The sequence below is a fragment of the Paenibacillus sp. HJGM_3 genome (genome assembly GCF_045062745.1).
GTDB lineage: Bacteria > Bacillota > Bacilli > Paenibacillales > NBRC-103111 > Paenibacillus_AA.
In genome coordinates this window covers 288358-346028 of record NZ_JBJGED010000001.1, presented here as the reverse complement: position 1 = coordinate 346028, position 57671 = coordinate 288358, and the positions used below count along the sequence as shown (strand labels likewise).

41 protein-coding genes and 1 pseudogene (2 of these 42 only partly in view) are annotated in these 57671 nt (G+C 51.5%); 34 read left to right on the top strand and 8 right to left on the bottom strand.

Translation table 11 applies throughout. The features are described 5' to 3' along the window. On the bottom strand, positions 1–1161 hold the 5' portion of the coding sequence (locus ACI5FR_RS01490) for a helix-turn-helix domain-containing protein (RefSeq protein ID WP_405449346.1). 1077 nt of this gene lie to the left of the window's left edge; the window shows 1161 of its 2238 coding nt (coding positions 1–1161); its start codon is at positions 1159–1161; its stop codon lies off the left edge, out of view. 313 nt (positions 1162–1474) lie between these two features. Here ACI5FR_RS01490 and ACI5FR_RS01485 point away from each other — a divergent pair, with 313 nt between their 5' ends. The 8 genes from ACI5FR_RS01485 to ACI5FR_RS01450 all read left to right on the top strand — a co-directional run bounded on the left by ACI5FR_RS01485 (position 1475) and on the right by ACI5FR_RS01450 (position 15865). Continuing rightward, positions 1475–2350, top strand: coding sequence for an ABC transporter permease (locus tag ACI5FR_RS01485; RefSeq protein WP_405449801.1), 876 nt, complete (start codon positions 1475–1477; stop codon positions 2348–2350). Positions 2351–2370: 20 nt separating this feature from the next. Next, positions 2371–3264: a carbohydrate ABC transporter permease gene (locus ACI5FR_RS01480; RefSeq protein WP_405449343.1), complete on the top strand. Its 894-nt coding sequence runs from the start codon at positions 2371–2373 to the stop codon at positions 3262–3264. A gap of 85 nt (positions 3265–3349) precedes the next feature. Continuing rightward, positions 3350–4885 carry an extracellular solute-binding protein gene (locus ACI5FR_RS01475; protein ID WP_405449340.1) on the top strand — a complete coding sequence of 512 codons (1536 nt, stop codon included), beginning with the start codon at positions 3350–3352 and terminating at the stop codon, positions 4883–4885. Between the two features lie 151 nt (positions 4886–5036). Further along, positions 5037–9023 carry a DUF6359 domain-containing protein gene (locus tag ACI5FR_RS01470; RefSeq protein ID WP_405449337.1) on the top strand — a complete coding sequence of 1329 codons (3987 nt, stop codon included), beginning with the start codon at positions 5037–5039 and terminating at the stop codon, positions 9021–9023. A gap of 622 nt (positions 9024–9645) precedes the next feature. Beyond that, complete coding sequence (locus ACI5FR_RS01465; RefSeq protein WP_405449334.1) at positions 9646–12987, top strand: FG-GAP-like repeat-containing protein; 3342 nt, start codon at positions 9646–9648, stop codon at positions 12985–12987. A 134-nt stretch (positions 12988–13121) separates the two neighbouring features. After that, the gene (locus ACI5FR_RS01460) at positions 13122–13907 is read left to right on the top strand and encodes a class I SAM-dependent methyltransferase (RefSeq protein WP_405449331.1); all 786 of its coding nucleotides are present in this window, start codon (positions 13122–13124) and stop codon (positions 13905–13907) included. Between the two features lie 277 nt (positions 13908–14184). Then, the gene (locus tag ACI5FR_RS01455; protein WP_405449329.1) at positions 14185–15378 is read left to right on the top strand and encodes a serine hydrolase domain-containing protein; all 1194 of its coding nucleotides are present in this window, start codon (positions 14185–14187) and stop codon (positions 15376–15378) included. A 55-nt stretch (positions 15379–15433) separates the two neighbouring features. Continuing rightward, positions 15434–15865, top strand: coding sequence for a GNAT family N-acetyltransferase (locus tag ACI5FR_RS01450; protein ID WP_405449326.1), 432 nt, complete (start codon positions 15434–15436; stop codon positions 15863–15865). Positions 15866–15929: 64 nt separating this feature from the next. On the opposite strand, the gene ACI5FR_RS01445 is transcribed toward ACI5FR_RS01450, so the two are convergent. Next, positions 15930–16376: a hypothetical protein gene (locus ACI5FR_RS01445; RefSeq protein WP_405449325.1), complete on the bottom strand. Its 447-nt coding sequence runs from the start codon at positions 16374–16376 to the stop codon at positions 15930–15932. A 187-nt stretch (positions 16377–16563) separates the two neighbouring features. On the opposite strand from ACI5FR_RS01445, the gene ACI5FR_RS01440 reads away from it, so the two are divergent. Then, positions 16564–17325 (top strand): YheC/YheD family protein, encoded by a 762-nt coding sequence (locus ACI5FR_RS01440; RefSeq protein WP_405449323.1) that lies wholly within the window; start codon positions 16564–16566, stop codon positions 17323–17325. A 41-nt stretch (positions 17326–17366) separates the two neighbouring features. Here the strand turns inward: ACI5FR_RS01440 and cuyB are convergent, their stop codons facing one another. Then, positions 17367–18110 (bottom strand): cysteate racemase, encoded by a 744-nt coding sequence (gene cuyB, locus ACI5FR_RS01435; protein WP_405449320.1) that lies wholly within the window; start codon positions 18108–18110, stop codon positions 17367–17369. Between the two features lie 129 nt (positions 18111–18239). Here cuyB and ACI5FR_RS01430 point away from each other — a divergent pair, with 129 nt between their 5' ends. The 9 genes from ACI5FR_RS01430 (at position 18240) to ACI5FR_RS01390 (ending at position 37054) form a co-directional block, all read left to right on the top strand. Beyond that, positions 18240–18554 (top strand): cyclic-phosphate processing receiver domain-containing protein, encoded by a 315-nt coding sequence (locus ACI5FR_RS01430; RefSeq protein ID WP_405449317.1) that lies wholly within the window; start codon positions 18240–18242, stop codon positions 18552–18554. Positions 18555–18898: 344 nt separating this feature from the next. Further along, positions 18899–19753, top strand: a complete 855-nt coding sequence (locus tag ACI5FR_RS01425; protein ID WP_405449799.1) for an ABC transporter permease — start codon at positions 18899–18901, stop codon at positions 19751–19753. Between the two features lie 13 nt (positions 19754–19766). Beyond that, the gene (locus ACI5FR_RS01420) at positions 19767–20642 is read left to right on the top strand and encodes a carbohydrate ABC transporter permease (protein WP_405449314.1); all 876 of its coding nucleotides are present in this window, start codon (positions 19767–19769) and stop codon (positions 20640–20642) included. A 104-nt stretch (positions 20643–20746) separates the two neighbouring features. After that, the gene (locus ACI5FR_RS01415; RefSeq protein ID WP_405449311.1) at positions 20747–22408 is read left to right on the top strand and encodes an extracellular solute-binding protein; all 1662 of its coding nucleotides are present in this window, start codon (positions 20747–20749) and stop codon (positions 22406–22408) included. 104 nt (positions 22409–22512) lie between these two features. After that, positions 22513–24729 (top strand): helix-turn-helix domain-containing protein, encoded by a 2217-nt coding sequence (locus tag ACI5FR_RS01410; protein WP_405449308.1) that lies wholly within the window; start codon positions 22513–22515, stop codon positions 24727–24729. A 130-nt stretch (positions 24730–24859) separates the two neighbouring features. Beyond that, positions 24860–26245: an extracellular solute-binding protein gene (locus tag ACI5FR_RS01405; RefSeq protein WP_405449306.1), complete on the top strand. Its 1386-nt coding sequence runs from the start codon at positions 24860–24862 to the stop codon at positions 26243–26245. A 370-nt stretch (positions 26246–26615) separates the two neighbouring features. Then, on the top strand, positions 26616–30209 hold the full coding sequence (locus tag ACI5FR_RS01400) for an exo-alpha-sialidase (protein ID WP_405449303.1): 3594 nt from the start codon (positions 26616–26618) through the stop codon (positions 30207–30209). A gap of 234 nt (positions 30210–30443) precedes the next feature. After that, positions 30444–33737, top strand: coding sequence for an OmpL47-type beta-barrel domain-containing protein (locus ACI5FR_RS01395; protein WP_405449301.1), 3294 nt, complete (start codon positions 30444–30446; stop codon positions 33735–33737). Between the two features lie 275 nt (positions 33738–34012). Next, positions 34013–37054, top strand: a complete 3042-nt coding sequence (locus ACI5FR_RS01390) for an FIMAH domain-containing protein (RefSeq protein ID WP_405449298.1) — start codon at positions 34013–34015, stop codon at positions 37052–37054. Between the two features lie 55 nt (positions 37055–37109). Here the strand turns inward: ACI5FR_RS01390 and ACI5FR_RS01385 are convergent, their stop codons facing one another. Next, entirely contained in the window at positions 37110–37508 is a 399-nt protein-coding gene (locus ACI5FR_RS01385; protein ID WP_405449295.1) for a DoxX family protein, read from the bottom strand. Positions 37509–37559: 51 nt separating this feature from the next. After that, complete coding sequence (locus ACI5FR_RS01380; RefSeq protein ID WP_405449292.1) at positions 37560–37907, bottom strand: ArsR/SmtB family transcription factor; 348 nt, start codon at positions 37905–37907, stop codon at positions 37560–37562. Positions 37908–38094: 187 nt separating this feature from the next. Between ACI5FR_RS01380 and ACI5FR_RS01375 the strand changes: the two genes are divergently transcribed. From ACI5FR_RS01375 to ACI5FR_RS01345, 7 genes are all read left to right on the top strand, one after another. Next, positions 38095–39084: a glycoside hydrolase family protein gene (locus ACI5FR_RS01375; RefSeq protein ID WP_405449290.1), complete on the top strand. Its 990-nt coding sequence runs from the start codon at positions 38095–38097 to the stop codon at positions 39082–39084. 108 nt (positions 39085–39192) lie between these two features. Further along, positions 39193–39633: an SRPBCC family protein gene (locus tag ACI5FR_RS01370; RefSeq protein ID WP_405449287.1), complete on the top strand. Its 441-nt coding sequence runs from the start codon at positions 39193–39195 to the stop codon at positions 39631–39633. A gap of 31 nt (positions 39634–39664) precedes the next feature. Then, positions 39665–40132, top strand: a complete 468-nt coding sequence (locus ACI5FR_RS01365) for an SRPBCC family protein (RefSeq protein WP_405449284.1) — start codon at positions 39665–39667, stop codon at positions 40130–40132. A 124-nt stretch (positions 40133–40256) separates the two neighbouring features. Next, positions 40257–40934, top strand: coding sequence for a response regulator transcription factor (locus ACI5FR_RS01360; protein ID WP_405449282.1), 678 nt, complete (start codon positions 40257–40259; stop codon positions 40932–40934). Between the two features lie 17 nt (positions 40935–40951). Then, positions 40952–42283, top strand: coding sequence for a sensor histidine kinase (locus ACI5FR_RS01355; RefSeq protein ID WP_405449279.1), 1332 nt, complete (start codon positions 40952–40954; stop codon positions 42281–42283). A gap of 181 nt (positions 42284–42464) precedes the next feature. Further along, complete coding sequence (locus ACI5FR_RS01350; RefSeq protein WP_405449277.1) at positions 42465–43463, top strand: hypothetical protein; 999 nt, start codon at positions 42465–42467, stop codon at positions 43461–43463. Further along, complete coding sequence (locus ACI5FR_RS01345; protein ID WP_405449274.1) at positions 43453–43941, top strand: DUF3995 domain-containing protein; 489 nt, start codon at positions 43453–43455, stop codon at positions 43939–43941. The genes ACI5FR_RS01350 and ACI5FR_RS01345 overlap by 11 nt, the downstream gene beginning before the upstream one ends. 438 nt (positions 43942–44379) lie before the next feature. Here ACI5FR_RS01345 and ACI5FR_RS01340 read toward each other — a convergent pair whose 3' ends face one another. Beyond that, a complete protein-coding gene (locus ACI5FR_RS01340; protein WP_405449271.1) occupies positions 44380–45279 on the bottom strand; it encodes an AraC family transcriptional regulator in 900 nt (299 codons plus the stop codon). A 630-nt stretch (positions 45280–45909) separates the two neighbouring features. On the opposite strand from ACI5FR_RS01340, the gene ACI5FR_RS01335 reads away from it, so the two are divergent. The 4 genes from ACI5FR_RS01335 to ACI5FR_RS01320 all read left to right on the top strand — a co-directional run bounded on the left by ACI5FR_RS01335 (position 45910) and on the right by ACI5FR_RS01320 (position 49123). Next, on the top strand, positions 45910–46116 hold the full coding sequence (locus ACI5FR_RS01335; RefSeq protein WP_405449268.1) for a hypothetical protein: 207 nt from the start codon (positions 45910–45912) through the stop codon (positions 46114–46116). Then, positions 46109–46570 (top strand): GNAT family N-acetyltransferase, encoded by a 462-nt coding sequence (locus ACI5FR_RS01330; RefSeq protein ID WP_405449265.1) that lies wholly within the window; start codon positions 46109–46111, stop codon positions 46568–46570. Before ACI5FR_RS01335 ends, ACI5FR_RS01330 begins: the two co-directional genes overlap by 8 nt. A gap of 685 nt (positions 46571–47255) precedes the next feature. Then, on the top strand, positions 47256–48569 hold the full coding sequence (locus ACI5FR_RS01325; protein ID WP_405449262.1) for an ABC transporter substrate-binding protein: 1314 nt from the start codon (positions 47256–47258) through the stop codon (positions 48567–48569). 47 nt (positions 48570–48616) lie between these two features. Then, entirely contained in the window at positions 48617–49123 is a 507-nt protein-coding gene (locus ACI5FR_RS01320) for a phage tail protein (RefSeq protein WP_405449260.1), read from the top strand. Positions 49124–49159: 36 nt separating this feature from the next. Here the strand turns inward: ACI5FR_RS01320 and ACI5FR_RS01315 are convergent. Continuing rightward, positions 49160–49348 (bottom strand): annotated as a pseudogene (locus tag ACI5FR_RS01315) (AraC family ligand binding domain-containing protein); the annotation flags it as partial. 354 nt (positions 49349–49702) lie between these two features. Here ACI5FR_RS01315 and ACI5FR_RS01310 point away from each other — a divergent pair. The 5 genes from ACI5FR_RS01310 (at position 49703) to ACI5FR_RS01290 (ending at position 57077) form a co-directional block, all read left to right on the top strand. Beyond that, on the top strand, positions 49703–51343 hold the full coding sequence (locus ACI5FR_RS01310) for a type 2 periplasmic-binding domain-containing protein (RefSeq protein WP_405449257.1): 1641 nt from the start codon (positions 49703–49705) through the stop codon (positions 51341–51343). Between the two features lie 103 nt (positions 51344–51446). Then, on the top strand, positions 51447–52337 hold the full coding sequence (locus ACI5FR_RS01305) for an ABC transporter permease (RefSeq protein WP_405449254.1): 891 nt from the start codon (positions 51447–51449) through the stop codon (positions 52335–52337). A 32-nt stretch (positions 52338–52369) separates the two neighbouring features. Then, positions 52370–53245 carry a carbohydrate ABC transporter permease gene (locus ACI5FR_RS01300; RefSeq protein ID WP_405449252.1) on the top strand — a complete coding sequence of 292 codons (876 nt, stop codon included), beginning with the start codon at positions 52370–52372 and terminating at the stop codon, positions 53243–53245. An 82-nt stretch (positions 53246–53327) separates the two neighbouring features. Beyond that, positions 53328–53612, top strand: coding sequence for a hypothetical protein (locus ACI5FR_RS01295; protein ID WP_405449251.1), 285 nt, complete (start codon positions 53328–53330; stop codon positions 53610–53612). Positions 53613–54359: 747 nt separating this feature from the next. Then, the gene (locus ACI5FR_RS01290; protein WP_405449248.1) at positions 54360–57077 is read left to right on the top strand and encodes a phage tail protein; all 2718 of its coding nucleotides are present in this window, start codon (positions 54360–54362) and stop codon (positions 57075–57077) included. A 143-nt stretch (positions 57078–57220) separates the two neighbouring features. On the opposite strand, the gene ACI5FR_RS01285 is transcribed toward ACI5FR_RS01290, so the two are convergent. Continuing rightward, a protein-coding gene (locus ACI5FR_RS01285) for an alpha-galactosidase (protein WP_405449246.1) crosses the window boundary here: on the bottom strand, positions 57221–57671 show its 3' portion. The gene runs 1889 nt beyond the window's last position; only the last 451 of its 2340 coding nucleotides appear in the window; its start codon lies beyond the right edge, outside the window; its stop codon occupies positions 57221–57223.

Below are 57671 nucleotides of genomic sequence, written 5' to 3'. Positions count from 1 at the left end.
CAACCGGGCATGATGATCCACTCGGATGGGCGAGCCGAATTGGATCAATTTGTGCTGCAGCGCCTCCGGGCTGTACACTTCCCTGCGCAGCAAGATGTTGCTTAGAAAATGCTGCTTCACGATGTGCTGGTTATTCCTTCGTTCGGTCTCAAGCGCTTTCAATCGGTTCAGTACTTTATCGATCGGACCGTACAGCTTGCGGGTAGCGGCCACGGACAGCAGCAATCCGAACAGCAGCACCGCTAAGCTGAAGGTGATCGTCTTCGTCCTCATCCTGGTGATCTCGCGGGTAATCTCCCCATATGGCGTTGTCCGCACATACCTCCAGCCCAGCGCATCCGGAGCCGTGTAAGAGACGAGCGACTTGACGCCGTCCACCGTGTCCACGAAATAGTCGGAGTCGGCACCGTTTTCGAGTATGTTGCGGATATAACCTTTGCCCGAGTAGTCGGTCAGCATCGGATCGCTCCCGCTGCGGGAATGCAGGATGCCTTGTTCGTTCATAATGAACGTCTTGGCGCCGGAGCCGGCTCGACTTAAGCCGCCATAGTCCTGATTGACCCAGGATTCGGCTATATTGACTACGACGGCCGCGCTCGTCTTCTTCTCGAGCATGTCGTAGGACAGGTAGGAATAGCTGCTCACTTGTTTCCCGTCTCCGATCGTATACGTCCTTGGGATCGGATAATACGGGCGATATTCCTTGAGGTTATGGAGGATGTCCACAATCCCCCGGTCGTCCAATTCCTTCTCCGTCTGGCTCCCGTTGCGGAACGTGTTCGAGCTGATGTAGTACATCCCGGAGCTCGCATTGTACACGTAGATCGATTCGATAAACGGCATCGACAGACGGTAGTTGTTCAATTGCTGCATGGCGAGCGTGACGTCGTAGATGTCGGGGTTCGGGAAAAAGACCAGCTTGGAGATCGTCAAGTCCCCGTAAATTTGAAACGACAGCGTCTTGGCCGTATCCGTCATTTTGGCCGCTTCCTGGCTTGCTTGCTTCAGAGAGTTCAGATCGGACCGGGACACTTGCCGGATGGCGATGCTTTCGAAATTCATAATGAGCAGCGCGGAAGAGATCAGCAGAGTAAGCGCGATACTGACGGCTAGGCTGATCAAAATGTTTTTGTATAACTTCCTGTTCTCGCTCGGGTTCACTCCCTGCTCATCCTTTCGCCGGCGGTCATTTCCACAAAGTATAGCTTACCCGCCGCCGCGATGCCATAGGGGCCGTGAAAAAGTAGAAAAACAGCATTCGAGTACGAATTGTTCACTCTCGGTGCAAGTGCACATACGGCGAATCCTTCATCTTTGTGATGCAATGTGGAGTTTATTTGCAACTCGACTTCCCCTACGATAGGGAGCGGGTGGCAGGTAGGTCGGACCAGCCGACTACCCAGTTTGCAGCCAGGGAGGAACGGAATACGTGCCTAGACGAGGATTTTGGAATGAACTGAACAAAAACAAGCTTATGTTTCTGATGTTATTGCCGACCCTTTTGTTTTTTCTCATCAATTCTTACGTGCCGATGGTCGGGATTTATTTTGCGTTTACGCGCTTCGATTTTCGCGGGGGGCTGTTCGGAAGCCCTTTTGTCGGGCTGGACAACTTCGCCTTTTTGTGGAAATCCGGCAAGCTCGTGGAGCTCACGCTCAATACGATCGGCTACAACGTGGCCTTTATCTTTTTTAAGAATGTGCTCGCGATCGTCTTGGCGATCCTGCTTAGCGAGATCCACGGGAAGCTTTTCAAAAAAATAGCGCAATCCGTTTTGTTTTTGCCCTATTTCGTGTCGTTCGTCCTGCTGAGCGCCATCTCGTACAACATGTTCAATTACGAAACCGGCTTTGTGAATACGTTTTTGAAGTCGCTCGGCCTGGAGCCGTTCAACTTTTACAACACGCCCTGGGTCTGGGTCATCCTGCTCGTCGTGTTCTACCTGTGGAAGCACATCGGCTACAGCATGATTATTTATCTCGCTTCCATTACCGGCATCAGCGACGAGTATTACGAAGCCGCCCGTATCGACGGAGCCCGTCTGTTTCAGAGAATTTGGTACATTACGGTCCCGATGCTGAAGCCGACGTTCGTGCTGCTGCTTCTGTTCTCCCTCGGCAGCATCATGAAAGGCCAATTCGATTTGTTCTACCAGCTCATCGGGAACAACGGCTTGCTGTTCGGGAGCACCGACATCATCGATACGTATGTGTTCCGGTCGCTTAAGGAAACGTTCGATATCGGCATGGCGACCGCGGCGGGACTGTACCAGTCCATCTTCGGCTTCGTGCTGATCGTGACCGTCAACTATGCGATCAAGAAAATCAATGAAGATTACGCCTTGTTTTAACCGGCTCAGGAGGTTTGATTATGAATGTGAAAGCTGCCGAGAAATCCGTCGCCTTTAGCGTGTTCGCCTACACCGTCGTCACGCTCGCCGCGCTAGTGTGTCTGTTTCCGTTTTTGCTCATTCTGTCGGGGTCCTTGACGCTGAACGAATCCATCGTCCGGGACGGCTATCGGCTGATCCCCACCCAATTCTCGCTCGCCGGCTATAAAACGATATTCGCTTCGTCCGAGCCGATCCTGAAGGCGTATGGCGTTACAACGTTCGTGACGGCGGTCGGCACGTCGATCGGGCTGTTCATGACGACGATGGCCGGGTACGTCCTGCAGCGGCGGGATTTCAAATACCGCAACAAATTCATGTTTTACATTTACTTCACGACGCTGTTCAGCGGGGGACTCGTACCGTGGTACATTCTGATGACCTCTTACCTGAAACTGACCGACACGTACGCGGCGCTCATCCTTCCAGGCTTGGCTTCGCCGTTCCTGATCATCTTGATGAGAAGCTTCATCAAGGCGACGATTCCCGACGAGGTCATCGAATCCGCCAAAATCGACGGAGCGAACGATTTTAAAATTTACTACCGTATCGTGCTTCCCCTAGCTACGTCGGGCCTCGCCACGGTCGGCCTGTTCATGGCGCTCGGGTATTGGAACGGCTGGTTTTTGTCATCGCTGTTCATCAATGATCCCGACAAATACGAGCTGCAGTTTTATCTGTACAACATTATTAACACGATGTCCTTCCTGGCCGATCTTGGGGTGAGCTCCGGGGTCACGCTGTCGGGCGATATCCCGATGGAGTCGACGAAGCTGTCCATGTCGCTTATCGTAACGGGGCCGATCCTGTTCCTCTATCCGTTCGTGCAGCGGTATTTCGTCAAAGGCTTGACGATTGGCGCGGTCAAAGGTTAAACCTGGCGCGGTACATGTGTTCCGCAGCCCGCCGGTTAACATAGTATGATAAACTTTAGGAGAGCAAAGGGAGGATTCGATTCACATGAGAAGCAAGACCATCCGTATGTTGTCGCGATCGGTCGTCATGGCGCTGGTTGTCGTTATGATCGCCGGATGTGCCGGCAAGACGAAGGACACGGCAAGCAACACGAGTACCGCAAGCTCGCCCCCAGGCCTGGACATTTCCAAAAAGGTAGAATTGCAGTTTTATATGCTGGGGGACCCGCCCAAAGATTTGTCGGTCATCGAAGCGAAAATCAACGAGCTTACATTGAAAGATTTGAACGCCACCGTGAAATTCAATTATATAGCGTGGACCGACAACACGACCAAGTATAAGCTGCTGCTGACTTCCGGCCAGCCTATCGATCTGATCTACACGGCGAATTGGTTCGGCTACCAGCAGTATGCGAAGAAGGGGGCGTTCCTGCCGCTGGACGAGCTGCTGCCCAAGGTGGCGCCGAAGCTGAACAGCTTCGTGCCGAAGGATATGTGGAGTTCGGCCAAGATCGACGGTAAAATCTATACGGTGCCTTCGACGTACAAAGAATATACGACCGGAGGATTTATTTACCGGGAAGATCTCAGGCAGAAGTTCAATCTGCCTAAGCCCGTATCGATCGCGACCTTCGAGACGTATTTGGACGGTATCAAGAAAAACGTTCCCGACTTATTCCCGCTCGCATCGGGCTTCAATATGCGCAACTATATGGAGTTGACCGTCGATCCCGCCGGATCGTTCCCGTACGGGATGACCGCCTCCTACAGCAAGCCTCGCGAGATGACCGCATATTGGGGATCTCCGGCCCATCTGGAAGGATTGAAAGTAGCGAAGAGCTGGGCGGATAAAGGCTTCTGGTCCAAAAACGTGCTCAATGAAAAAGAGTTGGGCAACAATCTGGTCATCAACGGCAAGTCCGCGGCGCTGTTCTCGCATAATCCGTCGATGTTCAACGATATGAACACGAAGACGCAAGCGGCGCATCCGGACTGGAAGCTGGCCTACTCGCCGTTCCCGTTCATCAAGGGTTACGCGACCCCGGTCTCTCCGATCGGCAACGGATTCGCCATTCCGAAGAGCAGCGAGAATCCGGAGCGGGCCCTGGCCTTCTACGAGAAGCTGGTGACCGACAAGCAGTACAATCAGCTCACCGAATACGGCATCGAAGGGGTCAACTACAAGGTCGACAACGGCTATTACCAGATGATCGGGGACAGCAAATCGAACGGGTTCCCGCGCGAAGCGATGAACGGCTGGTCGTGGAGAAATCCCGAGTATATGCTGTTCGACAAAGGCTATGACGGCGTCAAGGAAATTTTCGCGCAGCTCGACAAGATCGCCAAGCCCGATATTTATTCCGGCTTCGCCGAAGACTATACGGCGTATCAGGCGGAGAGAGCCGCTCTGGAGCAAGTGGCCAAGCAGTATCTCGCACCGCTGGAAATGGGTCTCGTAGACGATGTGGAAGGCGGCTTGAAGCTGTTCATGGAGAAAGCCAAGGCGGCCGGGTTAGACAAAATCCAGGCCGAGTATAAAAAGCAGTGGCTGCAATATCTGGACGAAGCCGCGATTAAATAAGCGTATACGTAAGCCAGAGGCTGCCGATTGAATCGGCGGCCTCTATTCTATGAACGCAATCAATTTGTAATAGAAACTTAACATAGAGTAGGGGGTCATTTAACAAATGCCCCCTATTATAATTTTGAAGCCACATTTTAGGGGAGGGAATATGAAGACGAATTTTAGTAGATTTGCCTTATTGTTGATGCTGTCGATCCTAATGGTAACATCGGTTGTTCCCGTGTTTGCACACGTTGCGAGCGCGGAATCCGGAACCATAACGGTAGCCGAGGCCATTGCGAACAATACGGGTACAGCAACAGTAGAAGGCTATATCGTTGGGCACACGGTGGGCAACAAATCGTACAACTTTAACGCGCCGTTCTCGGGCGATACGAACTTGGCTCTGGCGGACGACCCGCTAGAGAGGTCGCCGTCCAAGATCCTGCCGGTGCAGATTACACCGGCTTATCAAGCTGCGTTCGGCTTGAAGACGAACCCCAGCTTGATCGGCGCCAAAATCCGCGTAACCGGTACGCTTACGGCCTACTTCACGGCACCGGGGCTCAAAAGCCCGACGGCGATCGTGAAGGACGGCTCGGGGAATCCGAATCCGACGCCGACGGAACTGTCTATTGCGGAAGCCAAAAAGAAGCTGGGACAGACGGTTATCGTAACCGGCGTCGTGACGGCGGATAATGCCGCCATCGGAGGCGGCAAGCTGTCCACGTATATCCAGGATGCGACCGGCGGGATCAACTTGTTCGACACCGTACCGACGGATCTTCGGGAAGGCGACCAAGTCAAAGTAACCGGCGTGATCCAGGATTACCGGGGACTGGCGGAGATCGCTCCTGCGGCGAACGGCATCGTGAAGCTGGCTTCCGGCCAACCGTTGCCGGCCCCCAAAGCGACCACGATCGCTACGGTGACGGGGGACACCTATCAGGCGGAATTGCTAGAAGGCCAACTGGTGAAGCTAAGCGGCTACATCAAGGACATTCCGGCGACTCCGGCAGGCGGTGGTTATAATATTTCACTGATTGATGCAGCGTTCCATGGAATCACTCTGCGCGTCATGGAAGAGGCGCTGGACGTCAGCCAGCTTCAAACGGGCAAGTGGTATGACATTACGGGCGTGCTCAGCCAATATAACAGCTACCAGCTGCTTCCGAGGAAATCCGCCGATCTCGTCTTGTCGAATCCTCAGCCTCCGGCTCCGCAGGCTGCCGGGGATTATGCCTCCACGGTCGCCAGTGTCGTGGACGGGGATACGATTCACCTGACCGTGCCGGTACTGGGGGCCGACACCGTGCGGTTCGTCAACATCGACACGCCGGAGACGTACCATAAGGTCGTAACGGAGGCCGACCAGAACCAGATGGACCACGGTCTAGCGGCCAAAGCTTATATCAACACGCTGCTGAAGGCCGGCGACGAGATTACGCTTCGAGTAGGCGAGGAAGCGACCGATGATTACGGCCGCCTGCTGGCGCAAGTGATCCGCCGCTCCGACGGCATGAACGTCAATGTGGAGATGGTCAAGCAAGGCTATGCCGTATCTTACTTCATATGGCCGATCGGCAACGATTACGAGACTTATTCGCGGGCGGTCAAGGAAGCCCATGACGCGAAGCGCGGCATCTGGAGCGAGACGAATCCGCTGCAGGAGCTGCCGTTCGTCTTCCGGGCGCGGGAGCAGGGCAAGGGTCTCCTTCGGTATGTAGGAGATTTCTATACGAAAACGTTCGTCGCTCCGGACAAGTGGGCGGATGTTCCCGTAGAGGCCCGCGTCTTCTTTGCCTCGGAGGAAGAGGCGAAAGCTAACGGCTACACGCCCCTAGGAACCGAACCGCAGGGGAATGTGAAGGTGCAGCTGCTGGGGATGAACGACCTGCACGGCAAAATCGATGTGACCGCCACGGACCCGAAGCGTCCGGGGATGACATTCGGCCGCGCGGATTATTTCGCCGCGTACTTGCGCCAGCGCGAAGCGACGAACCCGAACACGCTGCTGATGCATTCCGGCGACATGGTCGGCGGCAGCTCGCCGGTGTCGGCCTTACTACAGGATGAGCCTACCGTCGAGATCATGAACGCACTCGGCTTCGACGTCGGTACACTCGGTAATCATGAGTTCGACGAAGGCGTCGACGAGATGCTGCGGCTGATCGAAGGCGGCGACCACCCGAACGGCACGAAGAACTACCAAGGGATGAAGTTCCCTGTGGCAGCAGCGAATGTGGAGTACAAAGATACGGGCAAGCTGGTGCTCCCTCCTTATAGCATTCAAGAGGTAGGCGGGCAAAAAATCGGCTTCATTGGCGTCGTCACGACCGCTACCCCGAGCATCGTAATGCCAAGCGGCATCACGAACGTCCGCTTCACCGACGAAGCCGCAGCGGTGAACAAATATGTGCCTGAGCTGCAAGCACAGGGCGTAGAAGCGATTGTCGTCCTCGCTCACGTGCCGGGCGACCAGAACGGAACCGTCGTGACGGGCGAAATCGCCGACATGGCGAACCGCGTGAACGATGCTGTAGACGTGATTTATGCCGCGCATAATCATGTGAAGCTAAATGGGACGGTAGACAACAAGCTGATCGTTCAAGCGTGGGAATATGGCGATGCGATCGTGGATATCGACCTGGATATCGACCCTGTCACCCACGACGTCGTCCGCAAATCCGCGGAGATCGTCGATGTCATCCAATCGGGCATCACGCCGGATCCGGAAGTCGGGGCGATTTTGCAAAAGTATCAGGACATGGTGGCGCCCAAAGTCAATGCGGTTGTAGGCACGAATGAGCTTCCTCTCACGAAGGGGTATCCGACCAAGGACATTTTGGGCGACAACGCGCTTGGCAATCTGATTGCGGACGGGATGAAATACGAAATGAAGAGCGACTTCGCTCTCATGAACGGCGGGGGTGTCCGGGACAACCTGGATGTCGGTCCGGTTACATGGGGAGAGCTGTTCAATATTCAGCCGTTCGCCAATACGCTGGTCAAGGTGGACATCACCGGGGCCCAATTCGAGGAAATTCTTAACGCGATGATCAGCCCACAATATGGACCGGACTCGTTCATCGCGGGAGCCCGTTATTCGTGGGATAAGACGACGAACCGAATCGTCAATCTGATGCTCGACAATGGGGAGAAAATTAACCCGACCGCCATTTATTCGCTTACGGTAAACAATTTCATGTACAATCAGACGACCGATAAATACAAGCGGATCAGCCAATACGGCCGCAATGTCGTCCAAGGGCCGGAAGATATCGAAGGGACCGTTCATTTCGTCAAGAGCCTTACCGCACCGATCCATTATGTAGCCGATGGCCGCATCACTACCGATATTGAAGCGCCGGTGACGCAAGCGGCGACGGACGGTGTGAGCGGGGAGGGCCGCTATAACCGGAACAACGTGAACGTGACCTTAACGGCAACGGACGGCACCGGGATCGGCGTGAAAGAATCGCAGTACCGCATCAATGGGGGCGATTGGAAGAAAGCTGACGAAGGCCAATTCACCGTAAGTGCGGAAGGGAGCAACACGGTGGAATACCGGTCGGTCGATAAGGCCGGCAATACCGAAGCGTCCCGGACGCTGGTCATTGCGATCGACCGTACGGGGCCGGTGATCCAGTCCCCTGGACGAATCACCGTCTTCCCGTATGAGGCGGTGTCGCTTCCTGTGCTTGCTACCGACAACCTCAGCGGTGTGAAGGAAATCCAATTAACGCTGGATGGCGCTCCGGTGGGTAACCCGCTCCAGTTGGAACCCTTCGCCTTGGGACACGGGAATCACACAGTTCAAGCTATTGCATGGGACCAGGCGGGCAATCGAAGCGAAATCCAGTTCATTCTTGAGATCGCCACGGACCTGAACCACCTCGACGAGCTGATCCAAGCGGGCGGGGACGCCGGCAAGATCACGAATCCCGGCATCCTGGGCAGCCTGCTGCAAAAGGTGAAAGCGGCGCAGTCCGGGGATCCCGACAAAGCGGGGAATCACCTGAAGGCACTTGCTAACGAAATTCGGGCCCAATCCGGCAAGAAAATCGATTCGGCCTTCGCCGAACTGCTGTTGGATGAAATCGAGTACTTGCAGCAAGACAGCGGCAATGACGTCCAGGAGGGACAGTCGGCATAAGGGAGCCGAGCATATGCAGGACCTTGATCGGATCGAGCGATCAGGGTCCTGTTTTTTGCGCGTACTAGAATTAATAATTTTCGGGTGGCTTTGGCGAACCTGGCAGGCCCTGAGCTAAGAACAGAGGCGAAAAAGGGAAATAGCGAATGAATAAGAACGTCGTTCCGCAATTTGGGCTGAATGGCATTTATTCGTAAAGAAACGAGAACGACATTCCGCTATTCCTTTCCAAAGCACGGCTCTAGCCCAATTTGCCCCTAAATAAAGGAACCTCGTTCCCGCAATGGGTTCATTTCTCTAGTTTTTGGGAGAATAGCGGAATCACGTAGCCCTTCACTACGATTTCAATAGCGGTCGCGAACCCATCCCCATGCCCTCACCGCCCGTCCAACTGAACGCCAACGCCAAGGACGAACCCACTACCCCGAAAATGCTTCGATAGAAGCTTATCGCGTACCGGCAATCGGAGGTATTTGCGACGATTTCCCTAGTTGCAATGGGACCATGGAATCATTGACGATACGCAAAGGCGAAAACAATAATTAAATGCTGGGATAAAATGGGCATTACTTTCAGAGCTGTCATCTCAATTACGCCTTTTCAGAGGAGGGAATTTATAACTGTGAATTTGAAGTTCAGTATCAAACTGATCAAGCTTGCTCCAGTCATGCTTGCAGCACTGTTAGCGGTCGCCCCGCTTCATTCGTTTGCGGCCGACCCGCCGCACTATCAGAGTACTTCTACCGTTTATAGCATTGGAGCAGGAAGTATTTATGATATGGAGTTCTCCGATATCGACGGTGATGGAAATCTGGATATGATCGCATTGGAGAACACGAACAATCGGGTCGCGATTTTGCGAGGGAACGGCGACGGCACCTTCATGGCCCCTCAACTCCTTGGCGTTGGAAGCAATCCAAGGTCGGCAACCGTAGGAGACTTCAACCGTGACGGTATTAACGATATTGCCGTCGGCAATTATAATGGTTCCGATGTTTCGATCCTGCTCGGGAATGCGGATGGTACTTATCAGGCAGCCGTCTCCTTTCTGTCCGGCCCCGGATCGTTGGATGTGGTCACCGCCGACCTGAACGAGGATGGAAACTTGGATCTTGCCGTAACGAACGACTCGGCCGGGCAAATCTCCATTCTGTATGGAAATGGCGACGGAACCTTCGGGGCGAGAGTAACTCATAACGTGGGATCTGCTCCGCGCAAAATCGTCTCGGGTGACTTCAACAGAGACGGGCACATCGATTTGATCTGCACCAATGACGGCTCCCATTCGATCAGCGTCTTGCTTGGAAACGGTCACGGCGTTTTCGGTAGACAAGATTATCCCGCGGGAAATTCGCCCTTTATAATCGTCGCAGGAGATTGGAATCATGACGCGGTGACAGACCTCGCAGTCGATGCGAACGGAGATCACGGAGCGATGGTACTGATCGGCAACGGCGACGGCTCGTTTCGAGCTCCGGTTCCATATCTAACCGGCTCAACGGTATCCCCGACGTACCCGCTTTACATCTCGGCCGGCGACTTTAACGGCGATGGAGAATCCGATCTGGTCGTCATGAATCAATCGGTGGGGTACTACTCCATCTTTCTTGGCAACGCCGACGGCACCTTCCAACAACCGGATCTCCAATATTCGCCGGCTGGGGCCAATCCGATCAAGGCCGGAGATTTCAATGGAGACGGGATTTCGGATTTGGTATTCGGCAGGAGTACCCACATCGATATCATGAACAGCAAGTCCGAAGGAACGATCGCGTTTGATGCATCTTCCTATTCCGTTCCCGAGAATGCTGTACCTGCGTCTGCTCGAGTCAAGATCGTACGAAGCGACTCTTATGGCCCGACGACCGTTCGACTGACGACGACGGACGGAACCGCTGTTTCAGGTACCGACTATACAGCTGTCACGACTACGATTTCATTTCCGGCGGGAGTGAGCTTCAAAACCTTTGATATCCCGACCGTAAACAATGCGGTCTACTCCGGTGACAGAGCCTTCACCGTGACGCTCTCCTCACCTACGAATGGAGTGACGTTAGGGGCACAGGCAAGCTCGGCCGTCACGATTCTGGAAGACGAGCCGGCACCGGACACCAGTGCTCCCACTGTGGATGCAACGAAGTTTTCAGCCATTGACAACTACACCGGCACGCCAGATCAATTAATTGGATCGGCGGGCGCCGTCGACGAACCCGGAGCGAACGTACGCGCGTACGCCTGGAACGACACCAATGCCAACAGTACGATCGAGGCGGGCGAACTGTCTTCTACAGCGATTGCGCTCGGGGCCAGTGGCGCTGACGGTTCCTTGTCCGCCGCCGATCTGGGCGATCTGCCTCCCGGCGTGTACCGTTACGTCATTACTGCGACCGATGCCACCGGCAACGAATCACCGCGCATTGCGAGTGCAGCCGTCACTTTCACTCTGACGAAAGCGTCGATCCCTAAGCCTGTCATTTCCCTAATCGGAGCCAATCCGCTCATCGTTCCTGTCGGCAGTGCCTTCACAGACCCCGGCGCGACAGCGCAGGACGACAATTACGGAGACCTGACCGCCTCAATTACGGTAACCGGCTCGGTCTATACCCACACGCCAGGCGACTATACGCTGCGCTACAAGGTTCAAAATCCGGCCGGCGTGTGGGCCGACGACGTGATTCGGGTCGTCAAGGTTATCTCCGAGAGCTCTGGAGAAACAGGGAATTCCGAAACTGCTGAAAACCCGAGCAGTCCGGGTACTTCCAACATCGACCAAGTCAAGATCAAAATCAACGGCGTAATCAAGCTGGTCAATGCGTCGTACGAGACGACAAACGGACAACGCGTGACCCGGGTTCGACTGACTTCGGAGCAATTGGCCGAAGCATTTAGGTCCAAGCCGGATAGCATCCTGATCGAAGCCCAAGACATCGGTCAAGCGGTCACGGCCGATCTTCCTGCAGCACTGTTGCTGAATGCATGGAAACGACAGCCGGATGCCTGGGCGGAGCTGTTCGTAAACGGGAACGGCATTCGAATCCCGCTTAGCGTCCTTAAGGACGTCCCGGAGGATGCGGCCCTTACCGCCACGATTGCGTTGGGATCGGATTCCGACAGCGCAGCTGTGAATGATGCAATCATTAAGAGAGGGGGAACACCGCTCCTCGCGAATCCGGTTGTTTACTCGCTTCATACAACCGGCGAGCGCATAATAGATTGGGGCGGCAATTCCGCAACCCGGACCGTGAAACTGCCTAACCCGGCCGATTCGGACAAGGCGACGGCCGTGCGGGTGGATGAGAGCGAGCGTTTGCATTTTGCACCATCCGTGTTCTCTAGCGATCCATCGCCGAAGGTAACGATTCGTTCGCCTTACGATGGCGTATATACGATCATCCAATTGGATCGATCGTTTGCAGATTTGAGTGGGCATTGGGCGCAGGCAGACATAGTCTTGATGGCGAACAAGCTCCTTGTAGAAGGAAGAACGCAAGACGGGTTTTGGCCGGACGATAACATCACACGCGCCGAATTTGCCACCCTGCTTGTGCGTGCCCTTGGTCTTACCGAAGAAGATGACCCCATCCCGTTCCGGGATGATGCAGCAGGAACTTGGTATGCAGGAGCGGTAAGAGCCGCGCATCAAGCTGGATTGATTGACGGGTTTGAAGATGGGACGTTCCGACCGTTGGAGCACATTACCCGCGAACAGATGGCCGTGATGATCGCCAGGGCGATGAAATACGCCGGATATTCGCTGGTTGCGCATGCATCACCGAGGACAATATTCGCCGACGAAGCGGACATCGCGAATTGGGCTGCCGCAGCGGTAGAACAGTTGACTCAAACTTCTATCATTCAAGGGATAACCGATACGAAGTTCGGCCCCCGGGAACATGCATCCCGTGCCCAAAGTGCGGTCATGTTGAAGCGTATGCTGCAGGCTTTGGGATTTATCAATCCATAACTTACAAACAACCTTCGCTATCCCATGGGACGGCGAGGGTTGTTCGTTTTCAATGCGTCTATACAGTTGGAAAAATATTCTGTATGTTAATCAGTGAGGATCGGCAATCTCATGGCGAAGGGATGGTAAATTCGATGTTTCCTGATCTGACGCAGCATCCGGATTACTTAAGCGCACAGTCCTTAGCTTGGTGCAACCAGTTGGCAGCTAATACGGGCAAGTACGTGTATCCTTGGAACGGTATTTGCGAGGGGATTGCGGCCGAAGATATTTTAACGGAAAAACTTTCCTCTATCGTACGGGGGAAGGTTCTGGATGTCGGATGCGGTCACGGAGAGTATGCCGATCGGTGGGCCACCTTTGCCGAAGAAGTGGTGGGATATGACATGACGGAGGGGTTTATTCTTACCGCAAACCAAAATCGCCAACCGAATGTCCGGTATGTAGTGGGGCGAACTCAAGACGGGCTTCCTTTTCCGGACAATTATTTCGATATCGCCTACACCAAGAAGGGCCCAACAAGCTGGTATCGAGAAGGGAACCGGATCGTTCGCCCCGGCGGAGACGTTCTATTATTTCATCCAGGCGACGGCAATGGGGAAGGCGGGGAAATGGGATTTTACTTTCCAGGGCTATTCGGTCCGCCTACCGTAGGGACCCCAATTCTGGATAAAATTCAGGAGAGATTGGAAACTAGCGGGTTCACAGACATTCAATTGTGGATGTTAAAAGAAACCGTATGGATTCCAACCCCCCAGGATATTTTGGCGATGGTGTGTTTCGGTCAGAGCGATCGATTTTCAGAGTTTGCTAGAGCAACCTGTTATTCGGGAATCGCTGCCCAATTCGAAAAGCATGCTAGTGAAAAAGGAATCAAAACCACCGGGTTTTACTATATGATTCAAGCAAAAGCATCGTAGCTTTCGCGATCCCGATTTGGAGGTATAAGATGGGTGAGTTAACAATCGATTACCCCGAACATCATGGCCTTTCTTCCAAGGCGCTGTCCCGCTTTTTTCATAGAATCGAACAGAATGATTTACAGGTGAACAGCTTTATGCTGCTTCAAGACGGTAAGGTAACGGCGAGCATGTGGCGTGCCCCTTATCGGCCGGATTGCCCGCATATGCTATATTCGCTTAGCAAGAGCGTCATTTCGATTGCGGTTGGCATAGCGGCAGATCAAGGATACCTTCAATGGATGATCCGGTTATTTCTTTTTTTCCAGAACAGTGTCCTAAGTCGGTTTCGAACAACTTGGCGAGGATGACCATCCACCATCTTTTGTCGATGAATACGGGGCATCGCACCAATATTTACAGTGCTGTAACGGGAGAAAAGGACTGGGTCCGGTCCTTCTTGTCGTTAGGAGTGGAATGCGAGCCGGGGAGTCATTATTCGTATAATACGCCCGCCACTTATATGTTGTCGGCCATTCTTCAGAAAGCGACCGATCAACATTTGATGGACTTCCTGATGCCCCGATTGTTCGAGCCACTGGGCATTGAGCGGCCGATATGGGAAACATGTCCCATGGGCATTGCCGCTGGCGGCATGGGACTCAGTTTGACCACCGGGCAAGTGGCCAAGTTTGGTCAAATGCTACTGGACAAGGGCAAGGTGGATGGCAAGACCGTTGTATCCGAGGCTTACGTGGCCATGGCTACCCGGGAACAAAGCGATAATCGCCTTGGAGCAACCGAGATCGATTCTGCCCAGGGCTACGGATACCAATTTCATTTAGGGCGCAGGGGTTGCTTCAGGGGAGGAGGTGCATTTGGCCAGCTTTGCTTTGTGGCGCCGGACCAACGTCTCGTGATCGCGGCCACGGCGGCGCTGAGCAAGAGGCAGAGTCAGACCTTGCTCGATCTGATCTACGAGGATATCATCGACGAGTTAAATGCAAGCCGCACTGTTCTCCCGCTTAACGCTGAGAGTGTGGATCTTCGTCGGCGTCTTGCCGGAATGGTGTATCCAGTCCCTGCACCCCAACCGATCCCTGACCATATACCGAGTATCGATGGTCTCTGGTACACGCTGGGAGATAATCCGGAGAAACTGCGCAGACTTGGTTTCGTTCAATCCGGGCAACAGTTGGAGATCCATCTTTTGTACGATGACCGCGAGCAGCGTGTTCTCGTTTTTGACTTTCGTGCTCCGATCCATATTCGAGACGTGTTTGTGAAAGATTTGGCGAACCACTTACAAGAAGCGGTCACATACGTTTCATGGATCGATACTTCGACGTTGAAGTTGACCCTGTTATATATTGAAACGCCGTATTGTGTAAATTATACAATCCAATTCAACGACGGAGGCCTTGATCTTCATTTCCATATGAATGTCTCTATGACGTTTAAGGAGTATAAGGTTTTGGGCGTTCTTGTTTAGAAAGGAGTGCTTTTTCTGGAAATCAAAATACGCGATGCGAATGATTCGGATATTCTTGACATTATCCAAAAGGCAATTGGACGATTTTCATGCTGAATTGAGGCCCGAACAGTTTGTAAGTGCGCACCTCTATAATGAACAAACGGTAAAAGCCTTCTTTGAAGCTGAAAAATCCAGAGTAGTTGTAGGTGTAATCCCCCAGACAGATGAAATAATCGCTTACGCTATTCTGAATACGGAGAGAACTGGCGCCAGGACAATATTTAGACAAAGAACAATGATTTATATAAACGACTTATGTGTCCGAGAAGAGTTTAGAAAAAAAGGCATTGGTCGCCAGATGTTTCAGTATATCCTTGATTACGCCAAGAAAATGAATGTAGATGCCGTTGAATTAGATGTGTTTGCAAGTAACCAAGAAGCTGTCCGACTTTATGAGTCAATCGGAATGAAAGAGAAGATAAGGCGTATGGAGCTGAAGCTTTAGAATGCATGTGAAGGACGAAACTGACAGGCTACCGAAGAAATTTCGATAGCCTGGATGTCCCCTCCTACTTAAGTTCGGTAATCTTGAAAACACCCGTTCCCCGGCTTATATGATTGCCCTCCAGCCAATCTACCTCGACCGAAATCGGCACGTCGATCGGCAAAATCAACTCGGATAACGTTATTTTTTCGTTGGGGTCTAATTTGGAAATCACCGTTTTGGAATCGGCTTTTACGGTGGGAGCCGATAACTTCTCCTTGGTGTCGATTCTATAGTAAACCGTCACACTTTTCACCGAAGTATCTCCGGTATATTGAAACTCCATGTCATACGCCTGTTCCCCCAGCCCATTGGTCTTCGGCAGCATCACTAATTTCCAATGCTCTAAACTCTGTTGGTTGGTTAACTCGGTACTAACCGAACGAATTTTCGTATTGTCTGGTTCGGAGCCCGTGCTGCACCCCGATAGGACCACAAACAACAAGACGAGCCATAACGGCAGTTTTCTCACCTCGGATCACCTCCTACATGTCTTATACTTCCAGGAATACAGAAAGGTTTCGCCGCCGAATGGGACGGAATGGCACGTCTACCAAGTCTGTTCATATACTGTAGCACGCCTTCCCCGGCGCAAAAGAATGGGGCACAAGCACCGGAGATCCCGGAGATCCCATGTTGAAAAAGGGAAGTGATCATGCTTGAAGGGAACCGATAAGCGGTTGGTCAGCAGCAAGCTCGAAAAAACGAGGGTCCTGGCGCGAAACGAGCGGCTGATTCCCTATATACCGTCCACAAGACGGTTTAGCGGGAGCACGCTGAAACAGATGTTGGATTTATATCGGATGGTCTATCTCAAACCCGTAGACGGCCTCAAAGGAAGAGGGGTGATGAGAGCGGAATGGAAGGAAGGGAAATATGAGCTCCGATACGGCACATCGGCTGTGGGTTTCAAGGATTTCAGAGCTTTATTCCAGTCCGTTCGCCGACGGATCCGGAGTAAACCGTATTTAATCCAGAAAGGGGTTCGGATGCTTCGGTATCGCGGTCGTCCGTTTGATTTTCGCATTATGGTCCAGAAAAACGAGAAGCGCGAATGGGAGGTCACCGGGATCGTAGGACGGGTCGCACCCCCGAGGCGGATCGTGACGAACCGAAGCCAAGGCGGGAAATGCATGCGTGCAGCAATATTGTTGCGCCCCTACATGAACAAATCCAGGTTAAGAGCGTATCTGGCCTCCTTATTCCAGTTAAGCCGGAGCATCGGGCAGCAGTTCCAGACCGAGTACCCCGGATGCTGGCAGCTTGGGGTTGATATTGCGGTAAGCCAAGACCGGAAGCCCTGGGTGCTGGAGGTCAACACCGACCCGGCCGTTACGCCATTCGTCAAGCTCGGCAACCCACGTATGAAGAATAGGATCAAAAAATTGAGGCGCTACAATCGAAGTAGATACGCCAGGTAGGCTGCCGCCAGTGACGAAAAAAAGCCGACTCATGTCTCCGTCTAATCCGAGGGATGAGTCCGCTCATTTTCATGAGTACGGTTATAGTACACATCGATTAATTGGGCAACAGTGACTTGGATGGAGTCGATATAGGGTACGGGTACTTCCTCTTTGGAAAGGACTAAGGGGAGCTCCGAGCACGCCCCAATGATGGCTTCCGCTCCCATCGCGATTAATTGCTGACAGCCGGCGAGCAGCTTATTTTTCAGCACGGCGTCGCGATAACCCGCCTTTATCCCATTTGGCCCATACACCACCTTGTTAAAATACTCCTCCTGATCGGCATCGGCGAGTACTAACGCCCTGATCTGCCGTCGATGAAACTCTTCTTGCCACAGCCGTGTTTGGATTGTACCTTCGGTAGCCAGAATGCCTACTTGTTTCAAATTAGGATACATCCTGCAAGCCGAATCGGCCGTTTCTCTCACGATGTGGAACAGCTTCGCTTGAGTCAACGACGCTTCCAGCCGGTTGTAATAATGATGCGCCGTGACGCAAGCGAGCACGATGATTGTGGCTCCGCCGTTCTCGAGGATTCGGACGGATCTTACTAGTTCCGGAAGCGGGTCCTCTCCGCCGTATAAGATGTTTTCGGTCCGATCGGGGATGCGCGCATTATTATGAAGGAGAATTTCCATATAGTCCTGATCCGTCCGGGCGGGGGAGCGATCGATTAATTGCTGGAAAAACGATACCGCTGCATGCGAGCCCATCCCTCCGACAATGCCAATCATAGCTTTCATCCGTAATCCACACTCGCCTTCGTGAGGGTTGTCTTGCGCACAATTCCCTACAGCATATTAATGGCGTTTGTAGAATTCGACGGCCTTTTTACATGGTTGACCAGTCCATTTACAAGAAGGATGAGGGAGATGAGGAAAGTATTTTTGGACGACAAGCGACCGGCGCCCGAGGGCTATCGATTGGTAACCTCCGCCAAGCAGTGTAAGAAAGTACTCCGAGAAGGAAGGATCGCCGTGCTTTCTCTCGACTATAACCTTGGCCGGAATCAACCTAAAGGGGATCAAGTGGTTAAATATATGGTCGAGAAGAAGCTATATCCGAAAACCATTATCATTCACAGCAACAGCCGATACGGGCGGTTAAAGATGTATCAGTTATTAATCCGCAACAAGCCCCGGCACGTTCCCGTGTATATCCGGCCCTTGCCTACGCCTCGTATTTAGAAGCCCATACATTCGTTCGAACCCGCTAAATTGCGGGTTTTTTGCTTTATAAATCGGGACTGACAGAAGCAGCCTTTCGTCATGTTAATTCAATGAAAACTTGTATACGGAGTTCCATTCGCAACCTGTTAACTGCGCAAAATCATGTATATTGAACGGGCGGGCAGACCTGCTATACGATGGGCTCAATTCGGAAGAGAGGAAGTGACCGCGGCGTGAAGCATATAGAAGAATCCGTTTCTTCATTAAGCACGTCTATCAATCCGCCGCCAATCGCCAAGACTGGCTGGCTGGTGAATAAATACTCGAAACGGATATTGAGACAGAATATCCCGCTGTACATCATGTTCTTGCCGATTCTCGTTTATTTTATCGTCTTCAAGTACTATCCCATGACCGGGCTTGTGATCGCCTTTAAAAAGTATAGCTTCATCAAAGGCATCTGGGGCAGTCCGTGGGCGGGACTCAGCAATTTCGAGCTCATCTTCAGCACGAAACAGATGGTAAGCATCATCTGGAACACATTGCGGCTTAGCGGACTCAGTCTCCTTGTCGGCTTCCCGGTGCCGATCGTGCTGGCGCTGCTGCTCAATGAGGTTCGCAAGATGTGGTTCAAACGCACCGTTCAGACGTTCGTGTATTTGCCGCATTTTTTGAATTGGGTCATCGTTGGGGGTATTGTGGTGACGGTTTTCTCGCAAAGGACAGGCGTAGTCAATCATGTGCTGGACAGCCTGTTCGGCATCACCTACCCCTTTTTATACAACGAATCCTCCTGGGTGGCGATTTTCTTGTCCGCCGGGATCTGGAAGGAAGCGGGGTTCGGCGCGATCATTTATTTGGCCGCTCTTTCCTCGATCGATCAGAGCCTGTACGAGGCGGCGAGCATCGACGGAGCGAACAAATGGCAGCAGACGACACAAATTACGCTGCCCGGCATTATGCCAACCGCGATCATCATGCTGATATTGAAGATCGGTCATCTGATGGAGGTGGGCTTCGATCAGGTGTATGTTTTGCAAAATAGCACGGTCGCCGAAATCTCGGAAGTCATCAGCACCTTTATGTACAAGATGGGGATTCAGCAAGCGCAATTCAGTCTCGCCACCGCAATGGGGTTGTTCGAATCGCTCGTCGGGCTTGTCTTGGTGCTCATGGCCAATCTGATCGCCAGACGCTTCGGTCAGGGCATGTGGTAGGGAAGGGGAACATATGAAGCATTCAACGGGAGAGAAACTGTTTTATTTCCTCAATTATATCGTACTAGCCTTGATCGGTCTCAGCTGTCTTCTTCCGCTCGTCCATATAGCGGCGCTTTCACTCAGCGACAAACATGCGATTGCTTCCGGATCGGTGTCGTTCTGGCCGGTCCATCTCGAATGGGGCGCCTACAAAGTGCTGCTGAAAGAAACTCCGGTCGTGCAGGCCTTCCGCAACAGTGTCCTCATTACGGTGGTCGGAACGGCACTCAATATGGTTGCTACCGTGCTTGCCGCTTATCCGTTATCCAAACGCTATTTTATCGGACGCAAAGTATTCTCCTTCGCCACCATCTTCACCATGCTGTTCGGCGCCGGCATCATTCCGGGCTACTTGCTCTTGAAAAGCCTGGGACTCATTAATTCTTACGGGGCGCTATGGCTGCCTGGACTAGTCAGCGTCTGGAACATGATGGTCTTAAGAAGCTTCTTCGAGGGGCTGCCGGATGAATTGGACGAGGCTTCCCGCATCGACGGCTGCTCGGAGTGGAGACTTATTATGCAGATCGTTCTTCCGCTTTCGATGCCCGTCCTAGCTGCGCTTTCTTTATTCTACGCCGTAGGCCATTGGAATTCGTTCATGAATGTGCTGATCTTCATTAACGATTCCAGCAAGCATAACTTATCGGTGCTCATTCAGCAGATGATTCAGAGTCAGAGCTTAATGCAGGAAGTGACGAACGTTCAGCCCGATCTGGCCCTTACGCTTACGCCGGAAGGAGTTAAAGCCGCTGGAGTCATCACGATGACGCTTCCGATGCTAGCCGTTTATCCTTTCTTGCAGCGTTATTTTGTGAAAGGCGTGTTAATCGGAGCGCTCAAGGGGTAAACCGAGGGATTGATCAAGGGAGGTGACGCGGAACAGCTTCATCGATCAGTTTGCAAAAGTCGAAAGTAGTATGGGACAATATGAAGAAGGGGAGTACCGTCGCTATGAATAATCCAACCATGAAGAAAACCGTTACCGCGTCGTTAGCGGTATTGCTGACCGGGAGCCTTATATTAGCCGCTTGCAGCAGCAATGAGCCTGATCCTGGCCCTGCCAGCACGACGGGCAATACGGCAGCAACGACGCCGAAAGGGCCGAAACCAAAAATTACCGTTTCGATCTATGATCGCAACAATGTGCCCGAGGGCGAAGGGAAAATTACCGATAACCGCTGGACCAAATGGATCAACGAGAACGCGCCGGTTCAAGTCGAGTTTATCCCGGTGCCGCGAACGAACTCCGCGCAGAAGTGGAACGTCTTGTTCGCTTCCGGCGAAGCGCCTGATTTAATTTTCGAGTACTCCAATGCCTACATGAAGGATCTGGCGGCCAAAGAGCAAATCATTCCGCTGGATGACGCCATTGAGAAGTATTCGACGACGTACAAGAAAATGCTGAAGGAAAACCCGATCATTAAAACTCTGACTACGTACAATGGCAAGACGTTCTTCCTTGGACGCATGTTTGCGGATATGGCTACGAATCATTATCTCATGATCCGCAAAGATTGGCTCGATAAACTGAAGCTGTCGGCGCCGAAGACGACGGAAGAATTCTTTCAGGTCGCGAAGGCGTTTACCGAGCAAGATCCGGACGGCAATGGCACGAAGGACACGCGCGGCACGACCTTTGGTGACATCGACATGTTCTTTGGCTTCGAACCGAGCTCTCCCGCTTGGATGTACCATCTGCAGAACGATCAATATGTGCGTTCGTGGGACCGGCTCCGGGCCTCCACGGAATTGAAGAAGCGTCTCTATGACGCGGGAACGGTGGACAAAGATATTTTCGCGGATAAAACCGGCGAGATGGCGAGACAGGACTGGGTGAACGGCAAGCTTGGCATGTACGTCGGCGACAATCTGGAAGCGGTTAAGGGATACAGTACCTATGAAACGTTTATGAAAAATAATCCAAATGCGGATGTCGCCATTATACCGCTTCCCAAAACCGAATTTGGGCAATTCGCGCCGGCCGGCGCCACACCGTTCCAATTCACCGCGGGCATTAACGCGACTTCCAAAAATGTGGAGGCGGTGATGAAGTACATCGACTGGCTGATGAGCGACGAGACGATGACCACCTTGAAATACGGTTTTGAGGGCGTTCATTACAAGATGGATGCGGCTACCGGCTGTCCGAAACCGATCGATACGGAGAAGAACAAGAAGGAGCTGACCTGGAACGCCGATTTCCTGATGATGAGCCAAGTGTATAAGTTTAGCAAATGCGACCAATTTGTCATTACTTCGCTGGATCAGAGCAAGCCCTTGGACAAGAAGTATGCGGAGCTGATCAGCCAAGGCAGAGCGGCCTATATTACGCCGGACCGACCGCTCTACTACGATTTGACGCTTCCTGTGACGCTGCCCGACGACCTGGTGGTCATCAACAACACGGTCTCGACGACGATCACGAATTTGATCACCAAGGCGATTACAGGCGGCAGGGGCTCATCGGTTGATCAAGCGATGAATGAAGCGAAGGACGCTTGGGAGAAGGCGGGCGGCAAAAAAATTGACGACTTCCACGCAAAAGCTTATGCCGATTACAAGAACAATGGCATTATTTATACCAAGGATTTCTATAATTATCTGAAAAAATAAGCATCCTGGAAGGCGGGTACCGAGGCTCGCCTTCTCTTTTATTCCGGTCTAGTTTCCCGTTGTGATAAACTGAGGGGGCTATGGTCCGAAGGAGAGTATCCCGTATGCGCAGAAACTGGTTTCATCGCTTGCTTCTATCGTATTTGCCCGTCCTGCTCTTGATCGTATGCCTGTTCGTGTTCATCGGGATCATCCAACTGAGTGAGCTTTCCCGGAAGGAAGCGGTGAAATCCAGCCGCGTCTATGCTCAGAATCTCCAGAACAATATCGACACGTCGCTGCGTTCAGTTGAAATGATGATGATCGAGATGATCGCCCGGAATCCGAAACTGACCTATTTCGCCGGTATGGAGAGCTCGCCCGACTTCATCATCGACTTGTCTCAGCTTCTCCAAAGCATGGTCAACACGAGCGCCCTGATCGACTCCATCTATGTGTATCGTGTCGGAGACGGGACGATCGTCAGCGACAAGACGAAGCTGACAATCGATCAATTCGCCGACCGTTCCTATGCGGAAGCCAGCTTGTCAGCACGGCCGACTGGCTGGAGCGATCCCCGCGCCTATCGCACATTCAAAGACGGGGACGATAAAGAAACGGTGGTCTCCATGGCGAAGGGCATTCCGCTCAGCGGGAAAGGGATCGCCCTTCTGGTGTTGAACGTAAGCGTTGACAAGATACGGGAGTATTTCGAGAACTTCGGCCAATCCGCAGTAAGCTATATCTCGATCTCCGACCGCAGAGGAGATGAACTGTTCCGACAACCGAGCCGGACTTCGCCGTCGGATCATATCGTTGTGACTTCGAGCTATACCGGATGGACGTATCAGAGCGGATTGAAGGTCGAATTGCTGGGGAATATCTACAGGAACTTCACCAACGGTTGGATGTTATTCGGCTACATTGGACTCCTCATAGGCGTCTGGTGGGTGATCTATATTTCCCGCAAAAACTACAAGCCGATTGAAACGATGATGTCCCGCATCCGAAAATATAATCAACAGCATCCGAATCTCTTGATTCAAGAGCCTTCCGTGGATGAACTGAGCTACATCGACTACACGCTCGGTAATATGATCGAGACTACGCAGGACTATGAGCATCGCCATCGCGAGAATCGGCGGTATCGCCGGTTGCGCTTATTTCAGGAATTGGTCGAAGGCGGAGGGCAGATCAACCAAGCGGAGTGGAGCGAGGAGCTTCGCGGATTGGAGATCGATGTCTTTGCCGGCGCTTCCGTAAGCGTGATCGAGATCGACAAATATTCCGCGTTTATCTCGCAGTATTCCCACAAGGACCAAGGCTTGTTCAAGTACATCTTAACCAAGGTCGTTGAGGAAACCGCCAAAGCGGAGTCGCTCCGCATCTGGCAAGAGTGGGTTACGAATCACCGGTTATGTGTGATCTATTTTGACTTCAATGAGGAACAACGGCTTCAAGCGGGCAGCCGCATTCTGGTCCAATCGGAGCAGGTTCGTGCGTGGCTGCAGGACCATTTGGAGCTCACGGTGACATTCGGCCTTGGTACGCCCGTAACCGAGGCGAGTGCCATCTCGCAGTCCTATGAAACCGCAACGACAGCTCTCAGCTATAAATCCGCGCTCGGCAGCAACCGGGTGATCGGACATTGGGAAACCGAAGTTTTATCACGGGACGACTTGTTCGTGTATTTGCAGTATGTGCGTACGATCGCTCAGGCCTTCCGTGTCGGCAACGAAGCTTGGCGGGAGCAGTTGAACCTGTTGTTCGACGGACTAAGAAGCCTGCTGCTGCCTAAGGAGGAAATTGACGGGGTCCTAAACTATATGAATTATTTCTTTCAACGGGAAATGATGGAACTTCCTCCGGAGTACCAGGAGCTGTGGAATAGCGAGTTCCGCGCCCAGTGGGACGAGCGAATGGAAACGCTGGAAACGCTGGATGATCTGGAATCGTTTTATTCGGACCGACTGACTTCCTGCTCCAGAGCGATGAAGCTTATGCGCGAGGAAAAAGGAAACCATGCTGTCGTTCGCCGAGTCAGGGACTATATCGAGCAGCATTTCGACAATCCGGACCTTTCCTTGTCGCTGCTCGGGGAGCAGTTCAACATGAATACTTCCAGCTTAAGCACGCTCTTCAAGGAAGAATTCGGCGAGAAATTCGTCGTCTATCTCTCCCACGTGAGGATGGAGCATGCGAAAGACATGCTGCGTAACAGCGATCTGCCTATCTACGAAATCTCGGGGAAGGTCGGGTACCTGCATCCGATGTCCTTCATCCGGACGTTCAAGAAAACGGTCGGGGTCACGCCCGGAGATTATCGGAAAGTACATCAGTAACAATTTTCGACGATAGAAATAAATTCGGATCCTAGTTCAGATAAAATGAAATATAGCATTCATTCCCATGGTTTTGTATACTATATATAACCCACAATGAACAAAGGTTTGTTGTTAAGGAGTAAGTAAGATGGCGAAACCAGACCGCAATACATTCCAGAACCGGTTGAACGAGCTGATGATGACCCTGCGGCAGGCGATCCATCGGGGAACGTACCAGCCCGGGGATTTTCTGCCTGCGGAGACGGCATTGGCGGAGCAGTTCCATCTGAGCAAAAATTCCGTCCGGATTGCGCTGGATAAGCTGCTCGAGGAAGGCTTAATCGTCAAGCTTCCCAGGGTCGGCACCCAGGTCGCTCCGCGCCCGCAGCGAACAGTGTTGCGATTCGGCTTTTATCCCTCCCTATATGAGGAGACCGATATTAGCCGTCTCATCGAGCTGTTCGAAGAGCGGTATCCGCATATAAGCGTCAAGCCGCTGGAGCTGCCATATACTCGCGCGGACAGCATCAAGCTGTGGGTCGAGCACGGGATTCTCGACGTGATGACGTTGAATTTCAACGATTATTTGCATTTCCGGGAAAAAGACAGCCTCCATCTGCTGGAGGGCGTTCCCCCCGATCCAGAAACGTATCCCTTCTTGAACGACATGTTCGCCACGGCAGAGGGAAAAGTCGCCGTAAGGCCGTTTATCTTCTCACCGGTTGTCCTCTGTTACAACAAGGAGCATTTCCGGCAGCAGAGGCTGTTCGAACCCGACAGCAGCTGGGATTGGCGGGATCTGCACGAAGCGCTTCGCAAGCTGAAGGCGCCTAACCGCTTCGGGCTTTTCTTTCAATTGACCAATCGCTGGCCTATCTTTTTATTGCAGAACGGCGTGAGGTTCGAACGCGATGAAGAAGGATTCTTCTCGCCGGCCGATCCGGGGATGCTGAGTACGCTGCGCTACATTCGCGATCTGATTCATGAAGACGGCTTGTTCCCGCTCGTCATGTCGTTCGGGGAGCATAATGCGGAGCAGCTGTTCAAGCAACAGAAAGTATCGGTCATTCTGACGACCTATTTCCGGCTGAACCAGCTTGCCGATGCGGATTTCCCATTCGATATCGCCCAGGTGCCCCAATCCAAATCAAGGGAGACGCTGCTCTTGTCTACCGGCATAGCCGTCGGAGCGATGTCCCCGAATAAGGAAGCGGCAGCCTGCTTTGCGGATTTTCTGCTGTCCGAGCAAGTCCACACCCTCATACGTCGCCATTCGTTCAGTCTGCCGTCCAACAAACGCGTGACGGAGACCGTGTCCCCCGAACTGCCGAACAAGCCTTCGCGGCTCGAGCTTCACCGGGAGATGATTCCGAATTATGCGACCCATGAGCGGCTGCAGCTGTCCACGCGGGAGCTGCATGTATTCGGGGAATGCCTGGAACAGTACTTTTCGGAGCTGGTCGATGAAGAGGGGCTCATGCGTCTATTTAATAAGCAGCTATCTGGCGGAACGGAATTGCTTTCTTCCCGGTGACCGATAGAGGAGATAGGAAGTCCGGCTGATTGTGATCGGCTGGGCTTTTTTTGCATATCCAACGTGGCGGAGAATAAGGGTTGACAACGAATCGCTTGATTGCTAAGTTAGAATTGCTTGGATAATATGGTCTAACCATTATACACCTTTCAGTGGAGGCGTGCCGCCACCGTTCATTCGTTAGAGCCTTCCGATGGTTAAGATCACCATTAAACGAAAATGACAACGCTTCCAAATGGCTTCACAGCTGCTGGAGCAGAGGGGGGTGGAGAGTTCTAAGTAACAATGAAAAGTCCAACACGGTTGTTTGCAAACATGAAGAAATGGAATGGTGGATGATCAAACTAGGGTCTCAGGAAGGGATGGAACTATGAGGAAAAGTTATCTTTTGCTGATTTTCTTTCTTTTGGCAGGGCTTATGCCCTTCTCGCCTGGCGGATCGACTGCCCATGCGGACGAGTGGGCGGGGAGCGTGGGATATCTAAACAATGACAGCGCTCCTCAAAGCGGTCCGTTGGCCAATTTTGGCTATTCGGGCGGTGCGTACTTTGATTACTTCAACCGGAGTGTCGGGATCGACCTTGGGGTGTCCCGTACATTCAACGAGATTAGACTCCTTGACGAGAATAGCACCAACCGTGTCAATTCTAGCGCTAATCTTTCCGTCTACATAAGCAACGACAACTTGAGTTACACCCAATTAAGCGGATGGAGCTTTTTGAAAGCGGGCCAAGCAATCATCCTTCAGGGTTTCTCAGTGAGTGCGCGCTATGTTAAAGTCCACTCCCATTTTACCGATGCGGGATCTTCGGGAACTTGGCTGACTCAGTCCAATCTGCAGCACATGCTTGAAGTACGTCAAGTCGTGCCGCGATCCTCCTCCATTCCGGGGACGATCGGTTATGTCAATCAAGACCTCAACCCCTCAGCTATGCCGATAGGCAACTGGGGAACCGTTGTTGCGGCAGCATTGGATTATAATTATCGAAGCCTGGGGATCGATCTTGGCTCCTCCCAACCTTTCAATACGATTGAATTGGTGGAGACTCAAGGACCTTCACGTGTAGAAAAAACAGATTTATCTATTTATGTAAGCCATGACAACCAAACCTACACGAAAGTCTCGGATTGGAATTTTCTCAAGCTCAATAACCGGATCATCCTATATAACATAAACGCGACAGGACGTTATATCAAAGTTCATAACCATTTTGACGATACTTCGTTTACCTTTTCCAATACGAATTTGCAAAACATGATCTACGTATCGAACCGGCCGGCAGGGGAATGGACGGCGTCTGGCGGAGGGACGTGGCTGTATAAAAAATCCGTTCAGGTATCGAACGCCGGTACGTCCCCGATGTTAGACCGATCGGTGTATATCGCCAAATCCGCCTTGGGCACAGCTTCCTTACAGGCTGCCGGTAAGCTGCAACGGGACTTCAGGGACGTTCGGTTTGCCGATGAAGCGAACCATGAGCTGGCTTATTACATGGACGATAACGGCTTTTATGTCAACCTCCCGACGCTGGCACCAGGCCTTTCCACGGTTTACTTTTATTACGGCAATCCATCTGCGGAATTTGTCGGTGCCGGGCAGGAAGGTCTTCAAGTGGAGTATGGGAATAAAACTTTGGTGGAGCATTCCACTCCGGAGTTTAGGGATAATGTAAAACCCGAGAAGTTGGCCAACGGGGACATCCTGATGGTCGCCAACCGGGTAAGCTCAACAACCAGCGGCATTTATGCCAAATATTCCTCGGACGGCGGACGTACGTGGACAGCCCCAACCCAAATCGTGAACTTGAACGATGCAGGCCGGGATGAGCCGGCAAGCTTGTTCGTCGACCCGGCGACCGGGAAAGTATTCTTATTCTTCTACTCGTATTATGGCTACACAACCACCAATTGCTTGACCGCAGGAAACGCATGCCGCAACGATTTATACTATACCGTATCGACGGATCATGGACGCACATTTGCGCAACCGGTGAAAATAAACACAGGAACGCTTGAGTACAATGGAGCCACATATCCAATCAATTACAATGTCACATATACGAATCCGATTGAACTTGTAAACGGAGACTGGATTTTTCCTTTCGTCTACGTGAAGGCTCCGGATGGTTCTTTGGCGGTAAGCGTGCTGATTTCAACGGATAAAGGCACCACATGGACCAAAAGCGTGAGCCAGCTGGACGTAAGTTCAAGCGGAAGCGAAGCGGGACTGTCGGAACCGTCGATCGTGCAGCTGGCAGATGGATCGCTAAGAATGTATATGCGTCAGCAGATCGCAAGCAAGGTCAAGCTGGCGCAAAGTACATCAACGGATAACGGCAGAACGTGGTCGGTTCCGACGGATGCTCCCGTATTCTCATCCAATACGATGTCGGTCCTGAAGCGCCATAGCAATCACGATATTTTGCTGCTGTGGCCGGGGAACAACGCTTTCGGGGGAACCAGCTATTTGCGTAATCCGCTGACGCTCGCTTACAGCCAAGATGAAACCAACTCTTGGAGGGCTATGCGGGATTTGTTGGGAAGAACGCGTTTGTCTCAATCCGGGGTTAACCCTGCCAAGCAAGTGGCGACCCAACCGTCTTTAGTTGAGGTGGATCCGGATACATATTTGTTCGGCTGGTGGGGCTCGAATTGGTCAACGGCAACCACCCTGTTAGTCGAAGACTTGAACCGCTACTTGTATCGATCGCATGGCGTTTCTGACGATTTTGAATACTCGGATTTGAAAAATGACTATTGGTGGGAATTAGGAGGTTCGATTTCAACCAGTACCCAACAGTCCAAGAGCGGAGCCAGCGCATTAAGACTGCTAGACAATAATACAACCAATCTGACCGCCGGCAGCCGATTGTTTCCCGGGATCCGAAAAGGGACGGTCAAATTCAGCTTATATGCGTCTAATTTAAGTAATTTGTTTAGCTTTTCCCTGCGAGAGCCGTACTCTTATGTTCATAATGCGCCGGGAACGGTATTTCAGTTCATGCTGGAAACGGACGGTTCCTTGAGAGTGTACAATCGTGCGGGGAATCGTGTGGAGCTTCCGGTACAGACCGATCTTACAACCGGAACCTGGCATGATATTGAACTCCAATTCGATGTGGCGGCCAAGCAAATCGGCGTTTGGGTGGACGGCGCCTTTAAAGGGACTGTAGAAAATTATTTGGATGGCAATCTAATCACGCATTTCAATATTGCTTCCGGGAGTACCGCAGGAACAGGAACCGACGTCTATATCGACAACTTGATGATTCAGGACACGGAAGCCGGATTGCCTATAGCAGGAGCGGTCGGGGGTGAGCAATGGGCAGATTTTACGCCACCAAGTACTATGGCCGCCCTCAGTCCTGTCGAACCGAACGGCTCTGGCGGGTGGTACTCCAGAGACGTGACGGTAACTCTTGCTACCTACGATAACGTTCCGGGGGGAATCAGAACGGAATACCGGATCAACGGAGGGGGATGGTCTACATACGACCGAGCGTTCACCCTGACAGCTGATGGCATGAATAGGGTAGAGTATCGCAGTATGGACAGTGCCGGGAATGTGGAGGACGTGAAAGAAACGACAATCCGAGTGGACAAGACAGCCCCAATATTATCGTTAACGTTAGATGTCCCTAGCATTAAAGCGCCGAATCATAAGTTAGTTCCCATTCATGCAACATTGGATTATAGCGATGGGCTTTCTGGTATTCACTCCATTGAGTTACGATCGATTACCAGTAATGAACCTGATAATGGCATTGGGGACGGGGATCAGCCGAATGATATTCAAGACGCTGTATACGGTACTGACGATACATCGTTCAGTGTGCGTGCGGAGAGATCGGGTAAAGGGGTTGGACGGGTTTATACAATCCTTTATGCAGCTATCGACCAAGCAGGGAATGAAACAACCGCTTCCGCAACCGTAACCGTTCCTCACGATGGCTCTGGCGAATAGTGGTCTCCTAACTGAATGCTACGCCCAAGGACCTCTGGAGTGATCTGCTCCAGAGGTTTTATTTATGAACCACAAATAAACCAGTTGACTGCCAAACTTTTCATTTGATAAGATTTATATGTAAATAAAACTACATTTATGGAGGTGAAGCAGGACACTACATAGACGATTTAAAAACCAGTAAATGAAAGCGCAATCAATGTGTACTTTACCGAAGGAAAGGATGTGGAATGGATGGCTGTGAAAAGTTGGAGGAAGTGGTTGGTGTGGATGTTGGCGGTCATGATCACGGTCGGTGCGGTAGCCTTGCCGGGGAACCGGACGGAAGCCGCCGCTGTGAACCGGATATTCGGGCAACCGGAGGATCTCGGAAGCCCGATTAACAGTGTTGCCATCTATGACGGGGCGTACGGCAAAGAAGACGGCCGGGATGTGCTCTATACGACATCCAGCGGGAGTCCTGCGCGGTTCCAGGTCGTCGACTTGGTATCCCGCCAGGTGCTTCGCGCGTTTACGCTGCCCGGCACGGACAGTTCTTGGACTCATTTGACCGCTCCGGACGGAACCGTCTATATAGGCGGGAACGGCAAGCTTTACCGGTACTTGCCGGCGACCAAGCAGGTGGAGGAGCTCGGAGGCGTTCCGGGCGAGACGGTCCTCTACGGTCTCTCCATAGATGAACAGGGGCGGCTCTATGCAGGCACCTATCCGAACGGCAAAGTGGTGTCGTTCAATCCGACTACACGGAAGTTCACCGATTACGGTGTCATGGAGGAAGGACAAAAGTATGTGCGAAGCACCGCTTACCACAACGGCTATCTGTACGCCGGCATCGGTGCGACTGGAAGTATTGTACGGTTAAATGTGGCGACAGGGGAGAAACAACCGGTACCGCTTCCGAACATTCCTGTGGTGACGGATTCGACCGGATTCGTCTACCAGATGGAGGTCGCCGGACATTATCTGGTAGCCGGTTTGTACAATGCGAGCAGCGTCTTGTTATTCTATGATCTGGATACGAACCAATGGAGCTCATCCTATCATGTGAATAACAAAGGGATCCACCTCGCCTATGGTCAACCCGGGAGCAACAAGGTTTACTTTGTCCAAAACTCGCATCTGATGGAAGTCGACATGACCTCCCTCGCCGCCACCGACACCGGCGTAACGATCGGTACCGTGCTGCGGGGGACCGCTTGGGTATCGATTCCCGGCGACCCGGAGCTGCCGGGCTTGTCTCTCGCGACGGTTACTTTCGGCGGCGCAGTCACATATATGAATCTGGAGACGAAGATCACCAAGTCGATCGAGTACCCGGTCCAAGGCAATCCGATTCCCATCCAAGCGCTGGAGAAAGGACCGGACGGCAAACTTTATATGAGCGGATACCCGGGAGGGAAGGCAGCCCGATTCAATCCGTCAACCGGATCGACGGAATCGTTCGCCCTGGGGCAAGCGGAAGGAATGGGCTCGTTCGGGAACAAGCTGTATTTCGGCATTTATCCCGGTGCCCACATCCAGGAGCTGGATCCGGCTCAGCCGTTCGCAGCCAATACGAATCCCAGAGAAATCTTCTCGATTCCGGAGCAAGACCGGCCTTTTGTGATCACCTCCGCCGAGAATAAGCTGTGGATCGGTACGATTCCGGAATACGGACATTTGGGCGGATCGCTTACCATGTATGACCCTGTGAATGGCGGCGCGCCTACCGTTTATCCGAATGTCGTGAACAATCAGAGTATCGTGGGGATCGCGGTACGGAACGGCAAGCTGTACGGATCTACTAGCATACACGGAGGCTTGGGGATCGATCCCGTCGAGACCGAGGCTAAAATCTTCACATGGGATATCGCGACAGGGACGAAAGTAAAGGAAGTGACGCCGGTCATCCCCGGTGCCGCGAAACCGACGATGATCAGCGGATTGACCTTCGGCCCGGACGGTCTGTTGTGGGGGGCGGCCGACGGCACGATATTCGCGATGAATCCCGACACCCTGGAAGTCGTGAAGAGCAAGACGGTGTACACCGGCGTGTCGAATTACGGACGCTGGCGCCCGGTGTATATTCGCCTGGGCCAAGACGGACTTCTGTATACGACGTTGTATTCCAAGCTTACTGTGATCGATCCGGATACTTTGACATCGTTTGAGCTGGCCGATACCACCCTCATGACGCTTGGAGACGACGGCAATATTTATTATTCCTATGGGACCAGCCTGATGAAGATTGCGGTCAAAGACGGGATCACACCAATTCCGATAGAAAAGAATTTGCCCCTGGCCAATCCGGGCTTCGAGGAAACCGGCAGCAATGGATCCATTCCCGGGTGGCCGTCCTTGTTCGCGGCAACTCCGAACGTCTCGTTCGAACGGAGCGCCGAGCAGCGGTTATCTGGCGCATACAGCTTGAAGCTCACCGACCGATCGACGACGGAAACCGTAGCGGTTGGCTCCAATCCGGTGGCGGTAACGCCTGGGGTTGACTACAAAGCCCGCGTGAACGTATTCCTGAAGGAAGGGCGAACCCTCGCCGTTTTATATTTCTACAATAGCCAGGGCAAGGAGGTTGGGAACAAATCGGTTCAAATCACATCGGGAGCGGGCAAGTGGCAGTCCTTCGAAATGAAGATGGCGGCACCTGCAGGAGCGAGTACGGCTAGAGTAGTTCTGTTCTGTTCTCAGCTGTGGATGACGACCGCCTATTATGACGATGTCTCTCTGACGGCGCTCGTTCAGGACACGGCGCCGCCGGTTACGAAGGCCGTTCTCGATGGACCGCAGCAGAACGGATGGTACACGGGTGACGTCCGTGTCGCGCTGGAAGCGAACGATGATGCGGCTGGAGTTAAAGAAACGGTTTACAGTACCGACGGAGGGACCACGTGGAACGTCTACGATCAGCCTCTCCTATGGTCCAAGGAAGGGAAGACTGCGATCAAATTCAGGTCAACCGACACTGTAGGCCATGTTGAAGCGGTACAGGAAATTTCAGTGCAATTGGACAAAACGGCTCCTTCGATTCGGATAGAAGCAAACGGAGCAGCACTCGAGAACGAGATGAGGCTGAATGCGTATCCCGGTACTCTGATGATCGCTGCTTCCGCACAAGACACCGTTTCGGGAGTTGTGTACCAGCAGCTTCTCGTCGACGGCAGAGAAACGGCTTCCGGAACAACAGTAGACTGGTCCGCGGAGCCCGGAGCGCATCTGATCCACGTGCAAGCAATCGATGCGGCCGGCCATACCGCCTCACAAACTGTAACAGTTCTAGTGGATGTGAGCCCGGACAGCATTCTCGCATGGATCAGCCAGTTGGAGGACAAGGGGGAACTGTCCCACCCGCTCCGCATGCAAGTGGAGAATGCCGTTCAACAAGCCGTCCATCAATGGCAGGTGCACGACTCCAATCAAGCCGTCAAGCATCTGGAGGATGCCCTGAAGCATTTGAGCGGGATCGAGAAGGGCCGTGAACAGGCCGTTCTACTCTTGAAGAGTCAAATCGGGGAACTAATCAGACTGTGGTCCTAGCTTGTGCGCCCTTTCGCTTCCTGACAAGGAGGCCGAAAGGGCTTTTTTTGGGGAGGTATATTAAAAAAATAATATATATATTGAAAATTAAGAATGCTAGTGTTACTATGATAGCGCATACAAGTAGGATACAACTGGTAATTTTGAAGGGAGTGAAGATGATGTATGGTAAACGGATCAACTTTCGAAAGGAGCCTGTATTATTCCTGAAGCACTATGTTCGTTCTTTGATTTGGACAGCTTTAATTGGCAGTTTGGTTTTCAATGCGTTTCCTGTGAGTTTTGCCCAGGCGGCCGACTCTCAACAAAGTGCTGCCGCTTCGGCGGTAGTCCCAGATCCTGGATTGGGCAATCTGCTGGCCAACCCGGGCTTCGAGCAAGTATCCGGGGGAAAACCGGTCAATTGGGTCATGTTCAACACATCGACCTATCAATCTGTGACCAATATGGTGTACAGCGGGTCCTACAGCGTCAAACTGACGAACAATTTGGTTGGGAACGGTGTGCGCAGCGCGAAAATCGACATATCCCCCGGAATTGTCTATAAAGCTTCCGTCTATTCGTATAACGAAAGCGGCGGTTCCCAGCTTTATCTGGAATTCTGGGACCGGAATAACACTCGGGTAGGTGTGAAAACGACCGGTCAATCGGTTCCTGCAGCCTGGACGCGGATGGAGGCCGAGCTGGCGGCACCCTCCAATGCGGTTACCGCAACCGTATTGATGTATCAGAACGCATCGAATAAAGGGGTGGCGTATTATGACGCCGCCTCGTTGACGATCGAGCCGACGACGCTGTCATTCACAGGGCTAAAGGAACGGTCCCGCTCGCCGGGCCTTGAGTCCGGTACAGTAGGAGAGGCTGTGCTGCTTAAAAATGTTCAGCCCGGACAATTCGCCGAATATGAGCTCCCAGTAGCCGGAACCGGCATCTACGACATCTCGCTGGAGGGCTTGACTTCCGCTGCCGGCGGTCAGGCGGATGTCCTGCTGGATGGTGAGTTGATCGGCAAGATGGATTACTACGGACAGGACGGCGGAAGGACCAGGCTGGCTTGGTCCAAGTCTCTCTCGGTGGGGACTCACATCCTGAAGCTGGCCGGTGCCGGGAAGAATCCGGATTCGGCCGGATCCGACTTGCTGCCGCTGCGGGTGACGTTGTTCCTGAACGTGATCAAGGAGAAGCTCCAGCGGTTGAATGACGACCTGGACAGCGCTCAAAATCTGCTCGATGCGGCCAATGCGAAGCTGCTGCCGGGTGATGCGGCCGCCGATCGCTATTTACATGCGAAATCGGCGGAGCTTGCGGGGACGATCCAGTCGCTCCGCGATCGCGGCCGGCAGCCGGATGTCGATTATGCGGGTGCGATCGCCCTCGTTAACGAAGCCGGTAAGCTGGTTTGGGATATCAAGCGCTTTACGAATTTCGCTGAAGTGCGCCTCGCTCAGCCTGGCGGAAGCTTCGGCATGGCCACCGCCGATTCGATGGAGCTCGTCTATCCGCTCGACTTGCCGTGCCTATGCACCACGGATCCTGCCACTGTGTCGCTGGCCCAGGGCGAATATGAGAATATCCAGGCCGTTGTGATGCCATACGGTGAAGCTTTGACGGCTGTAACCGCACAGGTCGCCGGCGTTATAGGACCTGATGGCGAAGCCGTTCCGGAATCAATGCTTCATGTGGCCGTATCGCCGTTAGGCTCCGTGAACGTCAAGCCGACCAGCTCCTACTCCATCCCGGCCACGGCCAACAGCCCAGGGAATTATTACGGCTGGACTCCGGATCCGGTCCGCTCGGATTTGTCCAGTGTCGATGTCCCCGCCGGGACCATGCAGCCCTACTGGATCGAAATGCATGCGGGCGCGCTCATCAAACCTGGAACCTACCGGGTGAAGGTCGCTTTTCAGGCGGCCAATACGCCGGTTCAGACGATGGACATCCAAGTCAAGGTTTGGCCATTTGAGATTGCCGACCGCCCGAAGCTGGCCACGTCCATGACCACGAATCCGCAGAGCTTTTATTTGACTTACGGAATCACCGATCCGGAAGAGCAGGAGCGGATGAGGGACCGATACTTAGACTTCCTGGAGACGTTCAAAATCGAACCGGACCTGATCTACCGGAACACGCCGCCGACGGTCGAGGAATTGAAAAAAATCGAAAGCAAATGGGGCCTGCGCCAGTTCAATGTCCTTTATATTGATCCTCGGGTAGGCTTCGACTTGAACAAACCGGAAACATGGCAAACTCGGATCGATTATTTGCTGAATACGATCGGGGACGCGATGGCGGAATACGAGTTGGCCGGTTTGGCCGATAAAGCTTACATTTACGGGTTTGATGAAACTCGTGCCGAATACAACAAGCTTGTCAAAGAGATTCTGAGACAGGTTAAGGCGCGTTTCCCGAATGTGCCGGTGATGAGCACCTATCTCGATGGAACCCTCGGTGTGCAGTCGGGATTGGAAGGCTTGATCGATATATGGGTGCCCGGCGTGCAAGCCATCAACCAAAGCGCGAAGGCGGCCGCTCAGCAGCGGGGCGATCAAGTCTACTGGTATTTGCATGTGAGCGTAAGATCGCCGAATCCGAACTGGTTTAACGGCTACCTGCCGAGTGACACGCGTGTTCTCTTGGGACCGCTGTCGCACAAGTTCCAGTTCGACGGATTCCTGTACTACAACATCAACCGTTGGATCGGCCGGACTCCAATGAGCGACGGTATCTTAAGCAATTGGGATCCGCGTACATTCCCGAATGCCGACGGAGACGGCTCGCTGTATTACCCGGGACCGGATGGCCCGCTTGCTTCGCAGCGGCTGCACAACTTCCGCGACGGCATGGAGGATTACAATCTTTTAGAGGAGCTGCAGGTCCGTATCGATCACGCGGAAGCTAGCGGAGAATCGAGCGATGTTCTTGCTGAGGCTCGCGACCTGCTTCATGCCGGGGCTATAGCCACCAATGAGAGAACCTATACCAAAAGTGCAGGCGCGTACCGGGAATGGCGGGAGCAGGTTGCCGGGATGACGGTCAAGCTGTCGAAAACGATTGCGGTGAACCGGCTTCAGGAGCTGTTGAGTGCCTATGAGACATCGGGCGATCTCAAGATGCCGCTGCTCGCCCAACTGAACAATAATCTAACGCAAGCTGTGGATCATCAACAAAAGGGGCAGGCCGCACAAGCGGTGAAAAGCCTTGAGGATTTCCAGAAGCACTTGAACAACCCGGCTCTGCAGGGCTCGATCAGCGAAACCGCCAGAACGATGTTGATCGCCCATGTAGAGCGGCTTATGGCAATCTGGCAAAGCCAGTAACAATAAATGGGTCATCCCGATTCAGGGATGACCCATTTATGCTCGCCAGCATCTGTTAGGCCACTGCACTCAAGGGTTGTTTCGATGCAGCCGCTCTTTGTTTTTTGTGATAGCACACGTAAGAGCCGGCGATGATGCCAAATCCGATCGGGAACATCAACCACCCGCTGGCAGGATCGCCCACGGCGATGCTGGAATACATCGCTCCCAACAAGTCGAAGAAGAGACCGGCATAAGCCCATTCCTTCACGCGCGGGAAACCTGGAATTAGGATGGCCACAAGTCCTAATAGTTTGGCAATGCCGAGAAAGGGAAGAAGGTAGGCGGGATACCCCAAATGCTCGAATAATTCTACCGCGCTCGGGACAGACATGACATCCGGAATAGCGCCGCCACCCAATAGCAATACAAGCAGCCCTGTAAAAATCCAGTACATGATGTTGAGTTTTTTCATGAATACTCACGTCCTTTTTTATCGTTATTGTTGTTCAAGCTCCCAATGGACTTACGATTTTTGGCTCTTTTGCAATTCGCGCAAGTAGTCTTCCAGATTGTCGAATCGGTCCTCCATGGCGCGCCGGAAGGACTTCACCCATGCGTCCAGCGCCGTGAATGGCTCGGGTCGGAGCCTGTAGATCCGGCGGTTGGCGTCGGCCTTCACTTCCAATATTCCACTGTCGATCAGCACCTTCAAATGCTTCGAAGCTTGGGGCTGGCGAAGCCCCAGCCGGTAGGCGATTTCCCCTACGCTCAGAGGACCGTCGCGCAAAAGCTCCACGATATCCATGCGATTCGGTTCGGCTAATGCGCTCAGCTTCGTCATGTCCATGCCCGGATTCTTATTCCCTGACATGTCGCTCACCTCATTAAGTGATGGTTGATATAATCTCATCTCCTTCATCACGTGGTTATCTTCCTTGATTAGAATATACATCATACGGAATATTCCTGTCAAGGAATATTAAAATAATTTCTCGGCGTTTGCCGGCGCAGGTAAACTAGTTGGAGCAACGAAATGTATGGTAAGGAGAGGAGGCGGGATGATGTATCTCGACCAGAGGCCGGTGGCCGACTATCGAATGGAGGCCGTCGATGATGGGGTCATTCTTCATCACGGAGACGGGCCTGACCGGTGCGATGAGAATGGAGCGCGGGAAGCGGTATTGTTTGAGGAGGAGGGCGTCTATCATCTGTTCTACGATGGGTGCGGATCGGACGGCTGGTTAGCCTGTCTCGCGACCAGTACGGACCTGAAGCACTGGAAGAAGCACGGGCCGATACTTGACTACGGCTTGCCTGGAGAGATGGATCATGCGACGGCAACGTCTCCTTGGGTCTACAAGGAAGGAGCTACGTGGCATATGTTCTATGTCGGATCGCCGCTTGCCACGCCGCCGCCGGATCGCATCCCCATGATGCCTTATTTAACGATGAAAGCCTGTGCAACCTCGCTTGCCGGTCCCTGGATGAAGCAGCCGGGTGTCGTACCCTTCCGGACGAAGCCTGGAACGCATTACTCGGATACGGCAAGTCCGGGTCACATTATCCGGTACGGAGGGGAGTATTTGCAGTTTTTCAGTGCGCAGGTCATCGAGGGGAACCGTGTCCGGAGATCCATCGGTCTCGCCCGTACCCAGGACCTGAACGGCGCCTGGTCGATCGATCCGGAACCGATTGTACCTCTGGAGGAACAGATTGAGAACAGCTCCGTTTATTATGAACCCGCGAACGAAACATGGTTTCTGTTCACGAATCACATCGGCCTGGACGAGCAGGGAGGCGAGTATACCGATGCGATCTGGGTATATTGGAGTTCGGATCCGACTGTGTGGAATCCGGCTCATAAAGCCGTCGTGCTCGACGGACGCAACTGCAGCTGGTCGAAGGTTTGTATTGGTCTGGCCACGGTGCTGCAGGTGGGCGATCGGCTGGCGATGGTATACGATGCTCCGGGCGGCACCAGCGCAAGCCATATGAACCGGGACATCGGCCTGGCCTGGCTTGCACTTCCGCTTGTTCCGCCGAAGTAACACTTGCACGTGACGCGACGTCATGTTTTATAGTAGAGTTAGCGGCAAACAGATGCACATCAAAAGGAGCGTTTACAAAATCGATTCGAAACAAGGGAGCTGAATATCATGACCGAACGATCTGCCTTTCATAACACTTTCGTTGTCGAACGGCTGTATAAAGCCTCGCCTGCAAAGGCTTTTGCCTACTGGGCGGACCCTCGCCTGAAAGAGCAATGGTTTTCGAAAGCGGATGCCTTTGACTTCCGCGTCGGCGGTGGAGAAAGCAGTCAAGGAGGGCCTCCCGGCGGACCGGTATTTGCCTTCGATGCCCGGTACCAAGATATAGTGCCTGAGAGACGCATCGTTTACACCTATACTTTGGATATGGACGATACGCGGATTTCCGTTTCCGCAACAACCGTCGAATTCAAGCCGGAGGGCGAAGGCACAAGGCTGATTTTTACCGAGCAAGGCGTCTTCCTGGACGGCCATGATACCCCGGCTCAGCGCGAGCACGGTACCAACGAAATGCTGGACAAGCTGGGTGTGCTGCTGGAGATCGGCTAACCTACGTTAATCATGCAGAGGAGGAAGCGGTATGACGGAGAACCGTACGGCAAACAACGAAATCAGCGCTGCGGAAGAAAACGAATTTGTAGCATCGCGGGTGATGAATGCATCCCCTGCACTCGTTTACGAAGCCTGGACAAATCCGGAGCATTTGGCACAGTGGTGGGGTCCGAACGGGTTTACGAACACGTTTCACGAATTTGATTTACGGCCGGGAGGGTTATGGGAGTTTGTGATGCATGGACCGAACGGAGTCGATTATCCCAATAAAAGCGAATTTGTCGAAATTGGGCCTGAACGGATCGTGCTGCGGCATCTGTCCGCCCCCCATTTTCAGCTAACGGCAATCTTTGAGGATCTTGGCGGCAAAACCAGACTGACTTGGCGCCAGCTTTTCGAAGACGCAGCTATATTCAACGCCATCAAAAAAATCGCCGTTCCAGCCAACGAGGAAAATCTGGACCGGCTCGAAGCGCAATTGCAGAAAATGTCTTGAGTCCTGATCTGTGAGATCGACTGGCCGGCCGAAGGGCCGGTTTTTTGTCGCAAAGACTAGGATCTCCTCATCGTCTTAATGTGCTAGACTACTCGTATAACACTTGTTAGGGGCCCATAAGAAGATGAAGACATTCACCATCATGTATATTGAAGACGATCAGGAAATTGGTTCCTGGTCTAGAGACTTTTTGATCGGGCAAGGTTATGAGGTGATCTGGAAAACATCTGGCCACGGCGCGGAGGAAGTATTAGAGCGATGCGATCTGGTCATTGTGGACATTATGCTTCCGGGTCTGGACGGATTCACGGTTGGTCAAAGGCTAAAACGGATCAATCCCGCCATTCCCATCCTGTTGCTTACGGCCAGAACCGCGATCGAGGATAAGCTGACAGGCTTGGCCTTTGCCGACGATTACATGACGAAGCCGTTTCATCCGGATGAGTTGGTTGCCCGAATACAAGTCCTCCTCAGGCGTACCGACGTTGCTGCACCGGAACAACTTCAGATCCGGCATTTAACGATCGACCGGAAAGGACACGGTTTATGGAATTCCGAAACCGGGGAAGAGATTGTTCTTACAGGTAAGCAGTTCCATATATTCATGTACTTCTTGGACCATCTGAATCAGGTCTTAACCCAGAAACAAATTTATGAAGCTGTTTGGGGCGAGCCGCATTTGAGCGGAGATAAAACGTTGACCGTGCATATTAGGCATCTGCGTGAGAAGATCGAGCGGGATTCCGGGTTCCCCCAAATTATCGAGACAATCCGTGGTGTCGGATACAGGGTGCGATCATGAGGATCCGAGGCTCGTTGATGAGCAAATACCTGATCCTTATTTTGACGGCCTTACTGCTGTGGCCCGTCATCCCGGCAATGTTTTATTTACCGGGCTATATACTCAGGGATCATCCGCTGCATCGTCCGGAGGAGATCACCCGTATGTGGCGGCAGGAGGCAGTCAAGCTGGACGGTGCCGGAAGGGATAGGATTCAGGAGAGACTAAGTGAGTTGAACGCAGAGTATCCGGATGCTGAGATGTTCTGGGTGGACCAGACGGGGACAACGAATGCTGTCGCGAACCGCCCGGAAGATATACCCGAACGGTGGACATATATGGATGCTCTCGCCTTCCGGACGCAAGACTATGTACATGGGAAGTTTGCCATAACCTCCCTTATCGGAGACGATCCGAAGCAAGGGTTTATGGTGATGCGGCTCCCCGAATCCCATATTCTTTCTGCGGAAATGTCGCTTTCGGGAAACAAGCTGCTGGTCCTTCTGTTTTTCATAATCTGTCTGACCTTCTTCATGCTGTCGTGGCTTTTCTTCGTTCGTCTTCGCAGAAGACTGGTCATGCTTCAATCAGCGATGACGGTAAACGATACTAGACAGATTCCAGATGAAGTAGTCATTAGCAAGGATGACGAGATCGGAGAGCTCGAAGGAGCGTTTAATCGGATGGTCCGGCAGCTCAAGGACAGCCGCAATCGGGAGCGGGAGGAGGAAGAGCTGCGCAAGCAATTCATCTCCAATATATCTCACGATCTCCGGACGCCGTTGACTGTGATCCGGCAGCATGCTCATACCGTTCGCAAAGACCCGGCTTCTTCCCAGGGACAGGCTTCACTTTCCGTCATCGAGCATAAGCTGGATGAAGTAGGCGAGCTGATGGACAACCTTCTGTCATACACACTGCTTTCGGCGGGGAAGTATTTGCTTCGCTTGCAAACCATCGATATCGTTGAAGAAGTCAGGAACCGGGTTGCCGACTGGTATCCGGTATTCGAGGACAAGGGCTTTGATGTACATGTCGAGCTACCTGAGCTTCCGTTAACATGGGTTGCCGACCCGCTATGGTTAAACCGTATTCTTGACAATGTGTTTCAGAACGTAGTTCGTCATGCTGGTTCGGGCCGGTACATCGGCATTCAAATCGTTGTTGTCGACGGGCAGCGGATGCTAGTGGTGAAAGACAAAGGTCCTGGCACCTCGGGTGAGTCACCTGAGAAAGGAGCTGGGATCGGGTTGTCCATCGTGTCGATGATGGCCAAGGAGATGGGCATGAACTGGAAATTGAAATCCAACGCAAACGGAAGCCAATTTTATATATGGAAGGAAAAGAAGCTGCAGTGTGAGTCATCTTAGATGATTGCATGCAGCTTCTTTTTTATTTGCCCAATCTATTAGAGCTCCTAAAGCCTTCCGTCGGAAGAATTTAACCTAAACTTAAACTTAAGGTCACTTTACTTTTCGATAAGGGAGGTAGAATGGGATAGGATGTGATCCCGCCACTAGCAGATAGAATTATCTAAGGAGGTAAGTAAACATGCAGTCTGACAACATGACAGTTTCGGCACAGCCGCAGGCTCCGCATTGGATGAAGATGAGTAGAATTTACGGCTACAGCGCTGCCATAGCGGTGACTCCGTATCTATTGATTAAAATGGCCTGGACTTTCGGTCTCTTCATACCGACCGAGCAAATGGGCGACACTAGCTGGCGCGCGATCAACGCAGCTACCGCAGTGATCGCAATTATCGGCATCCTGCTGGCGCTGGCTTTCAGCCGGCCGTGGGGTACGCGTTTACCCGCATGGCTGGTTGCCTTCCCCGTGTGGGTGGGCACCGGCCTGCTCGTTCCCATGCTGATCTTGGCACCGGTTCTCGGCCCGGCAGCCATGACTCGGGATAAGGGGGCGGGCGCCGCCGACGTCTGGGTCTACGAGCAATTGTTCGTCATGGTTTCGCTGGTTGGAGTCGGCATTTGTCTGCCGATCGCCCTAGCCGGGTACGCAAAGGCACGGTGGCCGGAGGCGTTCGGCGGTTCCCTCGACTATAGGGAGTTGAAGGGAAATACCTGGCAGTTGCAGCAAACCTTGGCCAGGCTCGTTGGAGCCGGCTGTATCCTGCTGGGTATCATCAAGGTGTTCTGGGCGGCGGGCGGCACGCTCGGCATTGACCCGGCGAGGCTGGACGAACGCGATGTGTGGTGGCATCTGCTGACGTTGAGTATCGGAGCATGGTCCTTAGCGGGGGCGTGGGGACTGCTGGTGCTAACTTCCCGCAACGGGTCGCGAAGTTTCCTGCCCCCGATGGCGTCGGCCTGGATCTCGTCGGGAATGCTGTTCTCTTACAATCTCTTTTCCGCCATTCGCGAGGATTCGCAGTTTTCCCCGGAGTACACGCTGCTGCGGGTGCTGACCACGGAGGCCGGTGTCGTCCTAAGCGTGATAATGGGGATGATCCTTCTGCTAGTGCTGCACGATCGACGACGAGCCTTGGATAGTCAGTTCGATAATTATGAGGTGATAAGGAATGAACGTTAAGAAAAAAAATTGGGCAGGGTATGCAGCGTTCGTATGCGGGTTGTTATATGCTGTTCCGCACTTTTGGTGGGGCTTAGGCGTTTCGGTTGGTTTCCCGGGAGATTATGCAACGGCACCAGACGAAGCAGAGTCACGAATCATTGGCTATTGGATCATGGGGGCGTTGGCCGTGTTTGTTTCCCTGTTCGGATTATCATTCGTTTATCCATGGGGTGAGAAACTACCTAGATGGCTGAAGGTCATTCCCGCATGGGTCGGGTGTGTTGGATTATCCATATGGGGCTTTAGCTTCTTTGTTTTGGAGTTTCAATTTGCGATCGGACGCGTTGTGTCCGCTCCCGCTTTTGCGTCACAAGATGCAAGTCCTATGGCAGCATGGGGATATGTATGGTACGCACTGTTCCTTGGTTGGGGAATCTCGCTAGGCTTTGCAGCATATATCGAGTCAAAAGTTACAAAAATCAATAGTCATTACTAATTGTCTGGGTTTAGTAACAGTTCGACTCGCTGAACCGCCATCACATCGGGTACCCGTTTGGGTGCCCTAAATTTCACTTCAATCTCGAGGGGGAAATTCTCCCTTGTGGTTCTAGGTCTTGTTTCTAGTTGGTTGGATTAATGATACCATCTTTTATGTATATATCTTCCAGGGGCGGAGATGAAACGTGCACCATCTACTATTAACGAAGGTTAGGTTAACAATACAGCTCAATTCGGCAAAAACAGGTCAAAACTTGTTAGGGGAGTAGGCTTAATAGTAAGGTTTACTTTACAAGATGGAATTGAGTGAGGTTTTTGAAGGGATCTAGGGGGAGCGGATATTCTCGCATTCGTTTGGTCGCTCCCTATCAGTCTTTAAGGTCTCACTTTTTTGCCAGATACGCTGCCCAATGGAACAGTCCAATAGCGAAACATCTTAGTTAAACCGCTCGATCATCATTCTCCTGTAATGGCCGGGACTTGCGCCGTACAGCGATTTGAAAAAGCGGATAAATGGAAACGGCTGTTCATAGCCGACCCGATTTGCGATTTCATGGATCGTCAAATCGGAAGTAGCCAGCAACGACTGCGCTTTCTTATATCGCTGCGATTGAATATATTGCAACGGAGAAATGCCGAACGCCTCTTGGAACTCTTTATGGAAATGCGATGTAGAGATGAACATTAGGCCGGCTAACTGAGATATGATTATTTTCTCATTCAGATGGCTTTCGATATAATCGAGTACCGGTTGGAAACGCTGAAGTTTACTGATTTTCTCAATGCCCCCGGATTTGTAGCGAGAAAATGACATGATCAGCTCCAGCACGACGTACATAAGCTGCTTCACAAGGCTGGATGCACGTAAAAGCTCGCCGGGATCAGACCGCTCAGCATGAACGAGCTCGTTAATTTGCGTTTGCAGCCTCCTTACCTCGTTTCCAATGGATACAGGGGATACATAAGGAACATCGAACAGTTCTAGCAGCGGAAAATGTTCAAATACAGTGAAATTGAAATTAAGCCAGTGCGAGACGATGTCGCGGTCGATCAGTTGCAACGTGTAGGGCTGATTGGCCGGTATATACAGCGCTTGCCCCGGATTCACGATAAACGTTTCATGCTCCAATGTAATTTGTACAAGCCCGTCGGTAATCTGAGTCAGCAGCGCCCACGGCTGGACGCGAATGGAAGTGAAGTAGCTTTTGCCGTGATACATGCCTAGCGTGGAAGTCCCACATTCGAAATCGGACAGCCTCAGTGTCCTGAGCAAATGAACGAGGCGGAAAGCATCTGGCGAACGTTGCATACGAGTCCCTTCCTTACCGATATTCACCTGATACCCCGAAAAGAGGCTGTACTACGCGGTGTCATGCTACCATTATAGGGGGTATTGGGTCGCAGTCAATACGAATCTTGCAGGCGTTTCGAAAGTGCAGAGGATATGTGTACTCGATTGCACAATCCGTGCTTTTTGTCCGAAGGTCCATGTGTGATAATGGCTTTGCAACACATGAGCGCTTGAGTGAGCGATAAGCCAAATGGGCAACGAAGGGTGACAAACAAAGTGAAGTCGGTAGTTTTGTTCTGGTGGGTGGCGCTGTCATTCCCACATCTCAAGTCAGAAGCTAATTAACTCCCTGGTTGGAATGTAAGAGCTTTAACTTTAGTTCGGCAGCATGTACAGTCATCCAAACGAACCGAATAAATATTAGGAGGTTAAATCAGGATGGTAAAAACAAGTAGAAAGTGGGTCCCTGCTTTACTTGCCTCTGTATTAGTTACAGGCGTAGTTGTTGCCGGGTGTTCCTGGACTCCGGTTCGTCGTCGACATCGCCTAGTCCGTCTGGCGCAACGAGCTTCTCTTTGCCATCCAGCGGAATGATCAGCCTGGTTTTCCCCAGGATGCAAAAGTAACTTGATCGTCCAACCTTACCCTTTTACCGCTCCTACGAATTGACCTTGAATGCTCGTGAACTTCGCGGCTCATGCTACCAGAGACATCATCCTGATCGACGTCGAGACGGGCGCCGGGGAATCGATCCTCATTCCGGGGGACAGCGGGGCTTGGGCGTTGTACAATTGGAACGACGAGAAGCTGATCGTAGGCAGATGCCCGGGTTTCGACTACATCTATAAAAATAAATTATTAAGGCGGAAGCTGCATGAGTGAAATAAATATCCGTGAAATGCAATTGGAAGATAAAGCAATTTTGCAGGACCTTTTTGATGTTATGGGGGAGGAGAGTGCTTTATTTTTTAATGTCAATCACGGAAATGAAAAGAGAATGATGGGCTATTTTGATTCCACGGTAAAGGGATTAAAATTCTTTCTTGCTGTGGAAAACAACCGCTGTGTTGGAGTTATGTTTATTCGGGACATAGACATAAGTGTGCCGTGGTTCGGTATAGCCGTGCGGGACGGTATGCACGGCAGAGGTATCGGTACCTTATTGATACAATATATAACGGATTATCTTAAAAACCGAGAATACGGCGGATTGCTGCTGACAACTGCACAGACCAATTTCCAAGCGCAGCGCCTGTATGAGAAATGCGGTTTTGAACGGTGCGGGGTACATCCTTCCGGAGAATATCTGTATATTTTAAGATTTCGCAGAGCATAAAACGAGAGGATATTAGCGAACTCTTCTGACTTCATGAAGTTGCTGTCTGCAAGCGTCTGTTCGGTTTCGCGCAATACATAGGATCTTTGGGTTGTAATTCCACTTTCGACGAGAAAGAAATGTCGGATGACAAGAACATTATCTCATTAAAGGCCGCGTAGATCGCGGCTTTTTGCGTTATGGGATAAAGTTCTTGTCAAAATTGAATGACAAGAACTTTATCCCATCATTGGGTCGCAGTCAAAACGAATCTTGCAGGTGTTTCGAAAGTGAAGAGGATATGTGTACTCGACTGCACGATCCGTGCTTTTTGTCCGAAGGTCCGTGTGTGATAATGGCTTTGCAACACATGAGCGCTTGAGTGGGCGATAAGCCAAATGGGCAACGATGGGTGACAAACAAAGTGAAGATCGGTAGTTTTGGGAGGTGGAAAGATTTTGTAGGCGCGTGATTCGGCTTTTGTTCGGTCAAAAGACAAAGTGGATATCGTCGTACGAAGCTGAAATCGAGCAAGTAGGAAGTGATTCGCAAGCTACTGGGTGAAGGGGGCGTTATACGGCGAGAACATGTCAAGGATTTGTTTTTTCTTGATGTAAGCGCTGTCATCTTAATCGGTTACTTCATTGTTACAAAGTTGCAAGACCATGTTTCAAGCAATCCAATTTATTCAATGGGGTGGGTCTATATGAAAAAATGGAAAGGTGCAGCATTAGCCCTTGCGATGGCCATCGTTTTGCTGATTGCTGGATGCGGTGGCGGGAATGAAAGCGGCGCGAAAACGGAAGGGACGGCCACATCGGGCGGCAATACGTCTGTGGAACCAGCGAAGCCGGTCAAGCTGCTCGTCATCACGCCAACGGGCGGCAACATGGAATGGTTTATGACCCGATACGGCAGTCAGATTCAGAAAAAGTATCCCCATTATGAGTTTGAAGTGGTGGAGAGCGTCGGAAACAATGTGCAAGCACTCATTACAGAGCAGCGCAAGGTCGACCTGATTATTTCCTCCGTCAACAACTACCGTTCCAGCCTGCTCGAGCTGTACGGCGGCGATATCTCGGATCTGATCGCGAAGCACAAGTTCGATCTCAACCGTCTCGAGCCTTCATATGTAGAAGCGGCGAAGGTGGACGGGAAAAACCAGAACGGCTTGCCCTTGTACGATTTGCGGCTGACGCTGTATTACAATAAAGATATTTTCGATAAATTCGGCGTTCCTTATTTGAAAAATCATATGACTTGGGAAGAAGTGGCGGAGGTTGCGACGAAGCTGACGCGAATCGATGGCGACGTGCAGTACCGCGGATTTATTGCCCACCCGAACCCGTTGCTTGTCTCTAATCCGCTTTCAATTCCGTATACCGACGAGAAGGGCGAGAAAGCCGTATTGCAGACTGACCAGTGGAAATCGTGGATTAACACGCTGCTGCCGTTGTATAAAGCGCCGGGCTATGACGCCAAGCTTCTGAACGATGCGCGGAACGTCTTCGTCAAAGAGAAGACAAGCGCCATGTTCCTGGCGATGAACTCTGACGCTCCGAAGCCTGAGGAAAATATGAACTGGGACGCGGTCAGCCTGCCAGAGTTGAAAAGCTTGCCGGGCGTCGGCTCGCAGCCATACCCGGTCATTATTACGGTAGCTCCGACGAGCCAGCATCGGGATGAAGCGTTCCAAAGCATCGCCCAGCTTTTGACCGATGAAGTGCAAACGGCGATCACCTCCGACTTTGCCGCGATTACGCCGCTGAAGAGCCAGGCGGTGAAAGAAGCTTTCGGCCGCAACGTAGCGCAGTGGAAAGGGAAAAACGTTAGCGCAATCGCTGCACTAAAGCCTGCTGCGCCAGCCCGCGCCGGCGTGTTTGATTCGAACGCGACAGGCGCGATGAATAACGCCATCCTATCCGTCATCGCCGGAGAAACCGATCTGAACTCGGCTCTGCGGACCGCCGAAGAGCAAGCGACCAAGAAGATCGCCGAAGCGATTCAGATGAAAAAGTAACGAATAGTCCCCAAATCAAATGATTTTGATTTGGAGATTTGACCCAGGTGTCGTTTTTTAGATGGGGGAGGATAAATAATGACAGGCGAATTTTAACAGCTATTGGCAAAGCAAAATTAGCCAGTGCAACCTCTGAAAATCAGCTTGAGATTACACATGTCGCCGTTGGTGATGGCAATGGCTCATATCCTGTTTTGACTGAAAATATGGTAGCATTGGCTAACGAAGTTTGGCGTGGTACTGCTTCTACACCAATTCATGATACACAGGCACCAAATACATTGATGTTTGAGTCCGCTATTCCACCAGATGTTGGCGGCTTTACCATTCGAGAGATTGCTGTTTTTGACAGATCAGGTGCAATGATTGCAATCGGGCATGTTGACCCTGCACAGCAAAAACCACTACCGAAGCAGTCAACTGGCATCCATATGACCGTACGTATCATGATCGCACTGGCAAATGCTGCTGAAACAAATCTTTTCTTCGTTGCATGGCTGACGTACGACGGACTGAGATTGAATTTTTCGGCTATGCCATTCAAGGTCAGATGATGCAATATTTGTAAATCGAAGAACCGGGATTGGAGCGAATCTCGTGATGTGGTGCGGCAACAGCAGCGTAGCCGTGCCCGGTCGAAATGCATGCGGAACCCCGTTTATCGTCTCAGTTCCGTGCCCGTCGATCACAAATGAAAATTCGGCAAAGTCATGATAATGGATGGAGCTGTTTTCAAACCGGTTTATGGAGATGTAAAAAGGAAATTGTCCTTTGGCCATATTGAATAAGCAACCGCATCCTGATATACCGGATATGCCTTTCATCCAACCCCACCGCCTGACAGAAAATATGGCACAACGAAACGATAGAATGACACACTTTGCAACTATTTTCAGTTTATCATGAAGTTGCATTACAGATAAGGGGAGTCAAGCAATATCAAAACAGGGGGGATGCTGCTTGAAGGAAACAACGGGTTTTTGGCTGATCAAACTTTGTTTTTGTCCTTTACAAACTTCATGAATGTGGTAATATCGTCATTTGCACTCCCTGATTCGAATGTAAGCGCTTCACACTAGGCAGCACGTACAGTCATCCAACGTCTTTCAAAAACATTAGGAGGTCAAATCAGGATGGTAAAAACAAGATCAAAGTGGGTCCCCGCAATAACCGCTTCTGTTCTGGTTGCGGGAATTGTTATCTCCGGCTGCTCTAAAGGCTCCGATTCCCCAAGCCCAAGCGGCGGTACGAACAAGGCCAGCGAAGAACGCATCAAGATGACGATGTTCTACAACGAAGCCGGTATCAAAACCCCTCCGGGATTTGACCGCAGCAATAATCCGCTCGTTAAGATCGTAGAGGATTATGCGAACGTCGACCTGGAGTTCGACATTCCGCCTTATGTGGAGTACACCACTAAGCATAACCTGGTGCTCTCTTCCGGCAAACTACCTGACATTTTCCATTCTACTATTCCTGACGAGACTTTTAAAGCCGCTCGTGATGGCGCCTTCATCGATTTGAAAAAATATTATGACAATTCGCCAATGCTGCAAAAGGTCGTTACTCCTGCCATGATGGAATTGGGCAAGGATCCGGTCAGCGGCAAATATTTCCGAATCCCGATGGCCTATGACAAAGGGCCGCAAGGCGCAGGTATCCTCGCCCGTTACGACCTTATTCAAAAATACAACTCCGGGAAATGGCCGACCTCCGTACCAGAGTGGATCGAGTTGATGAGGAAGATCAAGAAAGCGGAGCCGGATTCCATCCCGATGACGTTCCGGATCATCGGAGACAATATGTTTGCCTACGGCGGCGGCACGATCTACGGTCTGTACGGCGCGTCTCCTTACGACTGGCGGATCGAAGGCGGCAAGGTGATCCCGAACGTAATGACGGCGGAATTCAAAGAGGCGTCAAAAGTCATGCGCGACCTGTATACGGAAGGTCTTTTGGACAAAGAGTTCGCCACGACGGACAGCACCAAATACTACCAAAAGCTAGCTGAGAAAAACGTCCTCTGGCAATGGAACTCAATGGACCAAATTCTTCCTTATCAAGTAACCCTGACGCTGCCTACGGCTACAGGCAATCAGAAATCGCAGATTTGGGGAGTTGCTCCTCCGCTGACAACTAATCCGGCCGTCCTGAAGGACAGAAAGTATGCAATGGGCGGCGTCGGATTGCCGATTACGACCCACGGCTTGTATATTCCGACGAGCAACAAAAATCCGGATCGCACCTTCAAGGTAATCGAGGGCTTCGCGCAGGAGCAATTGAAGGATAAGATTTTCTGGGGCGATGAAGGCAATACTTACACCATTAAGGACGGTAAGCGTGTGGCTGACCCGGCTAAGATGAGCGCTGAAGATCACGCTTGGAAACGTCAATTCGCCTTCTTGTTCGGCTACACGGACGGTCAGGACGCACAAAATGCCAACTTCGAAGCGCAACTGGGCAAAGAGATCTTCACGAACATCCAAAACGGGATGAAGGTCATGCAAAAAGAAGCTGAAGCCATCGGGCTGGCTGGCATCATAGGCTACGCGGAGCCGGATGAAGTCCTGAAGAAAAACGCAGAAATCATGCAAGCGATCAACAAATTCACGTCGGAATACATCATGAGCCGGATTTCGGAGCAAGAATTCAATGCCGCGATCGTCGATTGGGAGAAAAAATACCGTTCGTTGAAGTACGATCCGCTGCAAAAGTTCCTGGATGCGAACAAAGACGACCTGATTAAGAAGGGCTACAAGAAAGCAGGCTGGTAAGGAGCTGCTAACTATACCGGAACACTCAACTATTTGGAGGTGACCACGCTTGCGAGAAACTGTCGCGGTTCAGGAGAGTGTGGTAAAGCCAAAGAGAGGCAGGATGCGACCTCGGTCGCTCCTGTCGCTTTACCTCTTATTTGCTCCAACAGCTATCCTGCTGTTCGTATTCAACTACATTCCCATGTACGGCATCATTATCTCCTTCCAGAACTATTCGATTTACAAAGGCATTCTGCATAGCGATTGGGTGGGATTCCAGCATTACTCTTATTTCCTGCACGACGACAAATTCTGGTCCATCATGAAGAACACCCTGCTCATCAATTTTTATGACATTCTTTTCGGGTTTACGGCTCCTATTATTTTTGCCTTGCTGGCCAATGAATTGTATCAAAAAACGTTTAAGCGCGTTATGCAGACCGTGTCCTATTTGCCCCACTTTTTATCTTGGATCGTCGTCGCCGGTATTTTCAACCAAGTGCTGTCGCCGACAACCGGTATTTTCAATATCTTCATCGGGTGGTTCGGATTCGAGCCCCATTATTTCATGACCGACCCTAGCATATTCCGGGGGATACTGGTATTCGCGGACATTTGGAAAAGTGTAGGATGGTCGGCCATCCTATATTTCGCTGTGATTGCGGGCATTGACAGTTCCTTGTACGAAGCAGCCTGGATCGATGGCGCCAACCGTTGGAAACAGACCCTGTATATCACGATACCTCATATGATGCCGATGATCGTGCTGCTCTTCCTGCTGAAGATCGCGCACATCTTTGGCATCGGCTTCGAACGCGTGTTCCTGATGCAGAACCCGCTCGTCTACGAAGTGTCGGACGTTATCAGTACCTATGTGTACCGGACCGGGATTGAATCCTCCCAGTACAGCTTCACTACGGCCATCAGCTTCGCGCAGAGCGTGCTCGGCTATATCCTCCTCGTGTCATCGAACTGGGTGTCCAAAAAATGGATGGGCCTGGGCATGTACTAAACAGCCAATGACAAAGGAGGTGGCGTGAAACCATGATGAATTACAGAAGTCCTGGACGAATGGTCTTTCAGACTTTTAACTATGCGCTTTTTATCATCTTCTCAATCTCGATTCTGGTACCGTTCATCAACGCACTTGCCATCTCGTTCAGCAGCTATGCCGCGTTGACTGAGAACAAAGTGAGCTTGTGGCCGGTAGAGTTCCAATTGGATTCCTACATTAAGCTGGCGGGCAACTATACGTTCCTGAGGTCCGCGGCGAATACGGTTGGGCTCACGATCGTACAAACGGTGCTCAGCGTTATCGTCTCCTTAAGCGCCGCTTATGCGATGTCCCACAAGTATTTCAAAGGCAAAAAAGTGGCGATGACGTATATCCTGATCACGATGTTTTTCAGTGGTGGTTTGATTCCTTCGTACTTGCTCGTGAATAATTTGGGGATCAACAATACGTATTGGGCCATTATTTTGCCCGGGCTGGTCAGCCCCTTCTACATCATCGTGTATAAAAACGTCATGGATCAGATGCCCAAGGAAGTTTTGGAATCCGCCGAGATCGACGGGGCCGGGGAGTTCTCCATGCTCTTCAAGATCGTCTTGCCGCTCGTGCTCCCGATGACGATGGCGTTCGTCATTTTCAGCGCGGTGGCGTACTGGAACGAATGGTTCAGTGTCTTGCTTTACATTAAAGACAGTTCGATGTGGACCTTGCAATTTCAGCTGAGAGGCATCTTGTCTTTTGCCCGTTTAGAGGACACGACTATCAATCCGCCGGGCGTGCAGGTCATCCATCCCGATAATCTGAAGATGGCGGCGCTGATGTTAACGACGCTGCCGATCATCTGCATTTATCCGTTCCTGCAAAAATATTTCATTCACGGCCAATTCGTCGGAGCGGTGAAAGGGTAACCGTATATAGACAAGCAAGCGATAAAAGGGGACCGAGGAGGTCCTTTTTTTTCGGAAAAAATGTTTCGGAGGTGCTCCAACCATGAATGTGAACGCATTATTGCAGCCCGAGGCGGTGGCCCAACCGTGTCGTAACTTTTGCATCCTGGGAAAGACGACGCTTCGCGATCCGCTCGACGGGCGGGAGAAGCTCGTCTTGGCCAACTTCGCCGCACACGCGACGGGCGACATTATCCTGATCGACTTCGAGACCGGCGCCGGGGAGTCGATCCTCATGCCGGGCGACAGCGGCGGTTGGGCGCTGTACAATTTGGAACGACGAGAAGCTCATCGTCGGGACGTGCCCCGGCTTCGGCTATATCCATAGCCTCGATTTGTGGACGCGGACATATGGTGTACGACCCGGCCGCGCTGTGGGACCAGCTCGGCAACAAAACCGCATCTTGATATACCGGATACGCCTTTTATCCAACCCCACCGCCTGACAGAAAATATGGCACAACGAAACGATAGAATGACACACTTTGCAACTATTTTTCAGTTTATCATGAAGTTGCATTACAGATAAGGGGAGTCAAGCTTTATCAAAACAGGGGGGTGCTGCTTGAAGGAAACAACGGGACCGAGCAAAACGTTGTCCCGCAGAAAACTGCTTGTGACGATGAGCTTGGCAGGTGCTGCGTAATTACCGGGGTTTCTACAGGAGATACGATGGGCAGAGACGTTTCCGTATTGGAGACGGTATATTGGGGCCAGGACCCGGGAACTTGGATTGGAAAAACAAAGTGCACTCCGGTGAACATTTGGGATTATGCCGGGAAAATTGTTAATAAACCGGAACCGTCCGATCCCGGCAACCATATCGTCGGTGATACCGTGAATGGCTGTGGCTTCGCGGTATGACTTCCCTCTCATCAAACTCCAATCAAAACCACTTCGATTTCCACAAACGGAGTTTCAAGTGACTCCGCTTGTCGTGGAACAGGCTATGCGGGTTGCTGGAACGTGGGTCGACGGACCTGAGGGTTACATCGTGTGTTATGCGATACTGGATGCGCTCGATCGTTACGACTCAATGAACAACAACATTGATTTAGATGGAGGAGGTTAAATAATGACAGGCGCAATTTTAACAGCAATCGGAAAAACGAAATTAGCCAGTGCAACCTCTGAAAATCAGCTTGAGATTACACATGTCGCCGTTGGTGATGGCAATGGCTCATATCCTGTTTTGACTGAAAATATGGTGGCATTGGCTAACGAAGTTTGGCGTGGTACTGCTTCTACTCCAATTCATGATACGCAGGCACCAAATACATTGATGTTTGAGTCAGCTATTCCACCAGATGTTGGCGGCTTTACCATTCGAGAGATTGCTGTTTTTGACAGATCAGGTGCAATGATTGCAATCGGGCATGTTGACCCTGCACAGCAAAAACCACTACCGAAGCAGTCAACTGGCATCAATATGACCGTACGTATCACTATCGCACTGGCAAATGCTGCTGATACAAATCTTATTTTACAAACAGAAATGGTGGAGTGGCAAGCGGGGAAAGGTTTGGAGCAGGAATGGCCGGAGGAGCCCGTCACCCATGTAAGCCGCAGAAAGCTGCTAACGGCCTTCGGCATGGCCGGTGCGGCCTTAGCCGCGGGCAGCATACTCCGGGGATCGTTAACGGCTTACGGGAAAGAGGGTTTATCGGTTGCCGATTCCGTATACGGAGGGTCTAACGACAAGAGTGAAATTCCCCCAGGAATAGCGAAGAAGCTTGAGCTTATCACCCATAACGAGCTGGCAGGTCGTGATATGGCTGGGGCGCACCCAGCGAGTGCGATTTTGGATTCAAGCGGGGTATCACAGCAGCAGGTTAATGATTGTAATCGCTGTGTTGATTCCATCTCCGACATGCTGGCCATCATTTCACCGCAAAACGGTATGCGTGTTGCTGTAAAAGGTTATCATTCACCCGACATTTTTATCGAACTTAATCCATATAAGGGTGGTGGTAACTTTATTTGGGATGCTACTAGTACATCTACAGCAAATAACGGTACAGTTTTTCAAGTTTCTGGAATGGCTACTGGTCGATGGATTCGCTTAGATTGCTCTGAAGTTACAGTAGAGATGTTCGGCTCAAAAGGTGATGGTGTCTACGATGATCGACCTTCATTCCAAGCTGCGATTAACTACCTGCACGGGCGTGGCGGCGGTGAGTTAGTTGTTCCAAAGCCTATAGTAGAGTACCGCTGGAAATCCTATGATGCCACTGACTCCGCATGTTTAGTTATTCCTGCGCCAACACGAAGCATTTACTTAGATCCTATCTCTATTCGGGGTACGGCTAACTTAACGTCTATTAAAGTGGATTTAGGCACAGGTGTTACCATCGAAGCCGCAATTCTATTGAAAGGCGGTGGTCTGTATAAGAAATTTGAAAACTTATCGGTATGGGGTGGGGCAACCAAAACAACTCCAAACTGTAATTATGTTCTAAAAGGTTCAGACACCTATTACCCGAATATGGCTATTCGCCAATGCCAATTCTATGTTGCAAATAAAGACTGTGTTCGTCTAGCAACCTTTGTGACATTGCTTGAGCAACTTCAAACGGCTTATTCTCCACGCGGAATTGTTATCGCAGGGCCCGGGATTAATAATTCAGGTGTATGTACTTCCGTGACATTAAATAGTTGTTATGCTTTAGAACATACAGAGTTCGGTTACTGGTTCGGTGAGTCAACCTATATGACGTTCAACTCATGTGCAGCAGATCACATCATTAATAACACAGGTAATGGTGTAGTAGCTTATCCGTACTATATTGATATTGCTCGAGGTGTAGCCCTTAATGGTTGCGGTGCTGAAGGTTCTACTCGCATTATGAAAGTCCGTGTTGCACAAGGGTTGAATATTAATGGATTTATGACCTTATCAATCGGCAACGCCACAACTCCGCCAGACCACTTAATACGAATTGACGGTGGTTCTTCTACCACAATCTCAGGGTTATGGAATCATAATAAGTTGGGTGCGACTTATGTATTATCGCTGGGGAATTTATTCTCTGCTGAAAGCGTCACCATTCTTGATCAGAGTATTTTTGCTACAGAAGTGACTTATTCATCTAATTGGCGATTTGAAAATCCTATCAGATTCATATTGAATGACTTTTCTAAAAAGACACAGGATAACACTTTAACAAACACAGGTAATGCCACAACAAACACGACTAATTTAGTAAATTTAACAAGATTAGCTTACGATACTGAGTTAGTTCATGATGTCATTATTCGATTACCGTCAGGAGATTACGAAATAAACGGAACCGTTTTTTTGTGTAATTCAAAAACCCGTGGTATTGGTAGAGTTCGCTTAATTGGCCATGCAGATGGAACAAGTAGAATTGTGTTTTCTGGTAATGGGGGGATTTCATTTGGAATTCCAAACCAACTATCTAGTGTTGACTTCACTGTGGAAAATGTAGAGTTTTACTTAGGACCTGCGATTAATATTAGTAATAAAGGTGTATTGTTCTATAAAGCAAATGTAGCCTTTACAAATGCAAAAATTACATCAGACAATGGGGCTAGACAATATTATTCTGCCGGTCAAGCGACGTTAACTTTGGATAATAACTCAAGAATAACGACCCCGCTGTATGGTTCAATTGAGGTTGCTTACAGTTATAAAGCTACTGCCGCTCCAACTAACAGCACCAAATTGCCAGCAGGAACTATATTTAAAGCGTCTGACCCTAATGCAACTCGCATCGGTTGGATTAATACAGCAGACAATGGTGCAAACTGGCTTCCTATGGTGGTTACTTAAGATGAAGCCCTTCGGGGCTTTTTTTAAATATAAGTATTAAGTTTAGATTTTGGGCAGCGGTCGGAGCCCCTCCGCCTGCTCTCCCCATGGGCCAACTGAATGCCTAGGCCAAGAAAAACCGTCCGGGACCCGGACGGTTTTTCTTATTCCAAAATGACTCTCTCTTCCCCGACATGCAGCAAGTTGTGAAGTTCCGCTTCGTCTTCCGGTTCGAAATCGATGCGCCAAGTGAGTGTCTCTGTTCGAAACGCCAAAGGTTTGAGGACGATTAAGCTTTTATCCATGGGGACTTTTGCGGTTTGAAGCCCTTCATATTGAACGGGCTTCCACCCTTTCGGAAGCTTCAAGAACAAATTCCCTGCTTCCTCTTTTGGCCGGATGCATACGCCGCTCAAATAGCGTTTGTTCGGATTCCACTCAAGCTGTTCGATTTCGACCCCTCCTTGGGTTACATGCATATCGGTCCCAATCAGCCAAGGATGTGGCCTCGACCTTGCTATTCGAAATACCCGAATATGATGGGGCGGCACCTCGACCTCGAGACGGTCTTTTATTTCGCCCAAATACATTTCGTTCCAAAAATCAAACACGGTG

Bases quoted from the DNA above. Each gene is read 5' to 3' on its own strand.
- ACI5FR_RS01380 (WP_405449292.1), bottom strand. From the start codon at position 37,907: ATGTCAGGGAATAAGAATCCGGGCATGGACATGACGAAGCTGAGCGCA.
- ACI5FR_RS01385 (WP_405449295.1), bottom strand. From the start codon at position 37,508: ATGAAAAAACTCAACATCATGTACTGGATTTTTACAGGGCTGCTTGTA.
- ACI5FR_RS01420 (WP_405449314.1), top strand. From the start codon at position 19,767: ATGAAGCATTCAACGGGAGAGAAACTGTTTTATTTCCTCAATTATATC.
- ACI5FR_RS01485 (WP_405449801.1), top strand. From the start codon at position 1,475: ATGTTTCTGATGTTATTGCCGACCCTTTTGTTTTTTCTCATCAATTCT.
- ACI5FR_RS01375 (WP_405449290.1), top strand. From the start codon at position 38,095: ATGATGTATCTCGACCAGAGGCCGGTGGCCGACTATCGAATGGAGGCC.
- ACI5FR_RS01360 (WP_405449282.1), top strand. From the start codon at position 40,257: ATGAAGACATTCACCATCATGTATATTGAAGACGATCAGGAAATTGGT.
- ACI5FR_RS01310 (WP_405449257.1), top strand. From the start codon at position 49,703: ATGGTAAAAACAAGATCAAAGTGGGTCCCCGCAATAACCGCTTCTGTT.
- ACI5FR_RS01425 (WP_405449799.1), top strand. From the start codon at position 18,899: ATGTTCTTGCCGATTCTCGTTTATTTTATCGTCTTCAAGTACTATCCC.
- ACI5FR_RS01395 (WP_405449301.1), top strand. From the start codon at position 30,444: ATGGCTGTGAAAAGTTGGAGGAAGTGGTTGGTGTGGATGTTGGCGGTC.
- cuyB (WP_405449320.1), bottom strand. From the start codon at position 18,110: ATGAAAGCTATGATTGGCATTGTCGGAGGGATGGGCTCGCATGCAGCG.
- ACI5FR_RS01405 (WP_405449306.1), top strand. From the start codon at position 24,860: ATGGCGAAACCAGACCGCAATACATTCCAGAACCGGTTGAACGAGCTG.
- ACI5FR_RS01400 (WP_405449303.1), top strand. From the start codon at position 26,616: ATGAGGAAAAGTTATCTTTTGCTGATTTTCTTTCTTTTGGCAGGGCTT.
- ACI5FR_RS01480 (WP_405449343.1), top strand. From the start codon at position 2,371: ATGAATGTGAAAGCTGCCGAGAAATCCGTCGCCTTTAGCGTGTTCGCC.
- ACI5FR_RS01475 (WP_405449340.1), top strand. From the start codon at position 3,350: ATGAGAAGCAAGACCATCCGTATGTTGTCGCGATCGGTCGTCATGGCG.
- ACI5FR_RS01290 (WP_405449248.1), top strand. From the start codon at position 54,360: ATGACAGGCGCAATTTTAACAGCAATCGGAAAAACGAAATTAGCCAGT.
- ACI5FR_RS01410 (WP_405449308.1), top strand. From the start codon at position 22,513: ATGCGCAGAAACTGGTTTCATCGCTTGCTTCTATCGTATTTGCCCGTC.
- ACI5FR_RS01455 (WP_405449329.1), top strand. From the start codon at position 14,185: ATGGATGATCCGGTTATTTCTTTTTTTCCAGAACAGTGTCCTAAGTCG.
- ACI5FR_RS01330 (WP_405449265.1), top strand. From the start codon at position 46,109: ATGAGTGAAATAAATATCCGTGAAATGCAATTGGAAGATAAAGCAATT.
- ACI5FR_RS01295 (WP_405449251.1), top strand. From the start codon at position 53,328: ATGAATGTGAACGCATTATTGCAGCCCGAGGCGGTGGCCCAACCGTGT.
- ACI5FR_RS01300 (WP_405449252.1), top strand. From the start codon at position 52,370: ATGATGAATTACAGAAGTCCTGGACGAATGGTCTTTCAGACTTTTAAC.
- ACI5FR_RS01335 (WP_405449268.1), top strand. From the start codon at position 45,910: ATGCTCGTGAACTTCGCGGCTCATGCTACCAGAGACATCATCCTGATC.
- ACI5FR_RS01460 (WP_405449331.1), top strand. From the start codon at position 13,122: ATGTTTCCTGATCTGACGCAGCATCCGGATTACTTAAGCGCACAGTCC.
- ACI5FR_RS01365 (WP_405449284.1), top strand. From the start codon at position 39,665: ATGACGGAGAACCGTACGGCAAACAACGAAATCAGCGCTGCGGAAGAA.
- ACI5FR_RS01345 (WP_405449274.1), top strand. From the start codon at position 43,453: ATGAACGTTAAGAAAAAAAATTGGGCAGGGTATGCAGCGTTCGTATGC.
- ACI5FR_RS01355 (WP_405449279.1), top strand. From the start codon at position 40,952: ATGAGCAAATACCTGATCCTTATTTTGACGGCCTTACTGCTGTGGCCC.
- ACI5FR_RS01305 (WP_405449254.1), top strand. From the start codon at position 51,447: ATGCGACCTCGGTCGCTCCTGTCGCTTTACCTCTTATTTGCTCCAACA.
- ACI5FR_RS01415 (WP_405449311.1), top strand. From the start codon at position 20,747: ATGAATAATCCAACCATGAAGAAAACCGTTACCGCGTCGTTAGCGGTA.
- ACI5FR_RS01350 (WP_405449277.1), top strand. From the start codon at position 42,465: ATGCAGTCTGACAACATGACAGTTTCGGCACAGCCGCAGGCTCCGCAT.
- ACI5FR_RS01470 (WP_405449337.1), top strand. From the start codon at position 5,037: ATGAAGACGAATTTTAGTAGATTTGCCTTATTGTTGATGCTGTCGATC.
- ACI5FR_RS01325 (WP_405449262.1), top strand. From the start codon at position 47,256: ATGAAAAAATGGAAAGGTGCAGCATTAGCCCTTGCGATGGCCATCGTT.
- ACI5FR_RS01430 (WP_405449317.1), top strand. From the start codon at position 18,240: ATGAGGAAAGTATTTTTGGACGACAAGCGACCGGCGCCCGAGGGCTAT.
- ACI5FR_RS01370 (WP_405449287.1), top strand. From the start codon at position 39,193: ATGACCGAACGATCTGCCTTTCATAACACTTTCGTTGTCGAACGGCTG.